44 protein-coding genes, 1 pseudogene and 1 riboswitch (1 of these 46 cut by a window edge) are annotated in these 43,837 nt (G+C 37.4%); of the genes and pseudogenes, 35 read left to right on the top strand and 10 right to left on the bottom strand.

The window, feature by feature from the left end:
- The 4 genes and pseudogenes from BJK46_RS12580 to BJK46_RS02790 form a co-directional block, all read left to right on the top strand.
- Nucleotides 1-448, top strand: a pseudogene (locus tag BJK46_RS12580) (group II intron maturase-specific domain-containing protein); the annotation flags it as partial.
- 308 nt (nucleotides 449-756) lie between these two features.
- A complete protein-coding gene (locus BJK46_RS02800; RefSeq protein WP_014614607.1) occupies nucleotides 757-2,205 on the top strand; it encodes an MDR family MFS transporter in 1,449 nt (482 codons plus the stop codon).
- A gap of 506 nt (nucleotides 2,206-2,711) precedes the next feature.
- Entirely contained in the window at nucleotides 2,712-3,779 is a 1,068-nt protein-coding gene (locus BJK46_RS02795) for a YkvI family membrane protein (RefSeq protein WP_020220154.1), read from the top strand.
- 42 nt (nucleotides 3,780-3,821) lie between these two features.
- A complete protein-coding gene (locus BJK46_RS02790) occupies nucleotides 3,822-4,847 on the top strand; it encodes an alpha/beta hydrolase (RefSeq protein ID WP_014614605.1) in 1,026 nt (341 codons plus the stop codon).
- Between the two features lie 264 nt (nucleotides 4,848-5,111).
- Here the strand turns inward: BJK46_RS02790 and BJK46_RS02785 are convergent, their stop codons facing one another.
- Nucleotides 5,112-5,633: a GNAT family N-acetyltransferase gene (locus BJK46_RS02785; protein WP_099991866.1), complete on the bottom strand. Its 522-nt coding sequence runs from the start codon at nucleotides 5,631-5,633 to the stop codon at nucleotides 5,112-5,114.
- A 160-nt stretch (nucleotides 5,634-5,793) separates the two neighbouring features.
- Here BJK46_RS02785 and BJK46_RS02780 point away from each other — a divergent pair, with 160 nt between their 5' ends.
- The 7 genes from BJK46_RS02780 (at nucleotide 5,794) to BJK46_RS02750 (ending at nucleotide 13,551) form a co-directional block, all read left to right on the top strand.
- Entirely contained in the window at nucleotides 5,794-6,714 is a 921-nt protein-coding gene (locus tag BJK46_RS02780) for an NAD(P)H-binding protein (protein ID WP_014614603.1), read from the top strand.
- A 5-nt stretch (nucleotides 6,715-6,719) separates the two neighbouring features.
- The gene (locus tag BJK46_RS02775; RefSeq protein ID WP_014614602.1) at nucleotides 6,720-7,400 is read left to right on the top strand and encodes a response regulator transcription factor; all 681 of its coding nucleotides are present in this window, start codon (nucleotides 6,720-6,722) and stop codon (nucleotides 7,398-7,400) included.
- Nucleotides 7,387-8,409, top strand: coding sequence for a sensor histidine kinase (locus tag BJK46_RS02770; protein WP_014614601.1), 1,023 nt, complete (start codon nucleotides 7,387-7,389; stop codon nucleotides 8,407-8,409). The genes BJK46_RS02775 and BJK46_RS02770 overlap by 14 nt, the downstream gene beginning before the upstream one ends.
- Nucleotides 8,410-8,514: 105 nt before the next feature.
- On the top strand, nucleotides 8,515-9,276 hold the full coding sequence (locus BJK46_RS02765) for an ABC transporter ATP-binding protein (RefSeq protein ID WP_014614600.1): 762 nt from the start codon (nucleotides 8,515-8,517) through the stop codon (nucleotides 9,274-9,276).
- Entirely contained in the window at nucleotides 9,266-11,164 is a 1,899-nt protein-coding gene (locus BJK46_RS02760; protein WP_065354538.1) for an FtsX-like permease family protein, read from the top strand. The genes BJK46_RS02765 and BJK46_RS02760 overlap by 11 nt, the downstream gene beginning before the upstream one ends.
- A 753-nt stretch (nucleotides 11,165-11,917) precedes the next feature.
- On the top strand, nucleotides 11,918-12,535 hold the full coding sequence (locus BJK46_RS02755; protein ID WP_014614598.1) for a DUF47 domain-containing protein: 618 nt from the start codon (nucleotides 11,918-11,920) through the stop codon (nucleotides 12,533-12,535).
- A 14-nt stretch (nucleotides 12,536-12,549) separates the two neighbouring features.
- On the top strand, nucleotides 12,550-13,551 hold the full coding sequence (locus BJK46_RS02750) for an inorganic phosphate transporter (RefSeq protein WP_014614597.1): 1,002 nt from the start codon (nucleotides 12,550-12,552) through the stop codon (nucleotides 13,549-13,551).
- 260 nt (nucleotides 13,552-13,811) lie between these two features.
- On the opposite strand, the gene BJK46_RS02745 is transcribed toward BJK46_RS02750, so the two are convergent.
- A complete protein-coding gene (locus BJK46_RS02745; protein WP_014614596.1) occupies nucleotides 13,812-14,639 on the bottom strand; it encodes a LysM peptidoglycan-binding domain-containing protein in 828 nt (275 codons plus the stop codon).
- Nucleotides 14,640-14,979: 340 nt separating this feature from the next.
- Between BJK46_RS02745 and BJK46_RS02740 the strand changes: the two genes are divergently transcribed.
- The 11 genes from BJK46_RS02740 (at nucleotide 14,980) to BJK46_RS02690 (ending at nucleotide 23,336) form a co-directional block, all read left to right on the top strand.
- Nucleotides 14,980-15,600, top strand: a complete 621-nt coding sequence (locus tag BJK46_RS02740; protein ID WP_063278884.1) for a Bax inhibitor-1/YccA family protein — start codon at nucleotides 14,980-14,982, stop codon at nucleotides 15,598-15,600.
- An 18-nt stretch (nucleotides 15,601-15,618) separates the two neighbouring features.
- A riboswitch (TPP riboswitch) is annotated at nucleotides 15,619-15,727 on the top strand.
- 77 nt (nucleotides 15,728-15,804) lie between these two features.
- Entirely contained in the window at nucleotides 15,805-16,395 is a 591-nt protein-coding gene (locus BJK46_RS02735; protein WP_015728709.1) for a thiamine phosphate synthase, read from the top strand.
- Nucleotides 16,396-16,596: a sulfur carrier protein ThiS gene (thiS, locus tag BJK46_RS02730; protein ID WP_014614593.1), complete on the top strand. Its 201-nt coding sequence runs from the start codon at nucleotides 16,396-16,398 to the stop codon at nucleotides 16,594-16,596. It abuts the gene before it with no gap.
- A 3-nt stretch (nucleotides 16,597-16,599) separates the two neighbouring features.
- Nucleotides 16,600-17,367 carry a thiazole synthase gene (locus BJK46_RS02725; RefSeq protein ID WP_015728710.1) on the top strand — a complete coding sequence of 256 codons (768 nt, stop codon included), beginning with the start codon at nucleotides 16,600-16,602 and terminating at the stop codon, nucleotides 17,365-17,367.
- On the top strand, nucleotides 17,367-18,371 hold the full coding sequence (locus BJK46_RS02720; protein WP_014614591.1) for a ThiF family adenylyltransferase: 1,005 nt from the start codon (nucleotides 17,367-17,369) through the stop codon (nucleotides 18,369-18,371). Before BJK46_RS02725 ends, BJK46_RS02720 begins: the two co-directional genes overlap by 1 nt.
- Nucleotides 18,372-18,446: 75 nt before the next feature.
- Nucleotides 18,447-19,163, top strand: a complete 717-nt coding sequence (locus tag BJK46_RS02715) for a YebC/PmpR family DNA-binding transcriptional regulator (protein WP_014614590.1) — start codon at nucleotides 18,447-18,449, stop codon at nucleotides 19,161-19,163.
- A gap of 18 nt (nucleotides 19,164-19,181) precedes the next feature.
- Nucleotides 19,182-19,661: a cupin domain-containing protein gene (locus BJK46_RS02710; RefSeq protein ID WP_015728712.1), complete on the top strand. Its 480-nt coding sequence runs from the start codon at nucleotides 19,182-19,184 to the stop codon at nucleotides 19,659-19,661.
- 298 nt (nucleotides 19,662-19,959) lie between these two features.
- Nucleotides 19,960-20,580, top strand: a complete 621-nt coding sequence (locus BJK46_RS02705) for a ribonuclease FAU-1 family protein (protein WP_199799233.1) — start codon at nucleotides 19,960-19,962, stop codon at nucleotides 20,578-20,580.
- Nucleotides 20,581-20,668: 88 nt separating this feature from the next.
- Nucleotides 20,669-21,538 (top strand): LysR family transcriptional regulator, encoded by an 870-nt coding sequence (locus BJK46_RS02700; RefSeq protein ID WP_014614587.1) that lies wholly within the window; start codon nucleotides 20,669-20,671, stop codon nucleotides 21,536-21,538.
- A gap of 79 nt (nucleotides 21,539-21,617) precedes the next feature.
- Nucleotides 21,618-22,823: a sugar efflux transporter gene (locus tag BJK46_RS02695; RefSeq protein WP_037543811.1), complete on the top strand. Its 1,206-nt coding sequence runs from the start codon at nucleotides 21,618-21,620 to the stop codon at nucleotides 22,821-22,823.
- Between the two features lie 21 nt (nucleotides 22,824-22,844).
- Nucleotides 22,845-23,336, top strand: a complete 492-nt coding sequence (locus tag BJK46_RS02690) for a DUF456 domain-containing protein (RefSeq protein ID WP_014614585.1) — start codon at nucleotides 22,845-22,847, stop codon at nucleotides 23,334-23,336.
- An 84-nt stretch (nucleotides 23,337-23,420) separates the two neighbouring features.
- Here BJK46_RS02690 and BJK46_RS02685 read toward each other — a convergent pair whose 3' ends face one another.
- Nucleotides 23,421-24,104, bottom strand: coding sequence for a DUF1129 family protein (locus tag BJK46_RS02685; RefSeq protein WP_014614584.1), 684 nt, complete (start codon nucleotides 24,102-24,104; stop codon nucleotides 23,421-23,423).
- 98 nt (nucleotides 24,105-24,202) lie between these two features.
- Here BJK46_RS02685 and BJK46_RS02680 point away from each other — a divergent pair, with 98 nt between their 5' ends.
- The 4 genes from BJK46_RS02680 to BJK46_RS02665 all read left to right on the top strand — a co-directional run bounded on the left by BJK46_RS02680 (nucleotide 24,203) and on the right by BJK46_RS02665 (nucleotide 26,243).
- Entirely contained in the window at nucleotides 24,203-24,658 is a 456-nt protein-coding gene (locus BJK46_RS02680; RefSeq protein WP_014614583.1) for a GNAT family N-acetyltransferase, read from the top strand.
- A 69-nt stretch (nucleotides 24,659-24,727) separates the two neighbouring features.
- A complete protein-coding gene (locus BJK46_RS02675; protein WP_014614582.1) occupies nucleotides 24,728-25,063 on the top strand; it encodes an SA0632 family lipoprotein in 336 nt (111 codons plus the stop codon).
- A gap of 122 nt (nucleotides 25,064-25,185) precedes the next feature.
- Nucleotides 25,186-25,485, top strand: a complete 300-nt coding sequence (locus BJK46_RS02670) for a hypothetical protein (protein WP_014614581.1) — start codon at nucleotides 25,186-25,188, stop codon at nucleotides 25,483-25,485.
- 209 nt (nucleotides 25,486-25,694) lie between these two features.
- On the top strand, nucleotides 25,695-26,243 hold the full coding sequence (locus BJK46_RS02665; RefSeq protein ID WP_014614580.1) for a GNAT family N-acetyltransferase: 549 nt from the start codon (nucleotides 25,695-25,697) through the stop codon (nucleotides 26,241-26,243).
- A gap of 810 nt (nucleotides 26,244-27,053) precedes the next feature.
- On the opposite strand, the gene BJK46_RS02660 is transcribed toward BJK46_RS02665, so the two are convergent.
- From BJK46_RS02660 to BJK46_RS02645, 4 genes are all read right to left on the bottom strand, one after another.
- Entirely contained in the window at nucleotides 27,054-27,620 is a 567-nt protein-coding gene (locus BJK46_RS02660) for an LOG family protein (protein ID WP_031253776.1), read from the bottom strand.
- Nucleotides 27,621-27,720: 100 nt separating this feature from the next.
- Nucleotides 27,721-28,167: a YaiI/YqxD family protein gene (locus tag BJK46_RS02655; RefSeq protein ID WP_014614578.1), complete on the bottom strand. Its 447-nt coding sequence runs from the start codon at nucleotides 28,165-28,167 to the stop codon at nucleotides 27,721-27,723.
- The gene (locus BJK46_RS02650) at nucleotides 28,168-29,157 is read right to left on the bottom strand and encodes a hypothetical protein (RefSeq protein WP_065354532.1); all 990 of its coding nucleotides are present in this window, start codon (nucleotides 29,155-29,157) and stop codon (nucleotides 28,168-28,170) included. It abuts the gene before it with no gap.
- 382 nt (nucleotides 29,158-29,539) lie between these two features.
- On the bottom strand, nucleotides 29,540-30,394 hold the full coding sequence (locus BJK46_RS02645; protein ID WP_037543807.1) for an undecaprenyl-diphosphate phosphatase: 855 nt from the start codon (nucleotides 30,392-30,394) through the stop codon (nucleotides 29,540-29,542).
- Between the two features lie 278 nt (nucleotides 30,395-30,672).
- Between BJK46_RS02645 and BJK46_RS02640 the strand changes: the two genes are divergently transcribed.
- Together BJK46_RS02640 and BJK46_RS02635 are read left to right on the top strand one after the other, a co-directional pair.
- The gene (locus BJK46_RS02640) at nucleotides 30,673-32,310 is read left to right on the top strand and encodes an ABC transporter ATP-binding protein/permease (protein ID WP_014614575.1); all 1,638 of its coding nucleotides are present in this window, start codon (nucleotides 30,673-30,675) and stop codon (nucleotides 32,308-32,310) included.
- On the top strand, nucleotides 32,311-33,972 hold the full coding sequence (locus tag BJK46_RS02635) for an amino acid ABC transporter ATP-binding/permease protein (RefSeq protein ID WP_070407468.1): 1,662 nt from the start codon (nucleotides 32,311-32,313) through the stop codon (nucleotides 33,970-33,972). It begins immediately after the preceding gene.
- 385 nt (nucleotides 33,973-34,357) lie between these two features.
- Here the strand turns inward: BJK46_RS02635 and mgrA are convergent, their stop codons facing one another.
- Nucleotides 34,358-34,795: a global transcriptional regulator MgrA gene (mgrA, locus tag BJK46_RS02625; RefSeq protein ID WP_014614573.1), complete on the bottom strand. Its 438-nt coding sequence runs from the start codon at nucleotides 34,793-34,795 to the stop codon at nucleotides 34,358-34,360.
- Nucleotides 34,796-35,026: 231 nt separating this feature from the next.
- Here mgrA and BJK46_RS02620 point away from each other — a divergent pair, with 231 nt between their 5' ends.
- The 5 genes from BJK46_RS02620 to mdh all read left to right on the top strand — a co-directional run bounded on the left by BJK46_RS02620 (nucleotide 35,027) and on the right by mdh (nucleotide 40,097).
- A complete protein-coding gene (locus tag BJK46_RS02620) occupies nucleotides 35,027-35,956 on the top strand; it encodes a CobW family GTP-binding protein (protein ID WP_015728720.1) in 930 nt (309 codons plus the stop codon).
- Between the two features lie 26 nt (nucleotides 35,957-35,982).
- Nucleotides 35,983-36,891, top strand: coding sequence for an aldo/keto reductase (locus tag BJK46_RS02615; RefSeq protein ID WP_015728721.1), 909 nt, complete (start codon nucleotides 35,983-35,985; stop codon nucleotides 36,889-36,891).
- An 82-nt stretch (nucleotides 36,892-36,973) separates the two neighbouring features.
- The gene (locus BJK46_RS02610) at nucleotides 36,974-37,255 is read left to right on the top strand and encodes a hypothetical protein (protein WP_014614570.1); all 282 of its coding nucleotides are present in this window, start codon (nucleotides 36,974-36,976) and stop codon (nucleotides 37,253-37,255) included.
- Nucleotides 37,256-37,349: 94 nt separating this feature from the next.
- On the top strand, nucleotides 37,350-38,771 hold the full coding sequence (locus BJK46_RS02605) for an AAA family ATPase (RefSeq protein ID WP_242445276.1): 1,422 nt from the start codon (nucleotides 37,350-37,352) through the stop codon (nucleotides 38,769-38,771).
- 387 nt (nucleotides 38,772-39,158) lie between these two features.
- Nucleotides 39,159-40,097: a malate dehydrogenase gene (gene mdh / locus BJK46_RS02600; RefSeq protein ID WP_103263538.1), complete on the top strand. Its 939-nt coding sequence runs from the start codon at nucleotides 39,159-39,161 to the stop codon at nucleotides 40,095-40,097.
- A gap of 130 nt (nucleotides 40,098-40,227) precedes the next feature.
- On the opposite strand, the gene BJK46_RS02595 is transcribed toward mdh, so the two are convergent.
- A complete protein-coding gene (locus tag BJK46_RS02595; protein ID WP_240621153.1) occupies nucleotides 40,228-40,932 on the bottom strand; it encodes a CPBP family intramembrane glutamic endopeptidase in 705 nt (234 codons plus the stop codon).
- Between the two features lie 309 nt (nucleotides 40,933-41,241).
- Nucleotides 41,242-41,859, bottom strand: a complete 618-nt coding sequence (locus BJK46_RS02585) for a DUF1361 domain-containing protein (RefSeq protein ID WP_014614564.1) — start codon at nucleotides 41,857-41,859, stop codon at nucleotides 41,242-41,244.
- Between the two features lie 317 nt (nucleotides 41,860-42,176).
- Here BJK46_RS02585 and norA point away from each other — a divergent pair, with 317 nt between their 5' ends.
- Entirely contained in the window at nucleotides 42,177-43,343 is a 1,167-nt protein-coding gene (gene norA, locus BJK46_RS02580) for a multidrug efflux MFS transporter NorA (RefSeq protein ID WP_014614563.1), read from the top strand.
- Nucleotides 43,344-43,480: 137 nt separating this feature from the next.
- A protein-coding gene (locus BJK46_RS02575) for a CDP-glycerol glycerophosphotransferase family protein (RefSeq protein ID WP_103263536.1) crosses the window boundary here: on the top strand, nucleotides 43,481-43,837 show its 5' end (the start). 1,968 nt of this gene lie beyond the right edge of the window; the window shows 357 of its 2,325 coding nt (coding positions 1-357); the start codon lies at nucleotides 43,481-43,483; its stop codon lies off the right edge, out of view.

Genomic DNA, 43,837 nt, shown 5'->3' with positions numbered 1-43,837 from the left:
AACCAAGGTAAATGGGGTTTGTCGTTTCAGACCGACTACGGAAGCAAAAAGAAATTTAATACGCACCTTAAGGAAAATAACGAAACGAAATAGACCTGGTACCTTTAAAGAGATTATCACTGAAATTAACCAAGTGACGCGAAGTTAGATAAATGACTTTGGTAGATTTTTTATCAGAGGATTTATTGAAACCACGCAATCTTGGTTAAACCGCCGACTTAGACAACTCATTCTTAAACGGTGGAAAAGAGTTAGAACGAAATATAAGATGTTGCGTCAATATGGTCTTGACCATAGAAGTGCAATGAAAATCGCACAGTCTCGCAAGAAATACTGGCGGTTATCGAACACGCACGAGGTTCATCGTGCACTTACAACAAAACAACTCTACAAGTGGGGATTAATACCATTAGTCCAGCTTGCAGAGTTGGCTTACGCAAGATATTGAACCGCCGAGTACGGAACCGTACGCTCGGTGGTGTGAGAGGACGAGTAGTCAATTAATGGCTATTCTCCTACTCGATTTGAGTTAAAACAAAAGGGGACAGATTCTGCGCACCTATTGCTCTGCTTGTTCAAAAAATAGGGATACATGAGTGAAGTGGTTTTGAGAACTGCGCAATACGGGAATATAAGTTGTGCAATTTTAAATATAATGCTGATATTTTAATGAAATTGAAAAGAAAGTTGTATATGTATCTATTTATTGTCGATTTGTGTATAATAAACAAGTTCGAAAAAAGAGGGAGTTAAATTATGGAGAACAAAAGTTATTCAAAAATTATTATGACGGTATTTCTTATTGGTGCTTTTTTCATGATTTTAAATGAAACACTATTGAATATTGCATTACAAGAGCTGATGCATTACTTTGATATTTCGAGAACGACCGTGCAGTGGATGGCTAGTGGTTTTATGATGGTCATGGGAATTGTTTCACCACTATCTGCGTTAATTATCCAATGGTTTACGACAAGACGATTATTTTTAGGGCTACTCGTCATTTTTACAACAGGTTCATTCGTAGCAGGTTTTGCTGTGAATTTTCCGATGTTATTAACAGGACGAATGATCCAAGCAATGGGGACTGGCTTGATGATTCCGCTTATTATGAATGCGATGCTACTTTTATTTGATGAGTCAGTGAGAGGGCGTGTCATGGGGACATTTGGACTGATTATCATGTTCGCACCTGCACTCGGGCCGACTTTATCAGGTGTTATTGTTGACTATTTAGGGTGGCGTTGGTTGTTTTTTAGCGTCATTCCGTTTATGTTATTTACATTTGTATTTGCATTTATTTTCTTAAAAAATGTGGGAGAAGTCACACGACCTAAAATCGATGTACTGTCAATTATTCTTTCAACGGTCGGCATTACAGGGTTGATTTTCAGTGTGTCTAAAGTGAGTTCGGTAGCTGGCGGCTTATTGAATTGGCAAATCGCCGTACCACTCGTTATTGGACTCATCAGTATTATCGCTTTTATCCGTCGACAGTTTATTTTAGAGGAACCTATTTTAGATTTTCGCGTGTTGCACTATCACAATTTCCGTAAAGGGATGATTATTTTTGTGATTGTGATGATGAGTATGTTTGCATCTGAAATTGTGATGCCAATGTATTTACAAGGACCTATGGGTTTCTCTGCTAAAGTTGCAGGCCTTATTTTATTACCAGGTGCTTTGTTGAATGGATTACTCTCACCATTTATGGGAGGATTGTTTGACAAATTTGGACCACGTAAAATGGTTATTCCTGGTTTGTTTTTACTTTTGGTAGTAGCGATATTCTACACAACCATTCATCCAGGTATTCCAGTTTATGCCTTTGTAATTGCTTATATTGTACTCATGGTCGGCATTGCTTCTATTATGATGCCAGCAAGTACGAATGGTTTAAATGCTTTACCGCAAGATAAGTATCCACACGGCACAGCGATTTTTAACGTCCTACAACCGATTGCAGGGGCAACAGGTATTGCGGTGTTTGTAGGTATCGTTTCTGGTGTACAAAATAACGAAATCTCAAAACACGAACATGTGACACAAGATATTGTTAACAAAGCGATGACGATGGGGATGCACAGTGCTTATATTTTCGCAATTGTATTGATTGTAATAGGTATTTTCTTCGCGTTTAGATTAACAAACGCTTCTAAAGAAAAGAAATTACAAGAAGCTGTTTCACAATCAACAGAACAATGATGATATCGTCTTTTTAAGGGCTAGGAAATGAAGATTTCTTAGTCTCTTTTTCTTATGTATGGACATTTTAATAGACAAGGCTAAGGATAGAAAGTCGGTCTTGTTTTTAAATCAAATGTACTTCATTTTTTTAAAATTAATATTTCTGTTTAGTTATGTATAATGTTACAATTAAAATGAAATTCTGATAAACCCCGTGCTACAAAGTAATGAATTCAAGTGTCATGATGAAAATTAATACAATTTTTCCATGTTTTTTTGCATTCTTATAAGAAATTGACCTTGATTTCCCTTTGAATATGAATAAAAATACAAAAGCAATACATTATAGCGTTTGTTTATTCGATAAAGGGTATAAAAAATAGCGTATAAATGAATTTGATGACATCGTGAACGCTGTTGTATCAAGGGATACAGACGTTTTTAAAACTGGATGGAATTTGAAATTAATGAATGAATATGTTTTAATGTTTAACGTGTTTTGCTAACGAGGAGGTCAAAACAGTATGAAAAAATATAGTGAAGCTATAAAGATAGCTTTTGCCTATGTAGGGGTAGTGGTCGGTGCCGGCTTCTCTACAGGCCAAGAAGTACTGCAATTTTTTAGTCAGTTCGGTATTTATTCCTATATAGGTGTGGTGATTTCGGGGTTAATCTTGACGTTTATCGGTCGTCAAGTTGCGAAAATCGGAACAGCGTTTGACGCAGAAAACCATGAATCAACACTAGAGTATTTATTTGGTAAAAAACTTGGACTTGTGATTGATTACGTTTTAATTTTATCATTGTATGCTGTAACGATTACGATGATTGCAGGTGCAGGTTCAACATTTAATGAAAGTTTCGGCGTGCCGACATGGCTTGGTGCATTGATCATGTGTATTATCGTTTATATTACGTTATTAATGGACTTCAATAAGATTGTGCGTGCATTAGGTGTTGTGACACCGGTACTGATTGTGTTAGTAGTACTGATTGCCGCAGCATCATTATTCCAAGGATCTATTCCATTTTCAAAAATTAACAGTGTAGTAGAAAAGCCGAATTTAGGTATCGCGATTTGGAATGGTTTTAACTATGGTGGTTTAGCTTTCGCAGTTGGTTTTAGTACGCTTGTAGCTATCGGTGGTGACGCATCTAAACGATTAGTTTCAGGTTTAGGCGGCTTAATCGGTGGTGTGGTTTATCTTGTGCTATTAGGCTTAATCAACTTTGCGCTTCATTCTGAATATACAGAGATTAAAGATGCAGCGATTCCTACATTAGTTTTAGCTGGGAAAATTTCACCTATTTTAACATTTGTACTTTCTATCGTGATGTTAGCGGTCATGTATAATACAATTTTAGGTTTATCTTATTCATTCGCTGCACGTTTTACGTCACCTTATACGAAGCGTTATTATTTAATGATTTCTATTATCGTCCCATTAGCTTATGCATTGAGTTTCGTAGGCTTTGAAGGTTTAATCGCTGTCGTTTATCCAATGATGGGGGTTATCGGTCTATTTATCGTTGTTGCAGTAGTCGTGAAGTACTTCTATAGAAAATCACAAGATAAGAAATTCATTGCTTAATTAATAGGATATGTTACAATTTTTCCGAAAGGAAAGATTGGAATGACAAATCGTAGAAAAAGATGGATTTTGATTACCATCATTATTCTTATTGTTATAGCCGGTCTCATAGCCGGCTATTTTTTTGGTTCTCATGCATCAAAAGAGGCTGAGAATAAAGTTTCGATTCAAAACAAAAATGTTTCAGCTTTTGAAAATATTACATATATGGAAGGACTTCCAAACAGTCAACTAGATATTTTAATGCCGAAACATGTGAATGCTGATGACAAATTGCCAGTCATTTTTTGGGCGCACGGCGGTGGCTTTATTGCAGGGGATAAGCAATATAAAAACCCTTTATTGGCGCAAATTGTAGAGCGCGGTTATGTTGTGGTGAATGTCAATTATGCGTTGGCACCGGAATATCAATATCCGACACCCCTCATTCAAATGAACAATGCAGTTCGTTTTATTAAGGCGCACGAGCAAGAGTTACCGATTAATTTAGATGAAGTGATTATCGGTGGGGATTCTGCGGGCGCACAAATTAACAGTCAGTTTACAGCGATTCAAACGAATGCACAATTGCGTGCTGATATGAGATTTGAACAGCAATTTAAGCCAGAACAATTGAAAGCAGCTATTTTCTTTGGTGGTTTTTACGATATGCAAACCGTACGTTCGACTGAATTTCCAAGAATTGATTTATTTATGAGAAGTTATACAGGCGTGAAACATTGGGAAACACGATTTAAAAATATTGCTGAAATGTCAACGAAAAATCAAATTACGTCTGATTTCCCAGCTACTTATTTGTCAGTGGGCGATGCGGATCCATTTATGAGCCAAAATGTTTCTTTTGCTGATGCACTAGAAAAGAAAGGGGTCGTTGTAGAACGCTTTTTCTTTGACGGTTCACATCAATTAAAACATCAATATCAATTTCATTTACAGAAGCCAGAGTCTAAAGAGAATATTCAACAAGTATTGAGCTTTTTAAGTCGAAACACGGCGAATACACAAGTGAATACCGAAGTGAAAGATGATATTCATACAGAAATTAATTTAAATCCGTATGAGATGTAGTTCAATAAATGGCTGGCGGCTGTGCTCAATTGATTCAGTAGTATCCATATACATCAAAGGCAGAGAAAGAGGTTGGGATCAAATTAACACCCAGCCTCTTTCTCTGCATATGTATAAAGGCAAGGGGGTGGGATATTAAGCTTCCCAGCCTGTTGCCTATGTTTTGTTGGATATGAAATGATCTTAATTCATCAAAAATCTTAAATGGATTAACAATGAATTTAGTGATTCGCTATTGGAAATGGTACACTAAACATATCAACGTCACACAGTTGTCTCATCATTTAATAAATAAGCCATCATAAGCTCATTATAATACTGACCTTGAATTTTTAAAGTGTGACGCATTTCACCTTCAACTTTAAATCCAGCCCGTTTGTAGAGGTGAATGGCTGTTTTATTTTCAGTGACAACAGTTAATGCAATTCTAGTGATGCCGTGTTCCCGACACCAGTTTTTACAATGTTGAATTAAATCAAACCCGATACCTAAGCCTTGGAATTGACGTAATACCGCCATAGAAATTTCTACTTCGTGTTCAACGCGACGGAGCTTTTGAGTTGTGACCGTCAAATAACCGACTAATTGATGTTCATTTTCTGCGACGAGGATGGTGAGATGGGGCGAAGTAATGACAGTTTCGATATGTGAAATCGCGTTTTCTAATGAAGGCATATATTCACCCGGATTATAAAGCATGTATTCTGATTCTTCAAAAACTTGTTGCATCAGTGTAGTCAATGCTTCCACATCATTGATACTGACTTCTCTTATTGTAATCGTCATACCTACACCTCCGTTCAGTACATAATCATAGGACACGTTGTTGGAATTGTCATAAGCTTATTGTATCTTAATTTAATAAATATAGGAAATTTCTAACATGATGAATTGAGTTTTGAAAAACGGATTATAGATTGATAATAAAGTGGGAAAGGAGCTTTTTATGAAACCGCATGTGTTGTTAGCTGGAGGCACCGGCTATATCGGCAAAAGCTTAATCAAAGAATTGCGTGATACGACGACACTACATACTATTTCACAATATCCTAAAAGTCAGTCACACGCTGATACTACAGTGATTAAAGGTGATATTTATCATTATGCTGATGTGTTACGTGCAATGGAAGGAATGGATATTGCGGTCTACTTTTTAGATCCGACGAAGCATTCAGCCAAATTGACCCGTGCCTTAGCGAAAGATTTAAATTTAATCGCAGCAGATAATTTTGGGCGTGCAGCAGCAAAGCAGCAAGTGAAAGAAATTATTTATGTGCGCGGGAGTCAATTTGATGAGGAGACCGTGAAACAACTCGGGGCTTATGGTGTCCCTATTAGAACGACTGAGCATGTTGTTAAACGGCCGCATATTTCTGTTGAATTTCAAACATCAAAATACAATGATATTCGTATTGCACACCATATCCCGAGACCACAAACATGGAATTTAGCGCAATGGATACAACAATTGCGTATATGGCTTACGATAACACCGGGCACGAGGGTTACGGTTGAACAAGAAGGCCAACAATTCAAAGTGTATCGCAAAAATAGTCAACAGTTATGGATGCAATTAGAACTTGAAATGATAGATAAAGATTTATATCGATTGGTAATGACAAAAGGACGTTTAGCACGATTAAATCAAGGCAAGTGCATGCAAATTGAGTTTCGTTACATTCGTCAATTTGATTTTGTGATTGCACATGTTTTTAATTTTATTCCAAGCGCACTCTGGCCGATCGCATATTTCGTTCAAGTGCCGTTGATTCAAATGATGTTGCGTGGTTTTGATACGAAATGTCGCATTCGTCATTTTCAATATCGTAAACAAAATGGAGAGGACTTACGTTATACAAAGGACTGATGAAAATGGATATACTCCTTGTAGAAGATGATCAAACTTTATGTCAACAAATTACTGAAGCATTAGCCAGTTGGAATTTTAATGTGATTAAAGTCCGCGATTTTGATGCCGTGCTCCAAACTTATCTCGAACATGAACCGCATATGATTTTAATGGATATTACGTTGCCGAAATTTGATGGTTTTTATTGGACACGCCAAATTCGTCAACATTCAAGTGTGCCTATCATTTTCATTTCGTCTCGTGATAGTCCAATGGATCAAGTGATGAGCATGGAAATTGGTGCCGATGATTATGTTCAAAAGCCGTTTCATATGCCCGTACTCATTGCGAAACTTCAAGCGATTTTTCGACGTGTGTATCAATACAATCAACAAGAACGTCGAACAATGATTTGGCAAGAGGCTGTCGTCGATTGGTCTAAAGGAACGGTGACCAAGCAAGATCATGTGACGTATTTATCCAAAACTGAAATGCTGATTTTAGAAGTGCTGCTACAACATAAAAATGAGATTGTGGCGAGAGAAGACTTAATGACAGCGCTCTGGGATGACGAAGCGTTTGTGAGTGATAATACATTAACGGTCAATGTAAATCGTTTACGTAAAAAGTTGGCAGCGATGGGGATGCCGTCAGTCATCGAAACAAAAGTTGGAAAGGGATATATTGCACATGACAACGTCTAGATGGTTTTTATATTTCTTGAGAGAGCGTATCGCCTGGATTTTAATGTTTGTCGTTTTTGATATCATTATGTTGTGTTTTGGGTTTTTAGATGATGACATTCCTTATCGCAATTTGTGGTATGTCATCGGGATCAAGTGGATTATCAGCGTGTTCTTTTTGATTCGTATATTTTTAAAAGAAACACGGTTTTATATGCATTTAGAGACTTTTGAAGAGATTGAAGTCTTCCAAAAAAACCAACTTGCAGAAACGCCTTTTGAAAAAGTAACACTGCATTATTTAGAAACAAAGATGATGCAGCTACAGCAATCGATAGGCGAACAGCAACACCGCATTGACCTCAATGAACAGAGTATGACGGAATTTATTCACGATATTAAAACACCTGTGACGGCGCTCAAGTTATTGATTGAAAAAGAAGAACATCATGTGAGAAAACAGCAGCTCATGTATGAATGGTCGCGCGTTGACTATATGTTGGACCAACACTTATTTTTAGCACGTCTTCATCATCAAGCACATGACATGTATTTTGAAAAAGTGACATTGCGTGAACTTGTCATTGATGAAATACGACAGACCCGTCATATCGCGATGCACAAAAGGATTGGCTTTAACGTAGATATTTCTGAAAATACGACGGTGTACACGGATAAGCGATGGATGCGTATGGTCATTCGTCAAATTATTTCAAATGCGATTAAGTATTCTACGCAAGCGGATATTGACGTGTATCAATCGATTGAAAACGGCAATGTAAAGTTACATATTCGTGATTACGGCGCAGGGATTGCACAACACGATATGCCGCGTATTTTTCAGCGTGGTTTCGCAGCGCAAAATGGCCCGCATGTACAAACCTCTTCTGGCATGGGGCTTTATTTAGTGGAAACAGTCCGTGAAGCACTCGGATTTGATATCGATGTCACGTCTCAAGTTGGTGAAGGTACGACGGTCACGATACAGTTTTCAAAACAAAACGATTACATCGCACGCATGTCGAAGTGACAAAACTGTCACATGAGACATGCGTTTTGTCACGTGATTCGCACGCTTTTATGGTTGTTGTTCGCTAAAATAAAAGTATCAATTCATCGTAAAGGAGTGTTCAACGTGTCTATTTTAAAAGTGAGTCACGTGAGTAAAATATATGGCAATAAAAAGCAATCATATGAAGCATTAAAGGATATCCATTTCACAGTGGAAAAAGGGGGATTTGTGGCGATTATGGGGCCTTCAGGATCGGGGAAGACAACTTTGTTAAACGTCATTAGTTCTATCGATAATGTGACAAGAGGGACAATTGAAATTAACGGCCAAGATATTACGAGAATGTCTAATAAACAATTATCTTACTTTAGAAAAAAAGATGTCGGATTCATTTTCCAAGATTACAATGTGTTGCATACTTTAACAGTTCGAGAAAATATTATGTTGCCGCTCTCGATTACGAAACTCAGTCGTCAAGAAGCGGAAATGCGTTATCAAGAAGTGACAGAGGCGTTAGGGATTACTGAAATCGGAAGCAAATATCCTGACGAGATTTCGGGAGGACAAAAACAACGTACCGCAGCAGCCCGTGCATTAATAAGTAAACCCGCGATTGTATTTGCAGACGAACCAACTGGTGCACTCGACTCTAAAAGCGCACAAGACTTATTGAAACGTTTAGAAACGATTAACCAACAAATGAAAACGACAATTGTCATGGTAACACATGATCCAGTTGCGGCAAGTTATGCGAATCGTGTCATTATGTTAAAAGATGGTCAAATTCATACGGAGTTATTCCAAGGCGATCAACCTGTTTCACAATTTTATCAAGAAATCATTCACAACCAGAGCGTATTGGGCGGTGTGAAACATGCGTTTTAGTGCGATTGTCCTCAAAAATTTTAAACAAAACTTAAGACATTATGGGATTTACTTGTTTTCTTTAATGCTCAGTATCGCACTTTATTTTAGTTTTGTAACTTTAAAATATACCGATAGCATTGCAAATGGAGAAAACGCGAAACTGTTAAATTCAAGTGCAGGAATCGGTGAAAAGTTTTTATTTGTGATTATTATCATTTTTTTAATGTATGCAAATCGTCTATTTATTAAACGCCGGACGAAAAGTTTTGCGCTGTTTCAACTCATCGGTTTATCACGTAAAGATTTAATGCGCATGATGATGTTAGAACAAGCGATTATCTTTATCGGAACAACAGTCATCGGATTGCTTCTAGGATTGTTTGGTTCGCGTTTGTTGCTGCTGATTGTTAAAAAAACAGCTCAAATTCCGCTAGATATTAAAATTTTATTTGAACCCGCAGCGCTCACAGTGACGATGATTTTGGTGGTCATTTCATTCATCTTAATTATGGTGCAAAGTTTCATATTCATTAAGCGTCGTTCGATTATTCAACTGATGTATGATGTGCAGCAAAGTGAAGCGACACAAGCGAATATGACCAAGGCAGAAATGACTTTTGGAATTCTTGGCATTGCGATGATCGGATTAGGATATTACTTATCGACAATCATGCTCAAAAATATTGAACTTACCTTAATTTCTGCGTTTTTAATACTCTTTTTAACTGTTGTAGGGGCGTACTTCTTTTTCAGAAGTTCCGTGTCGTTAATTTTTAAATCGTTAAAAAGAAGCAAACGCGGTTACGTCAATGTGACAGACGTTGTGTTTACTGCGTCGATTATGCACCGAATGAAAAAGAACGCTTTCTCATTAACAGTAATTGGGATTATTTCAGCAATTACGATTACATTATTATCTTTTGCGACGATTAGTAAAGCAAACATTGAAAATAATGTAAATGGCTTAGCACCTCATGAATTTACGTATATTAATGAAGGAGAGGCTCAAAAGCTTGAAGCGTATTTAAATGCGAAAAATATTCCATATAATAAAGTCGTACAACATGTCATCGAAGTGCCAATTGTCCATTCGGGTAAAGCATTGCATAAAGACGTTAACAGCTTACCAATTATTAGTGATGCAGAAGTTGACAAAATGGATGTAAATCCAGGTGAAATCACATTAGTCAATTACTTTAAAGTATCAGAAACTTTTATTGGATTAGATAAAGGTGTAACAATCGATTTAGGACGTAAAGAAAAGCATGCGCCATTAGAAATTACAGAAACGTCTCCATACAATGTGTTATCGTATCGTGCAGCTTTGGGACGATCTGTAGGAATTATCGATCATAAAACATTTGAGATGCTCAAAGCAACGCAGATTAAAGATAAAGACAATCCACCGATTACGCAAGTGGGATTTGATTTAAAAAGTGCGAAAGATGTTGTAAAAGTTGAAAGTGCGAATGAGCAATTCAATCAAATGTTACCACAGTCTCGTACATCATTAGAAAAAGAACAATTGGCATTTTCAGGTATGTTCTTGTTTGTGAGTGGCTTCTTAGGTGTTGCCTTTTTAATCGCAGCAGGATGTATCATTTACATTAAACAAATGGATGAAAATGAAGATGAAATGGCAAACTATCAAATTTTACGTAAAATGGGTTACACACACCAAGACATGTTTAAAGGGTTAGCATTGAAAATCGCTTTTAACTTTGGATTACCATTAATCATTGGTTTAGGACATGCCTTTTTTGCAGCACGAGCCTTTAATACATTGATGAATGGTGTGGACTTTGCGCCTGTTATTTTTGCGATGACAGTTTATGCGGTCATTTATTTGATATTTGCAGTGCTCGCTTATTATCATTCGAGACGTGTGATTAAGTTTTCGATATAGCAATGCGGGGGAGGAAGATGATGTTCAGGTTGAGCCAGATGCATCTTTTTATCCCGTCACCCTAGGTTTTACTATTGCAACGTACCCTCGTTAAACTGAGATTTAACGGGGTTTTTTGTTGTGATACGTTTCGTTTTCTTCATTCATAAGTTTGTCCTCATTCATTCGCTGTCTTTGATTTTCAATTGCTAAAAATGGGCGAGACTTCTAACGAATCAGATGTAGCTAAATTAAGTGGAGGCAAGTCCATAGAAACGCGAACCTATGCTACTAAGTGTGAATTTAAAATTTCCGAATCACATCACCTCAATGATAAGTTTTTATTATCACGTTAAAGCGTGTGGTGATGTAAAAATGAGTCAGTAAAAAGCTTAAAACAATTTTCTGAGATTTTAATTATTTTACAAAAGCGACATATTCAAGGCGCTTTGTATCGAAAAGTTACAAAATACGCTACAAATAATGCTTTCATCTCACCGAAAAGTCTTATCCAGTGATGAAATTCACATCTTCACAAAATAAAATGTTAAGGTTTTGTAAATTTAATTGTAGCTTCTTTAAATATGTGCTATTTTCGAATAGGATTATGAAAAAATGTGAAAACATTGAGCACTAATAAAATTGAAAGTTAAAAAGGTGATGTTGCCTGCACGTTATATTTTGAGTTAACAAAGGATTAACAATATTTTATAATTAAAGTAACATAACTTTTACAATAGTGATTTAGGTAATCGCTGAATGGAGGATTTTAACATGATTAGGAAGAAAAAGGATAAGTTCATGGAGCGTCTAGAGGATATGATTTTCAATTTAGACCGAGCTGCAATTGAATTCGGTAAAATGGATTTCAACACCCATTTAGATTTGCGAGCTTATGCCGACAACGTGAAGACGTATGAATCACATGGTGACGAATTGATGCATCAGGTGATTACAGACCTCAATCAAACATTTATTACACCAATTGAACGTGAAGACATTATGTCGTTGTGTAATGCGATTGATGACGTCTTAGATGCGATGGAAGAAACGTCCGCTATGTTTGAAATGTACTCAATAGAATACACAGATGAATACATGTTAGAGTTTGTAGATAATATTCAAAAAGCAATCGGGGAAATGAAATTAGCAATTGGCTTAATGACAGAGAAAAAACTTTCACATATGCGTGTACACTCAATCAATATTAAAGAATACGAAACGAATTGTGATGGTATTTTACGTCAATCCATTAAACATATCTTTAATAGTGAAACAGACCCTGTCACTTTAATTAAGATCAAAGACATTTATGAAAGTTTAGAAAATATTGCTGACCGCTGCCAAGCTGTTGCGAATAATTTTGAAACAATCATAATGAAAAATAGCTAAGGGAGTCCTCATTTATGGAGTTTTTGTTGCTTATTACAGTAGCTATCATTATCTTTTCGTTATTATTTGATTTTATTAATGGCTTTCACGATACAGCGAATGCCGTAGCGACAGCAGTATCGACGCGTGCGTTAACACCAAGGCAAGCCATTTTCTTAGCGGCCATTATGAACTTTATTGGTGCCTTGACATTTACAGGTGTGGCTTCAACGATTACAAAAGAAATTGTGGATCCATTTACTTTAGACAATGGTCTCATCGTTGTATTATCCGCGATATTAGCTGCAATTGTGTGGAATTTAGTCACTTGGTTTTACGGTATACCGAGTTCGTCTTCACATGCGTTAATCGGTGCAATTGCTGGTGCGGCGATTGCTTCTGCGGGGTCAGTTGATGTCTTACACTATCAAGGTTTTACAAAAATCGTGCTTGTTTTAATTTTATCACCTGTGATTGCGTTCGTTGTAGGTTTTGTCATGTATACGCTTGTCAAACGTGTATTTAGAAATGCGAATTTGACACGTACGAATCGTAACTTCCGTATTTTTCAAATTTTCACTGCGTCTTTACAGTCGTTCTCACACGGGACGAATGATGCGCAAAAGTCAATGGGTATCATTACAATGGCGTTAATCGTAGCGAATATGCAAACAAGTGTCGAGCCAGCATTATGGGTAAAAGTAGCCTGTGCTGCTGCAATGGGCTTAGGTACAGCAGTCGGTGGTTGGAAAATCATTAAAACAGTCGGTGGCAATATCATGAAAATCCGTCCTGCAAATGGGGCGTCAGCAGACTTAGCATCAGCGTTAACAATCTTTGTCGCATCATCGTTACATTTCCCATTGTCAACAACACACGTTGTTTCATCTTCAATTCTCGGTGTGGGCTCATCGAATCGAATTAAAGGTGTGCACTGGAATACAGCGAAACGTATGATTGTGACTTGGGTGATTACTTTACCTATTTCTGCATTGATTGCCGGTACTTTTTACTTCATTTTAAATTTATTCTTATAACGATAACTATATAAGCAAGGAGCTGAGATGTATGTCTTGGCTTCTTTTTGATGCCAATTATTTTGGGGAATAGTACAAAGTTCTTGTTTGTGACAAAGGTGTCGTCGTGTTGCTCTGGCAAAGAGGGTGCGCTTCTCACAAACGTCGCACAGACTTTGACAAACTATAAAAACACAATGTGCATTTTCGTTAATTGGGGAATAAAAAAAAGATTAACTAATGATGTACGAAAACACCTTAGTTAATCTCTTTTTACAATATTAATGAATATAATTGTATGATGAAGCAATTGATGCTGGGATTGTACGATAATCTTGTTGTCCTGGTGGCGTATTATAGTTCATTTCTGAAATTAAAATACTACCATCATAGTTCACACGTTCAACAAAAGCAACGTGACCCACAGGACCTTCAAAGTTTTGCATAATTGAACCCGTTGTTGGATTATGGTCTACTGTATAACCATCTGCTGCGGCATTAGCTGCCCAATGATCAGCGTTCCACCAATACGTACTAATAGGTTGACCGATTTGTGCACGACGATCAAATACATGATACGTACATTGACCCCAGTCGTATAAGTTTTGATGGTTAAATGTAGGTGTATTGTATTGACCGCTTGTTGAGATACTACCTGTACCGCCAGCACCACCTGTTTTTGGTGCAGTGTTGCCACCGTTGCCACCAGGGATTTGAAGTTGTTGGTTAGGATGGATTAGGTAGTTCGTTAATCCGTTAGCACGCATTAAATCTTGAACAGACACACCATATTTTGTGGCAATGACATTTAAAGATTCGCCAGCTTGTACAGTGTATGTGCCTCCAGTTTGTTGCGGTACTGTCGCAGAAGATTGTGCACCACTACCGCCCCCGATAGATAAGACTTGGCCAGGGAAGACCATGTTGTTTTGTAATTGATTGGATTGCTTAAGTGCATCAACTGTTGTGCCATATTTTTGCGCGATGGACCAAAGTGAATCACCAGATTGGACTGTGTATTGTGTTGACGCGTCGGCATCTTGATGATTGAGCATAGCGACGGCTGCCGCACCTGAAGTCAACGTACATGCAAATGCGAGTTTTTTCAAAGTATTGCCTCCTTATTTACACGAATGATAAGATGTGTTGAGCAATGAATAACGAAATGTGTAATTTGATTATTAATTCAATCATTATGATAACAAAAATATTATCATATAGGGGAGATGTTACGAATCTGTAATATTGCGGAAAATATAGTTTTACTGTCGTATTGTCCTTGAATGTTGTCACTATCCAATTTATAGAAAATTTGATTTGTAAATCTTTTGAGATAATTAAAGTTTTTGTAATATAAATGTAGTCTTTATCAATGGAATAGTTGTATCATTTCTGCATTTGATTCTGCTGTGACATATCATAAAATAGAAGGAAAGGAGGCAAAATGAGATGGCAACACAAAATCAACGCCGTTCTGCTTACGGCAAAGTATGGTTGTTTTTTATGTATTATTGGCTAATTTTTGGGATTTCAACATATTTTGGACAATTTTTACCCATAGCATGGCGACAACCACTTTCTATCGGACTACTCGTCTTAATCTTAGCATCAATGGTATTTCAACGTGTGCGCTTTAGTGGCCCGATTATTTCTCACATTTATACCATTGTCGTCGGATTATTATCCTATGCGGCATTTATGTATACATTGCAAGATTTAGGTGCGCGTTTATTTTTCAATATGGTGATTTTAGCCGTATCTGGATTCGTCATTTTTGGTATTCTCGGTTATTTCTGGATTAAAGATGCGTCGAGCTTAGGCAAATATTTATTCGTGACATTAATCGCGCTTATTTTAGCAAGTCTTGTAGGTTGGTGGATTCACAGCCCAGTTTATTATACGATGATTGCAGTTGTCGGGTTATTACTATTTTTACTGTACACACTTTATGACTTCAATCGTATGAAGCGAGGTCAGTTTTCACCACGAGAATTAGGCTTTAATTTATTTATAAACCTTTTCCACATTATTCGTTATGTGTTAGAATTAGCTCGTATCATGAAACGATAAAACAATTGAATATTTCAAACAATCCACTGGAAGTGCCGTTCATAATGGCTGAGATTGAAATGTTGATTTCAAAATTCCTGAACCTGATCCAGTTCGTACTGGCGTAGGAAAGTGGCTGTATTCGTGTCAAATGAGGCTACTTTTCTGTTGTAAATAACGGGGGAGTAGTTTTTTTATTGTGAAGGGAAAGAGAGGGAAAAGGCAATGATGATTGTGATTACACCGTATGTTGTATTAGACGACTGGCATATCAAACGGCTCTGTGTTATTGAAAGTCAGATTGCAGGTGTCATTTTACGGACGCCGATGAATCGACACGCACTCAAGCAATGGCTCATCCAGTTATTGGCGAATGGCTTTCCAAAGTCTAAAGTGATTATCCATACGGATGTGACATTAGCGATGGAACTCAGCATTTCCAATGTGCATTTTAAAGAGGGAGATCACCGTGCTACGTTATTAAAACAAGTACAGCCTCATTATCAAGTGAGCATGTCGACACATTCAGCAGCGATGGTTCGTGACGCAAAAGCGCAGCAATTAGATTTTGTGTTATTCGGACACCTTTTTCCAACCTCTTCAAAACCTGACTTGCCACCGCGCACACAACTTGAAGTGGATGAAGTTTTAGCTATTGATTTTCCGGTAGTGGCATTGGGGGGCATTACAGCTGACACAGTACAACAGATATCGTCTCATTTTACAGGAATCGCGTGTATGAGCAGTGCATTTGGGTATGAACTTCAATCGTTTGAAAAAATGGTTGATTATTGGTCATTAAAGAAGGTGAAATGAATGGAAGTTTTTGTAAATGGAGAGCAGCAACAATTTGAAGAAGGCACAACGGTACAAGACATTTTAGACCATTTCGGTATCGAAGCGAAACGGATGGCAGTCGAACGTAATGCAGCAGTCGTGAAACGTTCTGCATGGGCCACAACTGAAGTACAGCAAGATGATCGATTAGAATTGTTAGAATTTGTGGGAGGCGGTTAACATATGTTTAAAATTGGAGATTTAACATTTCATTCAAGATTATTTTTAGGGACAGGAAAATTTGAAAGTGAAGCGATCCAGTCTAAGGCCATTGAAGCATCCGAAACAGAAGTGCTGACATTTGCGGTCAGACGTATGAGTTTATATGACCGAAGCTTACCGAACCCATTGGCGAATGTCGATTTATCTAAGTTTACAACATTTCCTAATACAGCAGGTGCGAAAACGGCAGAAGAAGCGGTGCGTATTGCCGAATTAGCGCGTGAAGCTGGCGTGTGTGACATGATTAAGGTCGAAGTAATTGGCGATGATGATACGTTATTACCTGACCCACTCGAAACGTACAAAGCTTGTGAAATTTTATTAGAAAAAGGCTACATTGTTTGTCCATATATTTCAGATGATGTCGTGTTAGCCAAGCGACTCGAAAGTTTAGGTGTTCATGCGGTAATGCCACTTGCTTCTCCAATCGGTACAGGTCGTGGTATTACAAATCCACTGAACCTCCGTTATATTATTGAAAAGTGCGAGGTACCCGTTATTGTAGATGCAGGTATTGGTTCAGCCAAAGACTGTGCCGAAGCGATGGAACTTGGTGCAGATGCGATTTTGCTCAATTCAGCTGTATCTCGTGCGCAAGATCCAGTGAAAATGGCTGAAGCGATGAAAAAAGGAATCGAAGCGGGTCGTTTGAGCTACGAAGCAGGCCGTATCCCAATTCGTTATAATGCTGTGCAATCTAGTCCATCTGAGGGGTTAGGCTTTTTATAATGACACGCTATCATAGACAAATTCGCTTCCAGCATTTTGGAGAACAGAGCCAACGTCGATTGCAACAATTACACGTCTTTGTCATCGGTGTCGGCGCTTTAGGCAGTGGCATCGCTGAACAATTGGTAAGAAGTGGTGTCGGTAAATTGACCATCGTCGATAAAGATGTGGTACATTTATCTAACTTACACCGTCAAAGTGGCTATGTTGAAGCGGATGCTGAAGCGATGAAGCCGAAAGTATTTGCGCTAAAAGAACGACTCGCGATGATGAATCATGAAGTCACAATAGAACCGTTATACGAAGAAGTGACAGCACGAAATATTGAAGGCATTCTTGAGGAACTGCAACCGGATATGGTACTTGATGGCTTGGATCGTTTTGAAACACGTTATTTAGTGAATGAAGCAACACGGAAATTGGATATTCCTTATATTTATGGTGCAGTCGTGGGAAGTCAGTTGAGTGTCTTTCCTATCAGTCATGACGGGCCTTGTTTACATTGTGTGATGCCGGATGTGCCCGAGACGATGGAAAGTTGTGACCTTAACGGCGTCTTGCCACCCGCTGTTCATTTGGCGAGTAGTTTTGTCGTGGCAGAAGTCTTCTATTACTTGATGCATGGTGATTTTTCTTACCAAATGACGACGAGTGATATTCATCAAGGAAAAGTGAAAAAAATTTCGATTCAAAGTCTTAAAGAAGCAGACTGTTCCGTATGTGCCCAGCATCAGTTCACGCGTCTGCAAAATAAACAGCTTAAGTCTACGCAATTGTTATGTGGCGGTGTGTTTCAATTCAGGTTAGCTCCAGGACAATTTGAAGCGACCATAAGTAAAGAAGTCACAATTTTAATTGATAATCGTTTCGTTAAACGTTTACGACTTGGAGCGTGTGACATGACATTGTATCAAGATGGACGTTTGTTAGTATATGGTGCAGAGGATATTCAGACCGCACAATCCGTCGCTCGACAACTGTTTGAACAACCCATTCTTATTTAGAATGTTGCCATAGTCTAAATTTTACATGTATAATAAAGGGTACTCAAAAAAGTATTTGAAAGCGAGATGGAAGTCATGGGACGTAAATGGAATAATATTAAAGAAAAGAAAGCGCAAAAAGATAAAAATACAAGTCGCATTTACGCTAAATTTGGTAAAGAAATTTACGTGGCGGCGAAATCAGGTGAACCCGATCCTGAATCAAACCAACAATTAAAATTTGTCCTTGAACGCGCAAAAACTTATTCTGTACCCAACCATATTATTGATAGAGCGATTGAAAAAGCAAAAGGTGGCGGCGAGGAAGACTTCGATGCACTTCGCTATGAAGGTTTCGGTCCGAGTGGTTCGATGGTGATTGTGGATGCCTTAACGAACAATGTCAATCGTACAGCCTCTGACGTGAGAGCAGCTTTCGGTAAAAACGGCGGAAATATGGGTGTATCTGGTTCAGTGGCTTATATGTTCGACCATACAGCGACATTTGCATTTGAAGGCTTTGATGCAGATACTGTACTTGAAGCTTTAATGGAAAATGATATTGATGTCCGTGACGTCATTGAAGAAGGTGGTTTAACGATTGTATACGCAGAGCCTGATCAATTTGCGACTGTCCAAAAAGCGTTAGCACAACTAGGTGTGACATCATTTGAAGTCGCTGAACTTGAAATGTTACCACAATCGGAAGTTCAACTTTCAGCAGAAGATCAAGAAACATTTGAGAAATTAATCGATGTATTAGAAGAATTAGAAGACGTTCAACACGTTTATCATAATGTAGAACTTGCATAGTTACTGGAGGTCAATGCCATGGAAGCACAAGATTGGGTGCGCCATTTAGAATTAACCCCTCATCCAGAAGGAGGCTATTATCGTCAAACGATTTTAAGTCCGGATACGACAAATGAAAGACCGCATTACTCTAGCATTTATTTTCTGTTAGAGGATAAGAATATTTCCCATTTTCATCGTATTGATGCGGATGAGATTTGGTATTACCATGCGGGTGAGACGTTGACGATTCATATGATTTTTCCAGATCATACGTATCGTGCCGTGCAATTAGGTCCGAATGTCGCGGAGGGGGATGTATTGCAATATGTTGTGCCAAAAGGGACAATATTTGCGTCATCTATTGAACGTGAAAATGCCTTTGCGGTTGTCGGTTGTATGGTGCAACCTGCATTTCAATTTGAACATTTTGAGTTGTTTACACAAGCGGAATTGTTAGCATGGTATCCGGAACATGAGGAAATCATTCGTAAATATGCGAAGGTTTCGGTCGATTAATCGATCGGTTTGAAAGGCTGATGAGATGTGATGTCTTGTCGGTCTTTTTTGTTGTCACCATTGATAGTGAAGGGGTAAACGAAACTTAAAGGTTACTTGAATCAAGTTATGCTTTTCCAAGGATTTGACGCAACTGTACGATGTTGATTTTGAATCTCATGCATCAAAACGTGTATATCGTCTTAGTAAAAAATAGGGTGATTGAGTGCGTGTTTATCATGTTTTTGATTGGATTCGCTATGAATTTTATATGATTGGCTAGTTGCAACAAGTGACATCCTACTTCGATTTATATATAATGAAAAAAAGGGAGTTGGTGGCTGTGAAAGTGAAATATATTGACAAACGTCACTGGCGTCGCCTCTTAGACCATGATTATATCGAAGTTAAAGTCAATAATAATAAATTTAAAGGCATAATAGGTTTAATTTCAATCAAAAAGGTGAGAGATCCTTTAGAGGTGACTGTTGTAAATCAACGAATGGTAGTAGCTGACGATGGCTATCAATGGCTACAAATCCTGCCAGAGAAAAAGCGTTACAGCATGACAGTAATGTTCGATGACAAAGGTCAACCTTTACAATACTATTTTGATATTAATTTAAAAAATATTATACAAAAAGGCAGGGCACGTACAATCGATTTATGTTTAGATGTGCTTGCTTTACCAGATGGCCAATATGAACTTGTAGACCAAGAAGACTTAGAGCGTGCATTGAAATCGAATCAAATTACGCGAAAACAATATCATGAAGCTTATGTGATTGCGCATCAATTAATGATTCAAATTGATGAGGATTTTGAGAGTATTCAAAAGAAGGCGATGTATTGTTATCACAAAATTAATCGCAAATACCAAAAGCAAGAAAAGTACAAACAGTTTGAAACATCAAATGGAGATGGTTTTCACACACCGTAGCAACCACCACTGTGTGCTGTGAAAGGATTTCTGCACACTGGACAAATATCTTGTCTAGTGTTTCTTTTATTTTTGAGGAGGCTGTACGATGAAAATTGATGATTATCGGTTATTAATTACTTTAGATGAAACACGCACACTGAGAAAAGCGGCTGAACGTCTTTATATTTCACAACCTGCTGTGACCCAACGTTTGAAATCCATTGAACGTCATTTTGGTGTCGACATTTTTATCCGTACGAAAAAACAGCTGATTACGACGACGGAAGGTGCGATGGTCATTGCGCATGCGAAATCGATGCTGAAACAAGAGCGTCTATTTCAAGATAAGATTAAGGCGCATGTCGGTGCAATTAATGGGACACTATCGATTGGTTGTTCCTCTTTAGTCGGTCAAACGGTATTACCAGAAGTATTGAATCGCTACACTGCGGAGTTTCCAAATGTTGAAATTCAATTACAAGTCGGCTCTAGTGAACATATTAAAGCGAACCATAATGATTACCATATTATGATCGTGAGAGGGAATCAGTTGTTAAATATGCACAACGATCATTTGATGGATGATCAACATTATTTCATCTATCCTAAAAATAAAGAAACTGAATTACATAAGCTACCTTTTATTGAGTTTCAAGCAGACCCCGTCTATATTAATCAAATTAAAACATGGTATCAACAACATATGTCCCAAGATTATCATGCGCGCATTAAGGTGGATCAGGTCGCGACATGTAAAGCGTTGTTGTTAAGCGGCGTCGGAGTGACGATTTTACCGGAAATTATGGTAAAAGACTTAGACACCTCTCAGTTTGCAATGTTAAAAGTGGACGTAGAAGAACAATCTTTAGTCCGTTCTACGTATTTAAGTTATGACATGAGTATGGTACAGTTACCTCAAGTCAGTTCATTTATTAATGTGTTTAAGACGTATTTACACATTGAAGATATCGAATAAAGACATGTGATGGAGAGCAAAAGAGAGCACAACACCATGCGATTCAATATTAATTTTAAGTATATAAGGGAGAACATACATGTTTCGTGAATTGTTAACGATTAAAAATTATAAGTTATTTATTGTGAATATGATGCTAATTGGGATGGGCATTGCGATTACAGTCCCATTTTTTGTTCTATTTGCAACGAACCAATTGGGGATGACGACCAATCAATTTGGGTTGTTATTGGCATTAGCGGCAATCTCTCAATTTACGATGAATAGTATTGTCGCGCGTTTTTCGGATACGCATGCAATCAATCGGAAAGTGATTATTATTGTAGGTTTATTCATGGGCGCTATTAGTTTTACATTGCCATTTTTTGTACATTCGGTTGTACTATTTATTATTTTGTATGCCATTTTTCAAGGGTTATTCGCTCCGGCTATGCCCCAACTTTATGCTTCTGCAAGGGAATCTATTAATCAATCTACATCGAGTAGTCGCGCGGTTTTTGCCAATTCTGTATTACGTTCTATGTTTTCGTTCGGCTTTTTATTCGGCCCACTAGTTGGTAATATTTTAAATCAGTCGTGGGGCTACAGTGGTCTGTTTGGTGGAACAGTCGCCATTATTTTGACGACTCTACTCCTACAAGTGTTCTTTTTTAAGGACATCAAAGCGAAAAAGCCTGTGCGTGACAGTATAATGACAGAACAAGATGCACCTTCTATGTTGAAACATCGCTATTTAATTGTGCCGTTCATTGCTTTCGTACTGTTACACATTGGCCAGTGGATGTACACGCTCAATATGCCTTTATTTGTGACGCAATACTTACATGAAGAAGAAAAATATGTCGGTCATCTTGCGAGTTTGTGTGCCGGTTTAGAAGTGCCGTTTATGATCATTTTAGGTATGGTTGCTAGTAAAGTAGAAACACGAACGCTATTAGCGATTGCGGCAGTTTGTGGTAGTTTGTTTTTCGGTAGTATCGGAATATTTGAAAGTATCCACATGATGCTTGTTGGTCAAGTGTTACTCGCGGCATTTTTAGCGGTATTACTTGGCATCGGTATTAGTTATTTCCAAGATGTTTTACCGCAATATCCAGGCTATGCGTCGACTTTGTTCGCGAATGCAATGGTTATCGGTCAATTGTTAGGGAATTTATTAGGTGGTGCGATGAGTCAGTGGGTCGGTTTAGGCAATGTCTTTTATGTTTCTGCGCTATCATTGGCATGTGGTTTTGTGTTAATTTTATTTACTAAGAAAAGTAGAAAAACTGTTCAAACTGTGTAAATAAGGAGTTGACGTATAATAATGTCAGACGTGATTTTTTGGGTGCTTATTTTAGCCGCATTCGTATTGGCATTTATCGGTTTAATCAAGCCGGTGATTCCAGCTATTCCCGTATTGTGGGTGGGATTTTTGATTTATCAATTTGGCATTAATGGTGCCACGTTATCATGGGTTTTTTGGACTGCAATGATTGTACTCACGATATTTATTTTCGTATCTGACTTATGGCTCAACCGCTATTTTGTGAATCGATTTGGAGGCACGAAAAAAGGGGAGTGGGCCGCTTTAATCGGTGTGCTCGTCGGTGCGTTTGTGTTGCCGCCATTCGGTGTGATCATTGTGCCATTTATCGCTGTTATTATTGTTGAAATGGTGCAGTCTAAAAATTTCGCACAAGCAGCCAAAGCAAGTTTTGGGTCACTTGTCGCATTTTTCTCTAGCGCCGTCATGCAAGCGATACTCATGTTTGTCATGATTGTTTGGTTCTTCATTGATGCGTTATTGATTAATTAAAATAATAAAAATAGTCAGGTGAATAAATGGTAAATTACGCCATTCATCAACCTGACTTTTTTAATGGATGCAGCAAGTTGAAATCTATCGCCAAGATGCACTTTTTGCGTGATCGTCATTTTTATATTTCAACATGCCCAGTGGAACGATAATAAACGATGCGATAATAAATGCCCAATTACTAATATGGATATACGGGCCGAATTGTAAAAAGTTTTGTGGAAAAAAGAAAATAATAAAAATTAATAAAATAAGGGCTATCAATACGACATAGCCGACTAACCAAGCGAGACGTGAATAGTCAAAAGCTTGAAGTTGTATCATCTTAAAACAAGACCAAATGAATAAAAAAGTAACGAAAATTCCCGCAACAAAAGTGAGCGGAAAAGTGTATAAAAAGACGCGTGTATCATTAATGAAAAATCCTAAAAACCCTTTTAAGAAGCAGAATACGCCCAACAAAAAGACGATATGTTGTAAAATATAATGACAAATATTCTTAAACGTATGGTTAGGCATCTCTTTAATCGTTTGAATGGCGTGTTTTTTAGGGTGATGATCAAAAAATTCCATCGCATGCAAGCCTTTATTTTCCGCTTTGAGTAAATGGTCTAAAATACGCTGTAGCACTTTTTCGGAGTCATGTGCATTGACACGCATATCCGCTCGAACATAGGTCATGTAACTTTCAAAGATTTGACGATCCGTATTGTTCAGCCGTAACGATTTAACATTATTTTCTTTCATCAGTTCATTCGTCGTTTTCATCGGTCAAGCACCTCCTCTAATTTCAATCATAGTGAACTGTACTTATTATGACGATATTCATGAGATAAATCAATCCTAAAATATGAAAGGAGAGAGTCATGATTTTACTTACATATGAAGATAGCGACTATATTCATCGTGTAGCAACGGAGCATGTCAAACTGTTACAATCAGATACTTTAATACGAACGCAAGGCACACAAATAGAAATCGCACTTTATGAAGAAATGATTGCACATCGGTTGCGTTATGCTGGAGACTGGCTAGGCATCGTGACAGACAGAGAGGAACATATGAAGGCTTATGCATGGGCACATTATGAACCGGCAAATGCGCAAGTGACCATTGAATCATTATATGTTGACCCTGAATATCGACAACAAGGGTACGCGACTGAACTGAAACAACAGATTGAAAAGTGGGCCAAATCACAAGGTGCACGTCAAATCATCGGTACAGTACAACAATCCAATCAAGCAATGGTGGAACTGAATGAAGCGTTAGGATACCGTGTGGATAAATATATTATGTCAAAATCATTAGAAGAATCATAAGCATTATGCGAATCTGTTTAAACCATGATAAAATAAAGTGTAAGTCATTCTAAATGGAGAGAAATAACAATGAAGAAACAACTTATCGCACTTATGGGGACGGTCGTATTGTTATCAGGGTGTGGCAATAGTGAAAAAGAAAAACTACAAAATGAAATTAAATCGTTAGAAGACGAACAAAAAGAATTAAAAGAAGAAAATAAAAAGTTAAAAGATCAAAGTGAAAAATTAGATAGTCAAATTAAAGATCTTGAACATTCTATTGATAAAGCGAAAACTTCAGAAGATAAGAAGAAAACGAGTAGCAAGAACAACAAGAAACCAACAGAATCTAAAAAAGATGCTACATCAACAGAAAAATCAAAAGAAACGTCTGATACGCAAGAGAAAAGCTCATTTGAGTGATTCATTTAATGTCAATTTGATATTTTGCACTATTGACCCAACCCACAATGAATTGCGTTTGATGTTGAGAGGGACAGGGTAATAAAAACACATATATTACGGAGAGAAAAGAGGGTTATCGTATGTACGAAAAAGAATTTAGATTATTAGAAGGGCGCGATATTTCACTTGTTGAACTTGGACGCGAACTTGAGAATATTACAGGATATGCCATTATTGATTCCACAGGTGAATTGCAACGTTCTATCGCATTGAAACCTAATTTTGATCATGACTGGGAAACGTATACGGCGACATATCGTTTGAACCATAAAAATGATTTTGTGGATGCTGTATTTACAACACAAAAAGGACAAAATCCAGAACGATTAAAAGAGGTACCTATCACGATTCAACTGTTGAGCTATATTTCTAGAGCGTAATGACATCAATATCGCATCGACAACTGAAGGCGCAGGTTACATCTGATCAAGAAGTTTAATAAAGGTGAAAGATGTTGACTGAAGAAGCGCCCAGTAAAAATTTCAGAAATCAAATGCATAACTGAGGCGGGAAGCTGAAATCACAAGGCATATATGCGATTTCTGACCCGCTTCTTTCTTTGGATACACGGTTAAATGGGGGATGCACAATGACAGTTTATATAGAGACAAATCGATTGAAATTGAGAGACTGGCAAGATGAAGATTTGCAACCATTTCAACAATTGAACGCAAATCGCCAAGTGCGCCAGTTTTTTCCGAGTTTATTAAGTTATCAAAAAACAGCATTGGATTTTGAAGCGATGAAATCTTATTTAAAGCATCATCAGATTGGATTGTTTGCTGTAGAGTTAAAGGCAACGAAAGAGTGGATAGGGTTTATAGGTGTGAATTATATTCCACAAACTGTAGATTATCCTTTTGAAGAGCTCCCATTTTATGAAATCGGTTGGCGACTGTCTCCTGAAGTTTGGGATAATGGGATTGCGACAGAAGGGGCAGAAGCGGTACTCGATTATGTAGCTGAACGCGGCATAAGTGAAGTGTACGCGATGGCAGCCAAAGTGAACCATGCATCGATTCGTGTGATGGAAAAGATTGGCATGACACATTATGATGATTTCGACAAGCCGGGTTTGAGTGAACATCATGTGTTGAGGCCACAAGTGCGTTATAGAAAGCAGTTGAAGGAAGTATAAGTGCATTACTTTTAATGATGCCCAGTATGAAGTGAAACAGCTGCTGTGCAAAGAAGTCAATAATATAAATTGAATTGCATATTAAAAGTTGTGAGGCTGAGGCGGCCTCTTTTTTATGTTTTTTCAAGAAATTAGAAGTAAAAATACGCGATGGTACGTGTATAGAAGCAACAGATTAAATCGAGGTGCAGTCGGAATGAAAGGCGAGAGGTAACATAAAAATAGAGCGCGTGCAAAGGGCTACATAGAAAATATTAAGCTCAATCTATTCAGAGGTTGATGATTCATTAATGTTTTTAAAATAGTCGGAAAATGAGGGTGAATGGAATACAAAAAATGGATGCTATTGTTTTCTTGATTTCATATACTTGCCCTCAGTTTCGCTGTAATTGATATCAAATTGACTAGATGGCTGAGACGCCTGAGGGAATGCATGCATACTGCTCGCAACTACTTCTTTACTTTAATAGTGGTTACTGTTTATCGTAGGAGCTGTCTGACTTCTCAAGGCGCATGCTTTTGAGAAGTCGAGTCAGCCTTGCGGGGGACAGTACGACGACATCTTTGTTGTACATGAGATTTCTGTACTACTCCCAATATCCACTAACGATTAACAAATGTAACAGTTTAATCAAGCGTTAGTGAGTTGTAGGACCAGCCCCTAGGAAACGCGAAGCTATGAAGGCAATCAAAACTACAAATTATAGGTAAAGGGTAAGTTAAACAAGAATTCTGTATCAATCGCATCAAAAATTTTTGTGTCTCATTCCCTTGTAATTTTGCTGTGGTATATACAAAAAGCAGCCATACTTAATCGTATGTACGTGTTGAAATCGGTTTGGCATTTTTAAGACCTTCCAATAATGTTTGAGGCGTTTCATACACACCTGCAAGCTTTTCATACTTTTGATCAATAAAGCCCTCATGAATCATATGTGTAATCAATGCTTCTAGAGGTTTGTAAAATTGTTTAATATTAAAAATTCCGATAGGCTTTTGGTGCAATCCAATTTGTGCCCAACTATAAACTTCGAAAAATTCTTCAAGGGAACCCGCACCACCTGGAGCAATGACAAATGCATCGGCGAGGTCTGCCATTTTTTGTTTACGTTCATGCATGGAATCGACTAAAATCAGCTCAGATACTTTTTGGCTCGTAATTTCACGCTCGTCTAATAATCGAGGCATCACACCTATTGCATGACCGCCATGATCTAATACGCCGTCCTGTATTGCGCCCATAATGCCCACAGATCCCGCACCGAAAACCAACTCAATCCCTTGTTCTGCAAAGTATTGACCTAAAGCATAGGCTTCTTTGACATAGGTCTCATCCAATCCTTTACTTGCGCCACAATAAACTGCTATACGTTGAATCATTTTCATCGCTCCTTGTTTAAATCAATTTTTAGTTATAGTTTAAAGCAAAAAGAAGTGCATGTGTAGCAAAACAAGAAATGTTAAGACACATGCACAGCTATGGAGATTGGATACAGTGGCGAAAAGATGTTTCAAAATCGAGTCGTTGCTTTTGATCGAATGCAGGCGGCCCTTTATGATGACGTTTTGTTTTTCGACGCGCTTGTTGATGATAGTATCGTTGGGCAAGCAGACGATCAATATTTTCGGATGTATAAATGTGACCGTTGTGATGCAAGACGTGTTTGACTTTTTCTAACACTAAACTGGCTAACCCATAGTCTTGTGTGACAACAATATCATTCGCTTTTGCATGTTGGAGTAACATAAAATCAACAGCATCACGTCCGCCATCGATATATTTGACTTCTACATGCGAAGGAAAATCATGAACAGTAAAATGACTATAAGTGCGAAATAAATATACAAAAATGCCTGTCTCAGCCGTGATTCTAACGATGGAATCGACGACTGGACAAGCATCGCCATCTATTAAAATGCGCATTTATCGTCCTTGTTTCTTCATTGATTTTTTAGATGTGTCATTTAACTGTTGGTTTTGTCTTAATATGTCGCTGTCTTGCACTTGGCGCTCCATATTTTGATAATGTTGTTCGTATAAAGGTGCGTTGTCTGATGTTGTTTCGACTTGACCTGGTGCACTTGGTGTCGGTTGACTTTTGCCAGTATGACTTTGCGTCGTTTGAAGTTCTGATAACGTCGTAATACGTTGTTTTTCTTGTTGCTCATTGGATTGAACCGTGTTGTTTTGGTTTACCGAACGTTTTGTAGGAGCTGCATCTGTCGTATGTCCAGCCTTTTCTTCATGTTTTTTCATGTCTTTCATATTTTTCTTTAACGCTTTTTCACGTGCTTTAGCAACTTTTTCTTCTTTCTTATGACGTTCTTTTAGGTGCTTTTTTAAATCCTTGTTCATTTTGTCAACTTCTTTTTTGTTGCGCTTTTCAATTTTTTCAGCACGTTTCTCAGTTTTAGCATCGCGTTGTTCTGGTGAATGCCCGACTTTTTCTTCATATTTTTGCATTTTTTTCATAGTTTTAATCATTTGCTTTTGACGTTGATTAAACGCTCTATCCTCTTCTTTATGGCGTTCTGCAATGTGCTTTTCTAAGCTTTTCGCTAACTTGTCAATTTCTTTACGGTTTTCTTTAGCGATTTCTTTTCCACGCGCACGCACATTTTCAGGACGGTTGTAACGTTGGATTTCAGCTTCTTTTTTCATCACTTTATTGTAATCATGACGACGCTTTTTAGTTTGAATGGTGCTTTTTAAATGACTTGATCCTGAAACAACAGAGTCTTTCACAGAATTCGCAACTTGACCGGTTTTATGTGCCACAGTTTTCGAAGTATTCACTGTTGTTTGGGTCACTTTTTGGACATCGGGATGTGCTTTAAATTTTTTGCGTTCTAAGATGAGTGGTACGAGAAATACAGGTAAGACATTGACTATCATTTTAATTGTTTTATTCATGAACGTTGCCTCCAATTATGAGTATACTTATGATTTTTTACCCTTTCAGCCGTCTCGATAAACGCTAAATGGTGACCTTGCACTATCGCGCACGTCAAAAATCGATAAGTTGAGCTCGTTACGTATTGTATGATTATTGTACATTGTTTTGATGGAAATTTAAAAAGTGAACTCGGTTTTTTGAAGTTTCTAAAACTGTGAATAGGTGCACTCAAGTGTGATGCTGATGTCGACATGACCTTTTCACTATGAGTTCTCATGCAAATGACTGAATCATTAATGTATGTATCGTTAAACTCGGTGGCAGTATTGAAAAGATAAAAAAAGCGGGGATAGACACGCAATGGTCTTAACCCCTTTCTCATATGTTGATGCACTTCAATTATTTAATAATACCGAAATAAACGACAGCAATCACGACGACAAGTACGATTCGGTAAATCGCAAATGGTAATAATTTAACGTTTTGAATCAATTTCAAGAACAGTTTGATTGAAATAAAACCGAATGTGAAAGCTGCTAAGAAACCTAAAATGTAGAATGGAATATGTGTCAATTCGATATAATCTAAATGTTTAATAATCGATAAACCACTTGCTGCTAACATGACAGGCACTGCCATAATGAAAGTGAAGTCAGAAGCAGATTTATGGTCTAACTTCATTAATACCCCTGTTGAAATCGTTGAACCAGAACGTGAAAATCCTGGCCACATTGCAACGGCTTGAGAAAGACCGATGACAAAAGCTTGGAAATAAGTGATTTCATTTAGAGTTTTTGGATTTTTTACGTTAAGACTGAACTTGTCGGCAATAATCATGTAAATCGCACCAAGGAATAAACCGATGAGCACAGTCGGTACGCTAAATAAATATTTTTCAATCAAATCGTCGAATAATAGACCGAGCACCCCTGCTGGAATCATCCCAATAATAATGTGTAAGAGATTCAAACGACGCGGTTTTGAACGACGGCCAGGCTGTTGCGCTGGTGCATATTTACCGATATGTAACATTTCGAAATACTTGTGACGAAAAATCCATGCCGCAGCAAAAATAGAACCGAGTTGGATAACAATTTTAAAGGTGAAAGCAGATTCTGGTCCTAAAAAATCAGTCGATTTCAACCACATATCATCGACTAAAATCATATGTCCAGTTGAAGAAACGGGAGCGAACTCAGTCATCCCTTCAACGATACCAAGAATAATGGCTTTAATTAATTCGAAAAATAACATAGAAGAACCCTCTTTAATCATTTTTGTGTAAATTTTAATATAACATAGCATATGATAGCATATTCTCATTTAAGATGTCTTTTTCTAACATAAATTTATTGAAATATAGGTCTTGAGCAGTAGAAGTTGCAACATGTATATAAATTTGAAAATGGTGCCAGTGTGTCTTTAATTGAAAGATTTCAGACAAAAAATCGTCGAATTTTTTCACGTGAAAGGGATAGAGCGACCATGTAAAATGGAGAAATGACACATACAAATGGAGGCGGAAATCAAAGATGAAACAATTACATCAATGGGCGAAACAATTTTATAGCTTGCCCATATTTATGGCTATCGTTTGTATCGGTCTTGCGCTATCAGTCGTTGCTCAAAATGTAACGATTGGCATCATATTAGAACATATTCTCACACATCAACCTACAGCATGGTCTGTCATGATTGGGTTTTTAGCGTTGGTACTCATATTACGTGCAACTTTAGATTTTGTGAATGGATGGCTAGGGGAACGTCTGGCACATCGTGTTCGACAGATGATTCGAGGGCGCTTATTACATCAAGTGTCTCGCCAAGCTGTTGGTGAAAGACTGACGATGGCGACGGAAACCTTGTCTGAAATGTTGCCGTTTTATCGCAATTATTTACCTCAAGTATTTAAATCGACATTTATCCCTCTTGCCATTATTGTAACGATGCTTTTTGTGCATATACCCACGGCTTTAATTATGCTCGTTACGGCGCCATTTATTCCTGTTTTTTATATTGTTTTTGGTCTGAAAACACGTGATGATGCAAAAAATCAAATGACATTTTTAAATCAATTTGGTCAACGTTTCTTAAGTTTGACGAAAGGGTTAGTTACTTTAAAACTGTTTAACCGTTCTGAACAAGCAGTGGAAACGATTAGTGAAGAAAGTACACAATTTCGTGATAAGACAATGACAATATTAAAAAGCGCATTTTTATCTGGCTTAATGTTGGAATTTATCAGTATGTTAGGGATTGGTTTAGTCGCTTTAGAGGTTGGGTTAAGCTTGATTGTATTTCAATCGATACATTTCGGTACAGCTGCTATTGCGATGATTATGGCGCCGGAATTTTATAATGCGATTAAAGACTTAGGTCAAGCCTTTCATACAGGAAAAGAAAGTGAAGGTGCTAGTGACGTGATTCATGCAGCACTAGAAAAATGTGAGGTGGTGACCGGTCATGAAATCAGTGTGGATGAAAATCAAACACCACTCATTCAAGTACGCAACCTTCAATACCACTATCCCAATACGACGTCTAATGTATTAACGGAAATGCATCTCGACATTTTTGAAGGCGACCGTATTGCATTAGTCGGACCAAGTGGTGCAGGTAAATCCACATTTGTTCGCTTGTTGATTGGTGAACTGTTACCACAAGAAGGCCGTATCACGTATCAAAGGCAAGATTTGAAAATAGGCTACCTTTCTCAAAATCCGTATATTTTTAATGCAACGATTGCAGAAAATGTCGCTGTATTTAATGACGTTCCTACTGAAAAAATTACTGCGGCATTGGAAGCGGTACAGTTAATGCCTGTTGTCCAAAGGTTTCATTATGGCATTGAAACGTTGATTGGTGAAGGTGGCGAAATGTTATCTGGTGGTGAAATGAGAAGAATAGAGCTCGCGCGACTATTATTGTTAGAACCAGATTTTGTCGTTTTAGATGAGCCTGTCGCAGGATTAGATAGCACAACGGAACAAGTGATTCAACAAACATTAGACCGCTATTTTCAACATGCGACACGTTTAACGATTGCACACCGTCAGTCTACAATCCAGCATGCGACACGACGGATTTATTTAGCAGATGGTACGATTCAGTCTGATGATGATCACATTCAACTTTCGTTAACACATACGCAAAATGGAGGTGAAGAATAAATGAAACTCCAACAAGTGATTAATATTAAGTGGGATAAGGATATTGTGATGGCGATTTGTATCGGTGTATTTGGAAGCCTTGTTGCACTGAGTATGTTCTTTTTAAGTGGTTATATGATTACTCAAAGTGCTTTAGGTGCGCCGTTATATGCTTTAATGGGCTTAATTGTAACGGTGAAATTATTTGGGTTTATACGGGCTATAACGAAATATTATGAACGGTTGCGCTCTCACCGTGCGACCTTTACGATGTTGAGAGATGTGCGGGTTCAGCTCTACCGTGCGCTCATCCCAATTGTACCGGATGTTTTTCGGAAGTTTCGCTCGAGTGATTTACTCGGCAGAATGGTCACACAAGTGGAAGCATTGCAAAATATATATTTACGTGTCTATTATCCACCTATTGTAATTGGGATCACGACGCTTATTTCAGCAGTGACTTTAGTCTATTTTTCATGGGCACATGCCGTCGTTTTAATCATTACAATCGCAATTGCTTTGTTCATTTTGCCTGCATTACGTGTCAAACAGGCGACACGTGTGCGACTGCATGTGAATCAAACAGGAGCGCGCTGGATGCATGCTTATTTTGACTACATTTTAGGTCATGATGAGTTGAAACGATTTAAGAGTGATAAAAAATATAATGCACAATTAATGGCTTCTGAAGCGGCATTCAGCCAAGCCGAGCACCTGTCGCAAAAGAGTCACCTCGTTTATGATTATATACGACATTTAATCAGTATGGCAGCATTACTCGGTAGTATCGTGCTCGTTGTAGTGATGGTCGAACAACAACAAGTCGATATTGTCTATGTGACGAGCATTATTTTAATGATTTTGACATTATTAGAACAAGCTGTGCCGATGAGTCAAGTCGCTGATTATAAAAGTGAGACGGATCTAGCACAGCAAAGCTTATCAGAAGTGATGGGGTATCGTAAAAGAGCGGTTGGAAAAGAGCAGGTAGATGTTCATCAAATCTCTCATGATGCGCCACTGTTAACGTTGAAAGATGTCACGTTATGCTACGAACATCAACAGCGCCCAAGTGTGCAACATTTAAATCTACACATCCATAAAGGTGAACACATCGCCATTGTTGGGACATCTGGTTCCGGTAAATCGACGTTATTACAATTGTTAATGGGACTGTATACACCAAGTGAAGGTCAAATTTTAATAGGCAATCACGCACTAAATGATTTAGATATGATACATTACTATCAACAGTTAAATACGATGTTGCAACAGCCGCATTTTTATGACGATACAGTATATGGAAATTTATTGACTAATGCTTCAACAACTCAATGTCGGACTGTGCTGGATCAATTGCACTTGCAACATATTGCGTTAGATCGTCCAGTAACATTCAATCGAAATACATTGTCAGGTGGAGAATTTCAGCGATTAGCACTTGCGCGTCTCATGTTACGAGAGGCTTCGATTTGGCTACTTGACGAACCAACAACCGCGCTAGATATAGAAAATACAAAAGATGTAATGCGTCAAATTCACCAACAAGCTGAAACACTGGTCGTTGCAACACATGATGTACAATATTTAGCGCAGTTTGATAGAATCATACAGATGCAAGAAGGAAAAGTGATTGGAGACATGACACCAGAACAATTTTTAGCTGAAAAAGTTCATGAATAGACGAGGCATTACAAATGGTATAAAAAATGAATAAGTTATTGTGGAATAGTGAAAGTAAGTTTGTTGAAACAAACAAGGAACAACTGGTTATATCGGATGAGAGGTGTGAAAAAAGCGCTCAGAATGTCGTTGGAGGGCATTCAAGCGCTTTTAAATGATGATTATGTATGTATAGATAAACTAAGGTTGTATCAGTCAAACAAAAAATGGTATGCTCTCAATATAGTGTCATAACATCAATAACGTTATAGATATAAATATCAATCACACGAGCCCCCAATACTTTCATCGTGTAAAAATTGATATTGTTCCCCTGAAACAAGTCTATCTATATCAATACGAAAACACTGCTTATGACTTAGAAGTAGTGATTGATTTCAATCGTTTACTTACTTTCATCAAAAGCTGTAATCACTTTTTCTAATAATCGAGTTAGTTCGTTTACTTCGTCAGGTGTTAAAGATGAAGCTTCTGCAACTTGTTGAGATGCATTTGCTAATTCTGGTTCCATTGCTTTACTCTTCTCAGTTAAATGAACAAATACTTCGCGTTGGTCGATTTCAGAACGTTCTCTTTTAATCAAGTCAATTTGTTCCATACGTTTTAATAAAGGTGATACGGTCCCTGTATCAAGGGCTAAGTCTGTTACAACTTTTTTCACATTTACAGGGGATTGGTCCCATAAAATCTCTAAAACTAAAAATTGCGGATACGTGAGCTTATATTTTTTGAAAATCTTGTTTGAATAATAGCGGTTAACTTGTCTTTGTGCGTTATACAAACTAAAACATACTTGCTCTTTTAAGTTTAAATGGTCAGACATAATTAGTTCTCCTCCAGACATTCTATCCGTTTTCTCTTTTTCTATCACGAATGGGAATCCGTCCATAATCAAATGATTTAAGCCGTTCTCACTTAAATCTATGCTATGCTATCCTTAAAATATAGCATGCAGTAATTTTAGAAGATAAAGCGTACTTTATCAAGTTTAAAGTCAGACATACACATATATTATAACAGATTTGTAGATTTTTTGAGAGAAAGGGTTAAATTTATGTTTAAAAAACAAACATCGCTCATATTGATACATGGATTTCTCGGAAGTGGCAAAACCACATTCTTAAATCATTATATGACGCAAATATTAAAAAAAGATGAGAAAGTTGCACTCATTGTAAATGAATTTGGTGATTTTGATGTAGACAGTCATCTTTTGAGTCAATATCATGTACAACAATCAGCATTACAAGGATGTATTTGCTGTGATATTCAACACGATTTAATTGCGCATTTGTACCAATTAACACGTGATGCAGAAGTTGATTATATCATTGTAGAAGCGACTGGTGTTGCGAATCCGATTGATATTTTGGTTGCCTGTCAAGACCCTTTATTAGTGGATGCATTTTCATCAATAGAAACGATAGGCTTGGTGGATAGTGTCAGATTTATAAAACGACATGACAATACTGCACAAACGAAAGCTTTAATGGAAGATCAAGTCCGTGCGAGTCAAACGATACTGGTTAATAAAGTGGATTTAATAGAAGATGACGCACAACTTCAAATGGTGATTGAAGATATTAAGGCGCTATCACCTAAAAGTCGTATCGTTCTCACACAATACGGTGAAACATTGAAAACAATTGAAAAAGGTGCAAATGCACAAAATGTCGATGTGACAGGGTTTCATAGTCATACACATGCACATTATACGAGCTTACAATATCAATTCAATAGTGCAGTCTCTCAAGAAGCACTTGTCCAATTCATTTTAAGGCTACCTGACAATGTATTGCGATTAAAAGGCTATATCCGTTTGCGCGAACAGTCTGATGAGATTTTCTTAATTCAATATTCAGAAGGGGTGCCCGCTATTGAAAGTGTAGGTCACTTGACGCTCCCAACTTCTATTATCATCATAGGCGAGCAATTAGATAAGGCCATGTTAAGAAATCAATTGGATATGTTACAATTTACTTAATTCTGGATTATTCAAGGGGTGTTTAAATGGATCAAATCACTATCAATCAGCATGTGAAATATTCTAGAGTCATACAAGGTTTTTTTCGAGCGCATCAATGGCAGAAATCGACACAAGCTATGAATCGTTTCATTCATGAACTTGTTGAGCGTGGCGTGACAACAATGGACCATGCCGATATTTACGGACATTACACTGTGGAAAAAATGTTTGGAGATGCATTGGCTTTGTCACCTGAACTGCGCGATAAAATTCAAATCGTAACGAAGTGTGGAATTGTCCTGCCGAATCATATTTATCCAGAGCAAACCGACCATCGTTATGACTTAAGTAAACAGCATATTAAACGTGCAGTTGAGCGTTCATTAAAGTCATTTCAAGTAGAGTATTTGGATAGTTTGTTGATTCATCGACCATCGCCGCTAATGAAACCGTGTGAAATCACTGATGCTTTAAAAGATTTAGTCCAAGAGGGGAAATTGTTGTCATTTGGTGTATCAAATTTTCAGCGCCCACAGTATGAATTATTAAATCGTTGTTTGAAAGACGACAAATTTCATATCGCAGTGAATCAAATTGAAATTTCACCGTATCATTTAGAAGCGTTTCATGACGGCACCATTGATGATATGTATCGTGAAGGTGTGAAGTTAATGGCTTGGGGACCGTTTGCAGGCGGACGTTTATTTGATGAAAATGACCCAGTTGCAGCACGTGTCCTTCCAGTAATAACACGAATTGCAAAAGCACACCATACTTCAGTCGCAGCGGTAGTGTCTGCATGGTTTAAAAAGAATCCAGCTGATATCATGCCCATTATTGGAACTGAACGACTCGAACGTGTTGACGAAGTGATTGATGGACTCCAACTTGAATTGCATGACCAAGAATGGTTCGATATTTTTACTGCTGCACAAGGATTCGACATTCCATAAAATTGTCACATCTCATGGAAGTCAACGTACAGCAAACTTTAGTACAATTAAACGTGATTATTAGGAATTGAGAGGGAAAAATATGACAGAAGAGGAAAAAATTAAGCGCAGTCGTTTCAAACGTAATGTTATTGCGATACCGTACATCATCTTTGGCTTTATCGTTGCATTACTGTTTATCTTTTCACCGGATATCATTTGGCTCGTCACTATTTTTGGTATCTTTATGGTGTATAATGTCATCGCGATGTTTATTGCCTTTTTATTCAAATATGGGCGCACTGCATTGTATTTGTTGATGATGACCTTATTGATGGCTGGTGCATTTGCGCTTTATCTCTATATGCTACTTGAATTTCATTAGGTGAAATATGCACACGTTTACATGGTATCCATCCATGTAGGCGTGTTTTTTCAGTGTGCATTGCATTTATTAATTTTAATGAATCCGTTAAAGTTTGGAACGTGTTTCTGTTTTAGTTTGTCAGTATTTACCTTATAATAAACATATCAGATTATTTAAGAACGAAAATACGTTAGGAGGTAAGATGATGCTCATTAATTTTGAATTTAAAAACCATCTTTCTTATAGAGATGATACAGTTTTTAGTATGGAAACAGGTAAAAGACTAAGGAAGTTAAAAGAGAATACTTATGAAGTTCAAAAAACACGTCATACAGAAAAAATAAATTTATTAAAAAGCGCAATTGTGTTTGGTGCAAATGGTTCTGGTAAATCTAATTTAATTAGTGCATTAAAGTTAATGCAAGAATTAATTTTGAGCGAGAATATGAGTGCTACAAAAAAAATTCCTAAAGTTTCCTTTTTATTAGATGATTATTCAGTTAAAAATAGTACAAAGTTATGTGTAGAAATCGTAGCGAACGGGATTCAATATCAATATCAATTTGAATATGTAGAAACGGCTATTTTACGTGAAACATTATTTTATTATGAAAATGGCAAATACCATAAATATTTTGAAAGAGATGAAGAGGCATTTATTGTTACGCCTAAATGGGTTAAAGATGAAGTGACGAAAACGAGAAGAAATGAACTCTTTTTAAAAGTTGGTCAAAGTGTGAATGATACACATTGTTTGAATGTCTATCGATGGTTCTCAAATCAGCTCGTCTTCATTAACGGGCATTTAGAGCATCGGGATATTAAAGAAATGCTACATGTGATAGAAAATGAAGAAAGTAAAAGAGACCTGATAGAGTTTTTACAGAAATGTGATATTAAAGTGGCTGATATTGATACAACTATAGATACTTTTAACATACCTAAAAAGTTATTGAACATTTTAAATGCAATTAATAACGAAAATGAAGAAGTAATGAATACAAGTGAAGCAGAGCTGAAAACTGATGTTTATAAGTTGAATTTAGTGTATAAAAAGTATAATCAAGAAGGCGATAGAATAGGAAGCCAACGTATTTCTTTCAATCATGAGTCTGAGGGGACGAAAAAATTGATTACTTTGGCACTGAACATACTAGACGAAACTAAAAGGGGAAGCGTTTTTGTGATGGATGAATTTGATGATTCTCTACACTTAAATATTTCGAAAATTATGATTAAACTGTTTAATCTAATGGAGAACAGGAGTCAATTTATTTTGACTTCGCATCAGCTGTTTTTACTAGATTGCGATTTACGCGTGGATCAAATTTATTTAGCTAAGAAAGACTTCGAAGGTGCTAGTGAATTGTACAGTATATTTGATTTTAATGATGACTATGGTAAAAGGTCAGATTTAACAATTTTTAAACGCTATTTGGAAGGTGTCTATGGTGCGGTCCCTAATGTAACGATAAATGATTTTACAACTTTGATTGGCAAAAAGCATCATGTGGATGGTGGTGAGGATGAGTAAAAACAAAAGACGAGGAAGATAAAAAAGGCAAAACACCAAACAAAATAGTTAAAATATACTGTGAGGGTTACACTGAAAAACACTATGTTGACATGTTAAGGAAAAAGCATAGCAAGTCTAATATCAGTGTGAGTGTTGAAGCGGTTTCTCAAAGTCATAAAGCATTGGTCAAAATCCTTATACGAATATCCACCATGATTTAAAAGTTATTTTTAATATTACAAAGCGTTTATAAGTAAGTCATAAACCATCCCCCTTATGTCATCTTCTATAATGATTCATTAGCGTTTGTCACAAAGATTACATGTAATAATGTGAATAGTGTTATACATTTATAAAAATGCAATGATATAATAAAAGTGATGAAAGACAAGGGGGTTTTGGAATATGAGACGAAAAAAAGTTTCAATTATTGGATCAGGTCACACGGGTGCAACACTTGCATTTATTGTTGCTTCTCATGGCAATGCGGATGTGTTGATTGTTGACCGTGAAAAGAACGCGTCAGTGATGAAAGGGAAAACATTAGACATGCAACAAAGTGGCTCAATTTTGGGATTTAATGTGCATGTGAATTCTACTGTCGACTATGCGGATACGAAAGATTCGGATGTTGTTGTCATTACGGCAGGGGTCCCACGTCAACCTGGTATGAGTCGTGATGATTTAGTCCAAACGAATGAACAAGTCATGGTTGAAGTGACGAAGAAAATTGTGCAATATTCACCTCACTGTACGATTATCGTCTTAACGAACCCAGTTGATGCGATGACGTATACCGTTTATCGTACGTCAGGTTTTCCGAGTGAACGTGTCATTGGACAATCGGGTGTGTTAGATACTGCGAGATTTAATACATTTGTTGCAGAAGCTTTAGATGTTGCAGTGAATGATGTGACAGGATTAGTGTTGGGCGGACATGGGGATACGATGGTGCCGTTAGTGCGTCATAGCCAAGTGAATGGCGTGCCACTTAATGAACTGTTACCACCAAAAAAAATAGAAGAAATTGTTGAAAGAACACGTAAAGGTGGCGCAGAAATTGTCCAACTGTTAGGCACGGGTTCAGCTTATTATGCACCGGCAGCGGCAGTTTATGAAATGTTGATTGCGATTTTAGAAGATCAAAAACGTGTATTACCAACGATCGCTTATTGCCAAGGGGAGTATCAGTTGGATGATATTTATATCGGCGTGCCAACTGTTTTAGGTGCAAATGGTGTCGAACGTATTATTGAATTAGAGTTAACGGATGAAGAAAAAGCGCAGTTGAAACGTTCAGCTGAAGCGGTCGAAGGTGTAAAGGCAGCGCTGAAAAGTTTATAAACCAGTTGATGATTGAACTGGCGTCCCTTTTACCGGTCCAACACTGAATCGAGCTGTAACGATTCATGTATTCAATTTCGTATATAAAAATAACCCCCACGTCGTTTGATTGTACGTGGGGGTTTAAGTATTATGAAAAAATTTGGAAAAGGACGCCGATAAAAGCAAGTGTATTATTAAACATATGCAAGAAAATAGACACAGCAATGTTACAACCACTTTTAATGTAAGCAACGACGAACATCGTTGCTAGAAAAATATACGGTACCGCTTCAAGTGGATGGTGTGCGGCAAACATATGCAAACTTGCAAAAATAACGATAGAAATCAGACCTGTAAACATGAGGCCCCATTTTTTGCCGAGCTCGCCAATAATGATATGACGGAAAAGCAATTCCTCGGTGATCGGTGTCAAAATGGCTAAACTTAAAAATACGAGTGGTAACCAAGCCGGTTGATGGAAAAAGGCCATGAGTACTTCTTGGTTGCCTGTTTCTTTAAATTGCCATTGTTCAGGTAACAACTGTAATACATAAGTGAAAATCATATTCGCAATCATATAGAGCACATACACACTGATCATCAGCTTAATATGCTTTCTACTTTGCATCAATGCGACGGTTATCTTAGTTTTTAAGCCGTGACGATGCGACCATGCCAAATAAATAATGACAAAGATGGACGTGAGTATACCGACAATTAACAGTGCCATTGCGACCGGTATTTGTGTTGATGGGATTAAGAATAGACTGAACACATTGCCCAGAATGATTTGTGCTAAAAAATAGATGACTATCGCCCATAAATCACGCCAGGCGACTTGCTTTGAAGACATATGCATCATTTTCCTCCTAGGTACTTTGCTTCTACAGTTATTAAATGCCAAACAGCAATAAATATAAGCTTACAAATTGAAGACATGTAAGAATATAACTGTATTTTAGCAATAATTTCACTTTAAAGGGAAGTTGCCAGTTTGGATAATGTCGTTCGTAATACAACAGTTGAATTCCGAATACAGCAATGCCCATAGGTAGTAACAGCATGACGAGGGGCCACCATTTGCGCCAGCCGATTTGATAGTAAAATAGAGTGATCAGAAGTTGAAAGGCCGGTATCGCACTGATAAATATAACTGTTGAAATCATGTACGGCTTCGAACTCCTTTCACAAATAAAAATAGTAAAGCTTGAATTAATATGATAAATGACACAAAAATAAGTGCCTCAAGATTCAGTGATTTTAATGTTGAGACGATGACGGAAAATGGGTGATTAATAATATGCACGCTATGAAAACGTAAAAAGCGACCTACATAAATGCCGAGTCCACTCAAAACCATCATGCCGAACAAAGCAACGATACGTAATGGAGTAACTTGAATGAGGTGATAAATTTCCATCACAATTAACACATAACAATAAAGTGAGAAGATGACTGATGAGATGAGTAATGTGAAATGGAACCACTCATATAAATTGAGTTCAGCCAAAAAATTAAATGTAAATTGATTCAAATGGATTAAATCTGTCACCATATAAAATGTGTTTGGTAACATTAATATAAAGATAAATAAGTATATGATAAAAAGCGGCCATTCAAATGCACGCCCCGGTATAAAAAGTTTGATCAAATAGGCCAATTCTAATGGAATATAAGCTAAAGATACATTGAGTGTTAAAAACATTAATTGATTGGGAATAAGTATTGAAATAAGAATTAATACCACATAGGTGATACGTGCAATGTATCGGGCATTCATCGTGATACCTCCTTCTATGAGATATATAGCATAACCGTTAATTTCGATGGTTTCAAATTTTTCACTGTCTTTTAAATAGGAATCAGTCTCGAGTTGTAGAGATGACAGTGAAAGTGAAGGGAAGCGGAATCTTTACATCACGTGCACCGGCTCCCTTTAGATGATAATAAGCTATAAAATTTTTGTTTATAATATACAAAAGGTTTGATGTTCTTGATTTCAAAAACTTTTAATTTTAGTGTTTCGAAACTTTCTTTTGTAAAACAAATGTTATATAATGTTGTAATATTTTGAATGAAGCGGAAGGAGTGGCGCATTTGAAAAAACAATTCATCATTTTATATTTGAATATTTTCTTAGTCTTTTTAGGAATCGGGCTCATTATTCCTGTGCTACCGGTCTATTTAAAAGATTTAGGACTCACCGGGGCAGACTTGGGTGTACTCGTTGCAGTATTTGCGCTCGCTCAAATGTTGATTTCACCTTTTGGCGGGACTTTGGCAGACCGATTAGGCAAAAAACTCATTATTTGTATTGGCTTAGTTTTATTTAGTGTTTCGGAGTTTTTATTTGCGTGGAGCCATACTTTTTCGTTACTTATCGTGTCACGTGTACTTGGGGGCTTTAGTGCTGGGATGGTCATGCCAGGGGTGACAGGTTTGATTGCGGATCTCTCTCCACCAAAAGATAAAGCGCGCAATTTTGGTTACATGTCAGCCATCATTTCAGCGGGTTTTATTTTAGGGCCGGGGATAGGTGGTTTCTTGGCAGAGATTTCACATCGTTTACCCTTTGTTTTTGCTGGTGTGCTCGGCGTTTTGGCTTTTATTTGTACTTTGCTCTTCATCCAGTCACCGAAACGTGCAACGACACAAGGGTTTGCACAGTTTGATAGTACGGAATTTGGCAAAATAAATTACAAAGCTTTTATTACACCCGCCATTTTAACATTAATTTTAGCGTTTGGCTTATCTGCATTTGAGACGTTATTTCCATTGTATACGGCGGACAAAATGGATTTTACACCAGCTGACATTTCGATTGCGATTACAGGTGGCGGTATTTTTGGTGCCATCTTCCAAGTGTTCTTATTTGATAAAATGATACGTCGCATGAGTGAGCTCGTGTTTATTATATACGCTTTAATCTATTCGGCGTTTGTCCTTATGCTTTTAATTTTTGCACATAGCTATTGGCAAGTGATGTTGATCTGTTTCATCGTGTTTATCGGTTTTGACTTAATTCGACCTGCATTAACGAATTATTTCTCAAATATTGCGGGGAATCGTCAAGGCTTTGCTGGTGGACTTAATTCAACATTTACGAGTATGGGGAATTTTATTGGGCCGCTCATTGCTGGTGGTTTATATGATGTTAATATTGAATATCCATTATACATGTCGATTATGTTCATGCTCCTCGGCTGTATTGTGATTTTGATTGAAAAACAGTTGCGACGTCATCAAAATTTGAAACAGTCTTAGAGATGTGAATTAAAAATAATTTGAAACAGCAGATATCTCACATGGCACGTCATTACGACATTGGCGTCATGCGATAATCTGCTGTTTTCATGTTATAATGTGGGAAATTGAATTGAAGAAGTAGGAGCGAATACGTGATGCACATTAAAATATTAGGCTATAACATTTTTCAAAAAGGTGGCACAACGCGAAGTAACCTCAATTTAATCCAAAGTTTTCTGCATGCAGGTCATCAAGTGACATATGTCAATTATATGCATTTTCGTCAGCGTCAAGTGAGTCAATTGAAAGCTGAAGAAGGGCAAGCGATTGAAGGCGCGCAGTTTATCGCATTTCGCGGGGCACAGACGTTAGCTCAGGCAGACTTACTCATTTTAACACGCGAGGACTTTTTCGAATTTGCGCGAGAAGTGAAACATCGTACATCGGAAATGCGCATTTTAGGTGAAATTCACAGTCCGTTAGCGTACCTGAACCCACAAATGGATCTGGCA

The organism is Staphylococcus pseudintermedius, from assembly GCF_001792775.2.
GTDB lineage: Bacteria > Bacillota > Bacilli > Staphylococcales > Staphylococcaceae > Staphylococcus > Staphylococcus pseudintermedius.
Note: the sequence above shows the minus strand (reverse complement) of the source record. Positions and strands in the feature narration are given on the sequence as shown.

Bases quoted from the DNA above. Each gene is read 5' to 3' on its own strand.
- BJK46_RS02735 (WP_015728709.1), top strand. From the start codon at position 15,805: ATGATGATTGTGATTACACCGTATGTTGTATTAGACGACTGGCATATC.
- BJK46_RS02760 (WP_065354538.1), top strand. From the start codon at position 9,266: ATGCGTTTTAGTGCGATTGTCCTCAAAAATTTTAAACAAAACTTAAGA.
- mdh (WP_103263538.1), top strand. From the start codon at position 39,159: ATGAGACGAAAAAAAGTTTCAATTATTGGATCAGGTCACACGGGTGCA.
- BJK46_RS02665 (WP_014614580.1), top strand. From the start codon at position 25,695: ATGACAGTTTATATAGAGACAAATCGATTGAAATTGAGAGACTGGCAA.
- BJK46_RS02585 (WP_014614564.1), bottom strand. From the start codon at position 41,859: ATGAATGCCCGATACATTGCACGTATCACCTATGTGGTATTAATTCTT.
- BJK46_RS02690 (WP_014614585.1), top strand. From the start codon at position 22,845: ATGTCAGACGTGATTTTTTGGGTGCTTATTTTAGCCGCATTCGTATTG.
- BJK46_RS02610 (WP_014614570.1), top strand. From the start codon at position 36,974: ATGACAGAAGAGGAAAAAATTAAGCGCAGTCGTTTCAAACGTAATGTT.
- BJK46_RS02720 (WP_014614591.1), top strand. From the start codon at position 17,367: ATGACACGCTATCATAGACAAATTCGCTTCCAGCATTTTGGAGAACAG.
- BJK46_RS02680 (WP_014614583.1), top strand. From the start codon at position 24,203: ATGATTTTACTTACATATGAAGATAGCGACTATATTCATCGTGTAGCA.
- BJK46_RS02655 (WP_014614578.1), bottom strand. From the start codon at position 28,167: ATGCGCATTTTAATAGATGGCGATGCTTGTCCAGTCGTCGATTCCATC.
- BJK46_RS02770 (WP_014614601.1), top strand. From the start codon at position 7,387: ATGACAACGTCTAGATGGTTTTTATATTTCTTGAGAGAGCGTATCGCC.
- BJK46_RS02635 (WP_070407468.1), top strand. From the start codon at position 32,311: ATGAAACTCCAACAAGTGATTAATATTAAGTGGGATAAGGATATTGTG.
- BJK46_RS02615 (WP_015728721.1), top strand. From the start codon at position 35,983: ATGGATCAAATCACTATCAATCAGCATGTGAAATATTCTAGAGTCATA.
- BJK46_RS02675 (WP_014614582.1), top strand. From the start codon at position 24,728: ATGAAGAAACAACTTATCGCACTTATGGGGACGGTCGTATTGTTATCA.
- BJK46_RS02725 (WP_015728710.1), top strand. From the start codon at position 16,600: ATGTTTAAAATTGGAGATTTAACATTTCATTCAAGATTATTTTTAGGG.
- BJK46_RS02670 (WP_014614581.1), top strand. From the start codon at position 25,186: ATGTACGAAAAAGAATTTAGATTATTAGAAGGGCGCGATATTTCACTT.
- BJK46_RS02595 (WP_240621153.1), bottom strand. From the start codon at position 40,932: ATGTCTTCAAAGCAAGTCGCCTGGCGTGATTTATGGGCGATAGTCATC.
- BJK46_RS02640 (WP_014614575.1), top strand. From the start codon at position 30,673: ATGAAACAATTACATCAATGGGCGAAACAATTTTATAGCTTGCCCATA.
- BJK46_RS02740 (WP_063278884.1), top strand. From the start codon at position 14,980: ATGGCAACACAAAATCAACGCCGTTCTGCTTACGGCAAAGTATGGTTG.
- BJK46_RS02750 (WP_014614597.1), top strand. From the start codon at position 12,550: ATGGAGTTTTTGTTGCTTATTACAGTAGCTATCATTATCTTTTCGTTA.
- BJK46_RS02775 (WP_014614602.1), top strand. From the start codon at position 6,720: ATGGATATACTCCTTGTAGAAGATGATCAAACTTTATGTCAACAAATT.
- BJK46_RS02790 (WP_014614605.1), top strand. From the start codon at position 3,822: ATGACAAATCGTAGAAAAAGATGGATTTTGATTACCATCATTATTCTT.
- BJK46_RS02695 (WP_037543811.1), top strand. From the start codon at position 21,618: ATGTTTCGTGAATTGTTAACGATTAAAAATTATAAGTTATTTATTGTG.
- BJK46_RS02700 (WP_014614587.1), top strand. From the start codon at position 20,669: ATGAAAATTGATGATTATCGGTTATTAATTACTTTAGATGAAACACGC.
- BJK46_RS02800 (WP_014614607.1), top strand. From the start codon at position 757: ATGGAGAACAAAAGTTATTCAAAAATTATTATGACGGTATTTCTTATT.
- BJK46_RS02780 (WP_014614603.1), top strand. From the start codon at position 5,794: ATGAAACCGCATGTGTTGTTAGCTGGAGGCACCGGCTATATCGGCAAA.
- BJK46_RS02645 (WP_037543807.1), bottom strand. From the start codon at position 30,394: ATGTTATTTTTCGAATTAATTAAAGCCATTATTCTTGGTATCGTTGAA.
- BJK46_RS02715 (WP_014614590.1), top strand. From the start codon at position 18,447: ATGGGACGTAAATGGAATAATATTAAAGAAAAGAAAGCGCAAAAAGAT.
- BJK46_RS02755 (WP_014614598.1), top strand. From the start codon at position 11,918: ATGATTAGGAAGAAAAAGGATAAGTTCATGGAGCGTCTAGAGGATATG.
- BJK46_RS02710 (WP_015728712.1), top strand. From the start codon at position 19,182: ATGGAAGCACAAGATTGGGTGCGCCATTTAGAATTAACCCCTCATCCA.
- mgrA (WP_014614573.1), bottom strand. From the start codon at position 34,795: ATGTCTGACCATTTAAACTTAAAAGAGCAAGTATGTTTTAGTTTGTAT.
- thiS (WP_014614593.1), top strand. From the start codon at position 16,396: ATGGAAGTTTTTGTAAATGGAGAGCAGCAACAATTTGAAGAAGGCACA.
- BJK46_RS02650 (WP_065354532.1), bottom strand. From the start codon at position 29,157: ATGAATAAAACAATTAAAATGATAGTCAATGTCTTACCTGTATTTCTC.
- BJK46_RS02705 (WP_199799233.1), top strand. From the start codon at position 19,960: ATGAAAAAAAGGGAGTTGGTGGCTGTGAAAGTGAAATATATTGACAAA.
- BJK46_RS02795 (WP_020220154.1), top strand. From the start codon at position 2,712: ATGAAAAAATATAGTGAAGCTATAAAGATAGCTTTTGCCTATGTAGGG.
- BJK46_RS02620 (WP_015728720.1), top strand. From the start codon at position 35,027: ATGTTTAAAAAACAAACATCGCTCATATTGATACATGGATTTCTCGGA.
- BJK46_RS02685 (WP_014614584.1), bottom strand. From the start codon at position 24,104: ATGAAAACGACGAATGAACTGATGAAAGAAAATAATGTTAAATCGTTA.
- BJK46_RS02785 (WP_099991866.1), bottom strand. From the start codon at position 5,633: ATGACGATTACAATAAGAGAAGTCAGTATCAATGATGTGGAAGCATTG.